This is a genomic window from Paenarthrobacter aromaticivorans, from assembly GCF_019038615.1.
GTDB lineage: Bacteria > Actinomycetota > Actinomycetes > Actinomycetales > Micrococcaceae > Arthrobacter > Arthrobacter aromaticivorans.
In genome coordinates, this window is record NZ_JAHOPC010000018.1 from 1 (window position 1) to 57,671 (window position 57,671).

Genomic DNA, 57,671 nt, shown 5'->3' on the forward strand with positions numbered 1-57,671 from the left:
GGTGGGGATGTGAGAGAGGAACGCCTGGAAGCGGTGGGGATGTGAGAGAGGAACGCCTGGAAGCGGTGGGGATGTGAGAGAGGAACGCCTGGAAGCGGTGGGGATGTGAGAGAGGAACGCCTGGAAGCGGTGGGGATGTGAGAGAGGAACGCCCGAAAGCCGTTGGGATGTGAGAGAGGAACGCCCGAAAGCCGTTGGGATGTGAGAGAGGAACGCCTGGAAGCGGTTGGGATGTGAGAGAGGAACGCCCGAAAGTGGCTGGGAAGTGAGAGAGGATCAGCCGTCGGAGCGGAGCTCGGGTTCTTTCTGCAGCCCGGTCAGTCCGTTCCAAGCCAGGTTGACTAAGTGTGCAGCAACGGCCCGTTTGTCCGGTTCACGACTGTCCAGCCACCATTGGCCCGTCATCGCCACCATTCCGACGAGCATCTGCGCGTACATGGCGCCGTCGGCAGCGCTGAATCCACGGCGGGCGAATTCATCGGACAGCAGGTGTTCCACACGCGCGGTGACGTGGGAGAGCAGTGTGGAGAAGGCGCCCTCGGGCTGGGAGGGAGGTGCGTCGCGCATGAGGATCCGGAAGCCGTCGGTGCGTTCTTCGATATAGCCAAGGAGTGCCAGTGCAGCGCGCTCCACCAGGACGCGGGGTTTGGCCTCAGTGCTCAGTGCCTCGGTGATGGAGTCCAGGAGTATCCGGAATTCGGTTTCGACAACTTGCCGGTAAAGACCTTCCTTGGACCCAAAATGCTCGTAGATCACCGGCTTGGACACGCCGGCGCTGGCGGCAATCTCTTCAATGGTTGTGCCGTCCAGGCCCTTGGCCGCGAAGTGCGCCCGGCCAATGCCGATGAGCTGGGAGCGGCGCTGTTGTCCCGTCATCCTCAACCGTATAGGGCGGTCTCCCAGAGGCTCGAGGGTGGCTGCGGGCCGGGGAAGTTCAGTGCGCTTGCTCACGTGTCCATCATGCCCTAACCCGCCGCGCCGCTGATCGGGGCGGGCCGTAAAAGGGCATCTGGAGAGCCGTCAGAGTGGGTCAAGTCGCGAACCATGCAAAGGTCATGGCAAACTAGGTTCTTGTGTGTGCATCCCGGTGACCCGGGAGACCGTCAGGCCCTGCCGCCTGGGGGTGCGAGCATGCACGGTCCGCTCTGGTGTAATGGCAGCACCCCGGCCTTTGGAGCCGTGGAGTATAGGTTCGAATCCTATGGGCGGAACGGTCGGAAAATGCGCTCCACTCTGTACCTGGAACAGCTCGAACGGTGCCTGGGTCCATAGTTGGAATGGCAGCATTCCGAAGCCGGGTTACCCGGGATAAAACCGAGCAAGGAGAGCCAGTACGTGAGCCCCGAAACCACCGGTCCCGCAGCAGTCATCGTCTTGGCTGCAGGTGCCGGGACGCGAATGAAATCGCGGACTCCCAAGATTCTCCACGAAATCGGCGGCCTCTCCATGGTGGGCCACGCCCTCCTCGCCGCCCGTTCCATCAACCCCCTCAAACTTGCCCTTGTTGTCCGGCACGAGCGCGATCGCGTGGCAGAACACGTCTCCGCGCTGGATCCGGAAGCCGTGATCGTTGACCAGGACGAGATCCCCGGCACGGGACGCGCTGTGGAGGTTGCCCTCAAGGCCCTCGACGCCGAAGCAGAACTTACCGGCACCGTGGTTGTCACCTACGGAGATGTGCCTTTGCTGACCGGCGAATTGCTCAGTGAGCTCGTGGCAACGCATGAAGCCCAGGCCAACGCCGTAACGGTGCTCACTGCGGTATTGGACGACGCCTCGGGCTACGGCCGCATCCTGCGTGCCGAAGACGGCACGGTAACCGGCATCCGCGAGCACAAGGATGCAAGCGAAGCCGAGCACACCATCCTTGAGGTCAACTCCGGCATTTACGCCTTCGACGCCGCTGTGCTCCGCGACGCGCTGACGCAGGTCACCACTGAGAACGCTCAGGGCGAGATGTACCTCACGGATGTCCTCGGGCTGGCGCGCGACGCCGGTGGCCGGGTTGCCGCCGTCGTCACCCAGGACCGCTGGCAGGTTGAGGGCGCCAACGACCGCATCCAGCTTTCCGCCCTCGGAGCCGAGCTTAACCGCCGCATCGTCGAGTCCTGGATGCGGGCGGGCGTGACCGTCGTGGATCCGTCCACCACCTGGATCGACTCCACGGTCAGGCTCGATGAAGACGTCCGCTTGCTGCCCAATACGCAACTGCACGGTTCCACCACCGTGGCGAGGGACGCCGTCGTGGGTCCCGATACCACGCTGACCGACGTCAATGTGGGCGAAGGTGCCAAGGTGACCCGCACGCATGGCTCGGGTTCCACGATCGGTGCCGGTGCAAGTGTTGGACCGTTCACGTACCTTCGCCCCGGCACAGTGCTGGGGGAGACGGGCAAGATCGGCGCCTTCTACGAAACCAAGAACGTGACCATCGGCCGTGGTTCCAAGCTGTCGCACCTCGGTTATGCAGGTGACGCTGAAATTGGCGAGGACACCAACATCGGCTGCGGCAACATCACGGCCAATTACGACGGCGAGAAGAAGCACCGCACGGTGATCGGCTCGGGCGTGCGGACTGGTTCAAACACTGTCTTCGTAGCTCCCGTGACCGTGGGTGACGGCGCTTACAGCGGTGCCGGTGCAGTCATCCGCAAGGACGTCCCCGCGGGAGCCCTCGCAGTTAGCCTTGCCGCACAGCGAAACGCCGAAGGCTGGGTGCAGGCCAACCGCCCTGGCACCGTCTCAGCGAAACTGGCCCAGGCCGCGCAGGATTCCCTGCTGACCCCCGCCTCCAATTCCTCACAATCCCCAGCAACCACAGAAGAGGGCAAATAGGCATGAGCGAAATTACCGCACACGGCGAGAAGAAATTGATTCTCGCCGCCGGAAGGGCACATCCGGAGCTGGCGCAGGAAATCGCGAAGGAGCTGGAGACCGAGCTCCTGCCCATCGACGCCTATGACTTCGCCAACGGGGAAATCTACGTCCGTTCCGCTGAGAGTGTCCGCGGCACGGATGCGTTCGTCATCCAGGCGCACCCGGCCCCGCTGAACAACTGGCTTATGGAGCAGTTGATCATGATCGATTCCCTCAAGCGCGCCTCTGCCAAGAGGATCACGGTTGTTTCACCGTTCTACCCGTACTCCCGCCAGGACAAGAAGGGCCGCGGCCGCGAGCCCATTTCCGCCCGCCTGGTAGCGGACCTGTACAAGACCGCCGGCGCGGACCGCATCATGTCCGTGGACCTGCACACCTCCCAGATCCAGGGCTTCTTCGATGGCCCCGTTGACCACCTGATGGCGATCCCGCTGCTGGCCGACTACATCCGCACCAAGGTGGAGGCGGACAACATCACCGTTGTTTCGCCGGACACCGGCCGCGTCCGTGTCGCCGAGCAGTGGGCGGAACGCCTGGGCGGTGCCCCGCTGGCGTTCGTTCACAAGAGCCGCGACCTCACCGTGCCCAACCAGGCCGTCTCCAAGACCGTTGTTGGCCAGGTTGAAGGCCGCACCTGCGTGCTCATTGACGACATGATCGACACCGGTGGAACCATCTCCGGCGCCGTCCAGGTCCTGAAGAACGCTGGCGCCAAGGATGTCATCATCGCTTGCACGCACGCCGTTTTCTCGGACCCGGCAGCGCAGCGCCTCGCTGATTCGGGCGCGCGCGAAGTGGTTGTCACCAACACCCTGCCCATCCCGGCAGAGAAGCGTTTCCCGCAGCTCACGGTGCTGTCCATCGCACCGTTGATCGCGCGTGCCATTCGTGAAGTGTTCGACGACGGTTCGGTCACCAGCCTGTTCGACGGCAAAGCCTGACGCCGGACTACTGACATGACGGGTCATCCGCCGCCTCCGGGCGTGTGGATGGCCCGTTTTCAGTAATGCAGGTATCCGCTGGTAAACTCTTGGGGATACCTTGGCGAGGGAGAGCACATCCGGTGCGAGTTTTGAACCGGAATTGCGGGTCTCCGTTATCGACTGGGTCTGCATCTCCTTCGACACAGGCGGGCTTGCTGCTGGACAGCAACGGTCGCCGGGCGTAGAAGGTCCACAGACCTCCGCCCTTGCTGATCGACTTGTCCGGAGTTTCCCGGACGCCACAGTAATCAAGGAGTACACATGTCTGAGCAGAAGCTCACCGCAGAACTGCGCACCGAATTCGGCAAGGGTTTTGCCCGCCGTGCACGCATGGCCGGCCAGATCCCGGCTGTCATCTACGGCCACGGCGCAGAGCCGATCCACATCAACCTGCCCGGCCGCGCCACCACGCTCGCTGTCCGCGTTTCCAACGCCCTGCTGGCAATCGACGTCGACGGCGAGCAGCACCTGACGCTCGTCAAGGACATCCAGCGCGACCCGGTTAAGCAGATCATCGAGCACGTTGACCTCCAGACCGTCCAGGCCGGCGAGAAGGTTACTGTCGACATCGCCGTCCACGTTTCCGGTGAAGTTGCTCCGGGTGCTGTTGCCAGCCTCGAAGCCACCACGGTTTCCCTTGAGGCCGAGGCAACCCACGTGCCCACCGCCGTCGAGGTTGACATCGAAGGCCGCAAGGCTGGCGAGAACATCCACGCATCGGACCTCGTCCTGCCGAAGGGTTCCACCCTGCTCACTGAAGGCGACACCCTGGTGGTCCGTATCGCCGAGACCGCTTCTGAAGCTGAAGAAGAAACCACCGCAGAAGCGGCTGAGTAGTCTTTGCCTGCATAAGGCAAACGCTTTTTGAGTGGCCGGGTCCCCTTGGGTCCCGGCCACTTTCTTCTTCCCCTCCCGCGTAATTCCGCGAGCCTTCGCGATCCCGATACCCGGCCGGAAAAATTCGCCCAGCGGATTGGCTGACCGGATTTCCTGACCAGATTCCCTAGGATGAGACCATGACTGACACCTGGCTGATAGTTGGCCTTGGCAACCCCGGTAGTGAGTACAGCGACAACCGGCACAACGTGGGCCAGATGGTGCTTGACGAGCTGGCGTCGCGGATGGGCGGCAAGTTCAAGACCCACAAGGCCAGGGCGCAGGTAGTGGAGGGTCGGCTGGGGGTTGGCGGGCCCCGGGTTGTGCTGGCCAAGCCGATGACGTACATGAACGTTTCGGGTGGTCCTGTGGCGGGCTTGAGCAAATTCTTCGACATCGTGCCGGACCACGTGATTGCTGTCCACGATGAGATCGACATCCCCTTCAACACGGTCAAGCTCAAGATAGGTGGCGGCGAGGGTGGTCATAACGGCCTCCGCGATATCTCCAAGGCGCTGGCAACAAAGGACTATTTACGCGTGCGAGTAGGGGTGGGCCGGCCTCCCGGACGTATGGATACCGCGGACTTTGTGCTGCGGGATTTTGCAACGGCCGAGAAGAAGGAATTGCCATTTCTGCTGGATGAGGCGGCCGACGCCGTGGAACTGCTGGTCAATGAGGGGCTGTTGGCGGCGCAGCAGAAGCATCATGCCGCAAGATCTTGAGCAAATCTTGAGGAAAGCCTGAGGAAAGCCTGATGATACGAGGCGCCCTTAGCCCTACAAACTGTCGGCGCCCGGAGGTAGTGTGCATGGTACGCAGGTAAGCGGTGGGGGACCGTCGCGGATGTTGTAGCGAAGGATGCGAATGTCGGCGGAGTTGCTAAGCAGAGGCGGTGGAGGCGCAGCGAGGGCTGCGGCCCCGGACCTTGTTGGCGGTCCATCCGATCGGCAAACATGGTCATTGTTGGCCAGGAGCCAGGATCTGTCCCGGGCCACCAAGCACCTTGAGTCTCCGGAATCGTACGGTGTGGTGCTCACGGGCGAACGGGGAATCGGCAAGTCGGGCCTTGCCCGGGCAGTTATTTCCTCGCTGGGCCCCAAAATCCACAGCCTGCAATTGCGCAACACAGTCGCCAATGGCCAGACTCCCTACGGGTGCCTCGGATTCCTCCTGGCGAGACTGCCGTCCGAGGCCGTCAGTTCGCCCACGGGCATTCTCCACGCGATTACCACCCTGATCCGTACAGAAGCCGCGGGCCGCCAGACTGTTTTCATCGTGGACAATGCCGGCGGTATGGATCCCATGAGCACGGGCGTGCTGCTGAATCTGATGGCCACTGGAACGGCAAAGGTGATCGCCACCGTTCAACGCTCCAGCGATCTCCCCGCTGATTTTCATCGGCTGGTACTTGAGGAGCAACTGGGCGAAGTCCATCTGAACACGCTCAGCGAAGAACAGACGAAGCAGGTTCTCGGTTCGGTGCTGGGCCACTACGTTTCCTCGACCCTGGTTGGCTCACTCCACTCCGCCGTCGGTGGGAATCCGATGCTCCTGCACGCGCTGCTGGATCAGCAGCGCCATTCCGGCAACCTGGTCCTCAACGATTCCGTGTGGACGCTCAGGGACCGGATCAAGCTTGAGGGCGCCACTGTTGTGGAGGACTTTGTCCGTTCCAGGCTTGCGCGCGAACCGCAGGCCAACCGGACCGTCGTCGAGGTCCTCGCTTGCGCGCAGCGCGCGACTCTGGTGGATCTGGCTGCGATCTTTGGCACGGAAGTGCTGGTGGAGATGGAGGAATCCGGGCTGCTCAACGTCGACCGGAACGGCGAGCACTGGGTTTCCCTTCGCGATGCCTACGTGGGCGAGGTTGTTCGGGGCTGGCTGAGTACCCGGCGCCGTCGCGAGCTGAGGCTGATGCTTCTTGGACCCAAGGAGCCGGAGCTGGGTGGGTTGGCTCCGCAGGATTTGCTGAGCTACGCCGCGTGGATGCATGCCTGCGAGGACGAACCGTCGCCGTCGCCCGCTCACGCGCTGGCAGCAGGACGGGCGGCCCTGGATGATTACGACCCCAACTTTGCCATCCAATGCACGCTCTCCCTTGATCCGAAAGATCCTGAATGGGTGCCGGGGCAGCGCCTACGGTCGGCTGCCTACCTCATGCTGGATCTGCCCCTGCACGCGGCTCAGGCTTTGGATGAGGTGTCAGAGGCACACATAACAGCTTTGGACCCAATGGAGTTTGCAGAAGTAACGGCGGCTAAATGCCAGGCCATGACATGGATTGACGGCCGCTCGGCAATGGTGCCCGGAGTGATCGCGGCAGCGGGTGAAACCTTGGAAGCCATGGTTTCGAATCCGGAGAAATACCCACCGGAGATGATCACGCGGGCCCGGAACCGCCTCCTGCTTTGCAACTACGAATACCAGACGTATATGGGCGAGTACGCAACTGTGGCCGAGGACCTGGAAGAGGAACTGGCCAAGGACCCGGCCATGGACCGGGAACACTGGCTCAAGTCCGCCTTTTGCCTCATTGAAGCCCGCTGCGTGATGGGCCGGGAACTGGAGGCGCAGCAATTGGCACGTACTGTGTCCCGGCAGCTGGGGAACAATGACAGGCCGGCGCAGTTGGAGGAGTCTTTCGCCCGGCAAGCTTTCGGAGTGCTGCTGCTGTCCGGACAATGGCGGAAATGCATCGAGCTCATGCGGCGGACGCCCTCCACGCCTTCGCGCCTGCAGTACCGGGGTGCAATCACCGAACTGGGCGTGGGCCTTGCGTACGCTTACGCCGGGAAACCTTCTTGCGCGATCGAGCCCCTGCGTTCCGCCGCCGCCCAGCTTGAGCTCCGGCCGGCAATGAACATGGTGAAGGTTGCCTATGCAGCTACCGCCTTCGCCTATGCCCAGCTGGGGAATTCACTCGAAGCCGGACGTTACCTTGACCTGTACCGCACCTGCCGGGGTGTTGGAACCTATTTCTCCGAGTCCGTTGCCGAGTTCTGCGCTGAAATGGCAGGGCGATGGATGGGGGATCCGGACGTCAAACAGCGGCTGCTGGCCAGGGTCCATCAGGACGTTGCCAAGCAGCGCTTCACAACTGCCGGGATCTGCCTCTTCGGGGCAACCGTGGAGGGCACGGACGCCGAGTACAGATTGCTGCAAGAGATTGCCGAAAACCGCCAGGGCCCGTTGGCAGAGATCTCCCGTGATCTTGCGCGGGGATCCCTGAATAGGAGTTCCCGTACTCTTCTGGCCGCCGCCGATGCCGCCGCGGCCTTGGACTTGTTGGTTGTCGAAGCCAGATGCGTGGCTATCGCCCTTGATTTTGCCCGTGATGCCGGCGAAACCACTGCTGCCAGGACCGCGCAGCTTAGGCTTGAGCGACTGGAACAATCGGTCTCGGCGTTGCCGATCCAACCACGCAGTGACGCGCCGGTGTTGACCGAGCGCGAACGGCAAATTGCCAAACTGGCCGGAAAGGGTGTCAGCAATCGTGAAATCGCTATGGATATTGGGGTGTCTGTGCGGACGGTCGAAGGGCACCTGTACCAAGTGTTTACCAAACTCGGCGTCTCATCGCGAGGCGAGCTCAATGGTCTCCTGTGAGTCGAGGAGTGTAGTTTCCGTCAACCGGGTGCGTGCCCATGCAGGCTGAGCACCTTGTTGGCAGGGACGCGGAGTTGGATCTCGCAACTGAAATATTGAGGCAGGAGGGGGCGGGCGCCGTCCTGCTCCTTGCCGATCCCGGCATCGGCAAAACGGCCATGGCCGCAGAGATCGCCGCGCGCTTGGCCGGCGAAATGGTAGTGATGCGGATCCACGGAAGTCCCGCGCTGTCCGCTGTTCCTTTCGGTGTCTTGGCGCCCTATCTCCTGGACCTGCCTGTGGAACAAGCCACCTCGCCGGTGGCGATCCTGCGCGAGTTTTGGTCCCAGTTCGAGAAAAGGCGGGGAAGCGAAGGTGCAAGGCTCCTTCTGGTTGTAGACGACGCCCATGATCTCGATGAGGCCAGCACACAGATTCTGGCCGAATTGGTGACGGCCGGCTGGGCGAGGCTCGTGGCGACCAGCAGGCCTCGGCCAGGACTTCCTCCTGCCCTGCTCCAGCTCTGGTACGACGGCCTGGCGGAGCGATTCGAACTCCATCCGCTGGAAAAGGAAGAAGTGGCCGAGCTCGCCGGGAAAACATTAGGGGGCTCGGTCATGGCAAGCACCACAGATGTTTTACATGCTGTCTCGGAGGGCAACCCCCTGTTGCTCCGTTGCCTCTTGGAAGACTCAAGAACGGACGGAAACCTGGTGCGTCGAAATGGCGTCTGGTTCCTCACGAGGGCCCTCTCCGGCACCGGCGAGGGCCTCTCTGAGGTGGTTCGGAACAGAGTCCTGCGAACCAGCGAGGCTGAACGGGAGGCGATGTACATTATCGCCTTGTCCGAACCGGTCCCCGCGGCCGTACTCGACGCGCTTGTGGGCAGGGATACGCTGCGCTCGCTGATGGACAACAGGCTCGTGATTTCCAGCAATGGCGCCGGGAGTCCGCTGAAAATGTGGCACCCGATGTATGGTGAGGCGCTTCGCCACATCGTTTCGCCCGCCCGTAGCCTCCAGATCCGCCAGCGCATGGTCCAGCACCTGCCCGCGGAGCCATCCACGGCGGAGGGTCTGCTCCGAATGGTGAGTTGGGCGCTGGACTGTGGTGCCGACGTCGACGACGAACAGCTGCTGCGGGCAGCGTTCCTTGCCGCGAAACTGCTGCAGAATCCACTCGCGCTGGAGGCCGCTGCCAAGGTTCGCTCCGAAGCGCTGCGCCCCCGTGCCCGTGCCGTGATGGCAATGGTCAAATACAACGACGGCGACTACCGCAGTGCCGTGAAACTGCTCGGAGAAGATGCCGGGTTCCTGGACGCCGATCCGTCCGGGCCCTTGGGCGCTGGATTGCTGTGGGGGGCTGCAAGGTCCGCAATGGGGGACAGCTCGGGCGACATCCTGGCTGACGCCCACTCTGCCGCTGACGCACTGGTGGCGGGCCTCAGCGCGCAGGACCCTGTGGTCCAGCAGATCCGACGCCATGCGGCAGCTTTGGAATTGGCGGCGCTGGCCCATGACGGCCGCTATGGGGAGCTTCGTGAGGGACTTGCCACGTTCCAGGCAGGTCTGGCCGTGGACGAACCGGATTTCGTCATGAACCAGCTTTTCCTGCTGGCCATGCAGTGCGAGCTTCTGACGGTGGAGGGCCAGGCCGTGCAGGCCTTGGAGATGGGCCGGGAAGCGCTGGTGTTGCTGGATGAACACCATGACGACCTCCTGTACTTCACCGACTTCATCCTGGTCCGCTATGCCTTGGCCGCGCTGGAGTCCGGGGATTGGGCGGCAGCCGAGACTGCCCTGAACCGCTACGCAGCCAGCTCCGCCATGGGGCTCATAACGTTCGGTGGTGATATCCAGGCGATCAAAGGATTGTCCTTGCTTCGGCAGGGACGTTTGGAACAAGCAAGCGCTGAGCTGACTCCCGCGGTGGAGGCCCTCCGTGTGAAGGACCCGCAGAGGTTGCGCCGCCTAGGCAACGCGCTGGCGTTCTATGCTGCAGCCCGGTCAGGAAACAATGAACTGGCCCAACGCCTGTCCGTGGATACAGCGTTGATCCCGGCTGCAGGCGGCGCCTATGTTGAAGCCCTGGCTGAGATCTTCACCCTGGCCGCCAAGGAGTATGTGAACAAAGGATCAGGGCTGGAAAGACTGCGGAGCCTCCCTGATTCCACGCACCTGCATCAGCTTCCGGGTGTCCTGCTCCAAAACCTGGTCCTCAGGGCAGAGCTGGGGGACGTGCAGGTCATGGAAGCCATCCAGGAAACTGCCTCGTCAATGGCTGGGGCGTGGGCAGGCGGCTGGCACACGTTGGCGACCGCCCAAGTGAACGGCGCCGGCGAAGCATTCGTCAACGCTGGCAACCTGCTGGCCGCCGGAGGCATGCCAGGGCCAGCGGCGACAGCTTTCGATAGAGCTGCCATTGCCTTTGACGCAGAGGGCAAACGGCCCGAGGCGCGGCAGGCGGCCGTGTTGCGCGACGTCAGCGAGGCCAGCCTGGGCGACGCACAGCTCCACGACCCCCACACCGAGGTAGACCGTTCCGTGCCACTGACCCGGCGGGAACAGGATATTGTGGCGCTCGCCGTTTCCGGGCTCACTGACCGGCAGATCGCAGAGAAACTCATGGTCTCCGTCCGCACAGTGGAGGGTCACTTATACCGCAGCTACGCCAAGCTGGGCATCCGCCGGCGCGAGGACCTTGGGGCCGCTGTCCGCAATTGACGCGCGGCCATTTGAGTAGCCCCGGGCGCCCGTAAACACCACGTGGTTGCGGCATTTCACCAATTATCACCAATCAATGGAGTAACTCGCGCGCCACCCCTGCCCGGACCAAGTAGTGCCCGTTCAAAGGACTGAGTACAACAGAGTATCGGGGCCCGGAAACCGTCCTACTAATCGAGTACCGATTACTGGTGTTCTGATTTCCGGCACGCGGTTAACTGATCTTGGAAGGAAGGAAAGCCCCAAGCATCCCCCGAATTCCAAAATCGAAATACCGCATCGGTGGTCTCTTTGAGCCGATGCTCCGGCCGCCGAGAGGCGGTCCGGCCCTGGACGAAGCCGGCGGCGACAGAGTCTTCTGAGACCGAGACTCTCCCCCCAGCCGTCGCCGGCTTCTAGGCCAGGGATCCCGCAAAATCGCGGAAAGCCTAAATTCTCCCGGACCAAGGGACTGCTGCTATTGGAGTGCGCATGTTGCCGGACCCCTGGCTGGACGAAGACACTGTTACAGTCGGGCTGAGGCCGCCAACATTCCCGGACCGGAAACAGATCCTGGATCTGATCCTCGCAGCAGTACCCTCTCCTTCCACCAACGGCATAGTTGTGATCGGCGACAGCGGATCTGGAAAGAGCCATTTGTTGCTCTCCATCAAAGCAGGACTACAAGACTCCATGGACGTCCGCACCTTCGCCGGCAAAGCGGAACTCCAGACAACCGTCTACGGTGCGTTGAGCGCCGCAGTACAGCCCTCAGGCGAACAAACGGACCTCCCGGGACTTCATGTCCTGCGGGCGCTCACCCAAAGCCTCGGTCCAGCAGGATACCTGTACACACCACCGGTTACACGGCGTCGAAGCAAGCGTCACCCAGAGCCTAAACGGCCTCCATTGGTCCTCCTCGTGGACGACATCCACTTCGTCGATCCTGCGTCCCTGGCGGTTTTGCTGCAGCTGATGCCGGGATTCGGCGCCACCTTGGTAGCTACGGCCGACAGCCGCCGCCCGCTTCCGCCGGATCTGTACCAGTTGTGGGAAGACGGCTTCCTGGAGCAGTACATCCTGGCTCCCTTTACGTTCAGTGAGGCACAGGCGCTGTGCGAGGACGTACTGGGCGGTAAGGTTCAACGGCGCGCCAGCAGTCTTCTGGCGGCGATGTGCGGGTTCAACGTGGGACTCCTTTGCCTCGCGATCCAGGATGCACGCAACGCCCACCTCCTGGTGCAGCGCGACGGCTACTGGACCATCGACGTACGGGCACATTGCCAATGGCCCGGGGTGGTTGAGCACGTCCGGGCCGATATCTCCCACCATGCTGCGGAAGAATTGAAGGCGTTGGAGGTTATTGCGCTCGCCGAGCCGCTGGCCTTGGATGTTGTTGAGCACAGCTTCGGCCAGAAAGCTGTGGAACACCTTCTTGACGCACGCCACATCCGGGTGCTGCCCGGAAGGCCGCCGCTTGTCCGTACGAGTTCATGGCTTAGGGGCGAGGGCATCCGGCTGTCGGTTCCCCGCTCCCGCAGCACGGCGCTCCGGCTTGGCATCGAGGAGCCGGGACTGACGGCGGATTCCGCGCCCGCCATGCTGCGGTGGATGACGTGGACCCTCGATTCCGGGCTGAGCCTCTCCGATGAACTCATCCTGGCCGCAGCCCCCGCCGCTGACAAACCGTCCACCGCTGAGCTTGCCATCAGGGCTTCGGTGGGCGTCAACGGTCCAGGCCACCGGGATGAAGCCAGGATGCTCCGCGCCAGGGCACTCATTGCTGAGGGCCAACTCAAGGAAGCAGCACCGGAGTTGCGCGAGTTGGAGGGTGAAGGATCGCAGCCGGAGGTGCAGGCCGACGCTGCACGTCGGTTGATGGCATTGAGCCTTCTGGGGGCGGCCTCACCCATGCCGCTGAAGCCCGACGGCGGGGCGCATGGGCCGGCGGCACCCTCGGATCCAGCCGCCCGGGTCATGTGGAATGTCCACCAGGCCGAGCAACTCCTGCTTTCCGGGGACGCTCCCCAAGCGCTGGAAAAGTCTTCCGTAGCCATCACCGCCATCGGCGCCGACCCCGTGCTGGAGATGTTCCGGCCAGGCGTCCTGCTCCGCCACGTGGTCTGCCTGCGGCATAACCTGTCATGGAGCCAGTTGGATGCCCTCCTGGATTGCCCCTGGGCCTACGCGGTGCCAGCGCAGGTGGCATGGTGCCTGGACGTAGCGCGGGGATATGCCCAGCTCAGCCAAGGCCTTCCCCGTGCCGCGTTGCGAACCCTTGAACCCGTTGTGGCTGAACTGCACGACTCCGGCCTGCCGCCGGTTCTGCAGCTGGCATCGGCGATGCTGGCGTACTCCGCGGCGCTGTGCGGTGATTCGGAGCAGGCCACGGCAAGGGTGCAGCAGAGCTTGGTGGCGGCAAAGGACGCAGTCGACCCAACTGACAAGGGCCTGTTGCCGCAGCTCAGCGCCCTGTTCGTGGCGGCAGCCCAGGACAAGGTTTCGCGCAAGCCCGGCCATTTGTTTGCGGTAGCCGAGGCATTCCATGACCGGCAAAGTCCTTTGATGGAAGCCGAGGCGTTGACCCTCATGATGCTCAACGCAAGCAGGTCCGCCGTCGAGGACCTTGTAGTGCAGCGCCGCCTTAGTGAGCTTGCCGCCTCGTTGCAGGGCGCTGGCGCGGCGGCGACGGGAACCTTCGCATCGGCTTTGCTGGGTAATGACCCCAGGTTGCTTGAATCTGCTGGCAGGAGCCTTTCCGGGGACCGGCAATTCGCACAGGCGGCCCTCTGTTACGCCCGGGCGGCCAGTGGCTACGAAGCCAGGACCCGCGGCGCGGCAAGCCGCCGCGCCTGGACGCTGATGGAGCGGCTGCACGGGGCTTTCGACAATGATGTTGCTCCGCCGCTGGGATGGCTGCCCGGTACTGCAGGACATTGACGTGCTGAACGGCACATCTCCGGGGAGGTCGCGCCGTGGGATAATTGAGTGTCCCTGAAGGATTTCCAAGGAGCGCCCCTTGACAGTCGTATCAACTCCCGCCTCACTGCAGCAGTCCGTGGTTCCTGCCATGGACAATGCGGAGGTGCTGCGGATCCGGAACGACTTCCCGGTCCTGGACCAACTGGTCAACGGAAAGCCGTTGATCTATCTCGATTCCGGGGCCACGTCGCAGAACCCTTTGAGCGTGATAGAGGCCGAGCAGGAGTTCTACGAGCAACGCAATGCCGCGGTACACCGTGGCGCGCACCAACTTGCGGTGAGCGCGACTGAGGTTTTCGAGGACGCCCGCCAAACCGTCGCGGACTTTATTGGTGCCCAGTACGAGGAAACCGTGTGGACGTCCAACGCCACGGAGGGCCTGAACCTCATCAGCTATGCGTTGTCCAACGCCGCTTTGTGGGCTGCACAGGGCCGGGGCAGTTCGGCGTTGAAGGAGCTGGCCATCGGCCCCGGGGACGAAATCGTGGTCACGGAGATGGAGCATCACGCCAACCTGATCCCCTGGCAGGAGCTCGCTTTCCGGACCGGAGCCACACTCAAGTACATTCCCATCACCGATGCTGGCAGCCTTCGCCTGGACGCCGCGGAAGAGATCGTGGGGGAGCGGACCCGCTTGCTGGCTTTCACCCACGCCTCCAACGTCCTGGGAACCATCAACCCGGTTGCCGAACTCGTGGCTCTCGCCCGACGCGTGGGTGCGTTGGTGGTCCTGGATGCTTGCCAATCAGTGCCTCACATGCCCATTGACGTCAAGGACCTGGACGTCGACTTCGCGGTATTCTCGGGCCATAAGATGCTCGCTCCCACGGGCGTCGGCGTCCTGTACGGCAAGCAGGAACTCCTGGACGTCCTCCCGCCATTCCTCACCGGTGGCTCCATGATCACCACGGTCACTATGGAACGCGCCGAATACTTGCCTGCTCCACAGCGCTTCGAAGCCGGGACCCAGCGCATCTCCCAGGCGGTTGCCCTTGCCACAGCCATTAACTATCTGTCCGAAACCGGGATCGACCGCATCCATGCGTGGGAAGCCACGTTGGGTCAGCGACTGGTTAAGGGACTTGAGGGCATCGACGGCATCCGCGTGGTGGGTCCTGCTTCCGGTGCGGAACGCATCGGACTGGCCGCGTTCGACGTCGCCGGTGTCCATGCCCACGACGTCGGCCAGTTCCTTGACGATCGCGGCATCGCCGTCCGCGTCGGCCACCATTGCGCCCAGCCACTTCACCGCCGCTTGGGGCTGACTGCCACCACTCGGGCAAGTACGTACCTTTACAACACCACGGACGACGTCGACGCCTTCCTTGACGCCGTGTCTGGCGTTCGGGCCTATTTCCAGGCCTGATTCTTGCGGCAGCACCGCAGCCGCTCCCCACAAACTTCCACGAACGGGTAACCAGCACCATGAGTCTTGACCAGCTGTACCAGCAGATCATCCTGGACCACTCCAAGCAGCGGCACGGCAGCGGGCTCGCAGACACGGAAGCCCCAACGGGCACGTCAACCGGGCAATCCCATCAACTCAACCCGGTCTGCGGGGACGAGGTAACGCTCCGTCTGGCTGTTGCCGATGGAACGGTCAAGCAGATCAGCTGGGACGGCGCAGGCTGTTCCATCTCCATGGCGTCGGCCTCAGTGTTGACAGACCTTGGCGAAGGAATGTCGGTCGAAGAACTGCACGCCGTGATCGATAACTTCCGCGAAGTCCTCCGCTCGCGTGGAAAGGTGCAGGCGGATCCAGAGATTCTGGGAGACGCCGCCGCGTTCGAAGGCGTGGCCCGCTACGCCGCCCGGGTCAAATGCGCCATGATTTCGTGGGTTGCTGCAGAGGACGCGCTGAACCAGGCAACGGCCGAGTAGCCCGGGGCTAAGCGCGGTTGAAGACGTCAGGTACGCCGTCGCCGTCGTCGTCTCGCTGTTCTTCCGCCTGAACCAGGCGGTACCGCCGGTTCCGGGCCCGGAGCACGACGGCGGCCAGCAGCGCCGCGGTCAGGGAACCTGCCAGGATGGCCACCTTGGCGTGGTCGTTGTGGGCAGACCCGGTGCCGAAGCTTAGCTCGCCGATCAACAGGGAGACGGTGAATCCGATCCCGGCCAGCAGTGCCAGCCCAAAGAGGTCGATCCACGCAATGCTGGAATCCAGGCTCGCGCGGGTGGTTTTGGTCACCAGGAACGTGGTGCCAAAGACGCCAATGGCCTTGCCCAGTACCAGCGCGGCAACAATTCCCACGGCCACCGGATCAGTGAGCGCGGCCCGCATGCCGTCGAAACCGCCCAGGGCCACTCCTGCAGAGAAAAAGGCGAAGACGGGTACGGCGAATCCGGCCGAGAAGGGGCGCAGCCGGTGTTCGAAGTGTTCAGCGAGACCCTCGGCCGGTTCACCCTTTCTTCCGCTGTTGAAGACAGGAACCGCAAAGCCCAGCAGCACCCCGGCCACTGTGGCGTGGATGCCGGACGCATGGACGAGACCCCACGTGGCCACGGCAAGGGGGAGCAGGAGGTACCAACTGCGGATCCGCTTCTGGACCAGGAAGGTGAACAGGGCCAGCGGTACCAACGCGGCCAGGAGCATGAGGGGCTGGATCCCCGTGGAGTAGAAGAAAGCGATGATGCCGATCGCGATGAGGTCGTCCACCACTGCGAGGGTCAGCAGGAAGGTCCGCAGGGCTGCGGGAAGGTGCGTGTTGATCACGGCAAGGACGGCCAAGGCGAAGGCTATGTCCGTTGCCGTGGGGATGGCCCAACCTTTGAGTGTCTCCGAGGCGGAGCCGAGGTTGAAGAGGACGTAGATCAGCGCGGGGATGAGAACCCCACCAACGGCCGCGGCAACGGGGACAACGGCCCGGGCAGGTTTGCGGAGTTCCCCGGCGACGAACTCCCTTTTGAGTTCAAGGCCTGCAAGGAAGAAGAACACAGCTAGCAGGCCGTCGGAGGCCCAATGCCCCAAGCTCAGCTGGAGGTGCCAGGGCTCATAGCCTATTTTGAGGTCGCGTAATGCGAAGTAACCGTCAGCGGCGGGGGAGTTTGCCCAAATCAGCGCGATGACTGTTGCGCCAAGTAGGAGGGCGCCGCCTACGGTCTCTGTTCGGAGTATCGAGAGGATGCGACGGTACTCGGGGTAGCTGGAGCGGCTAAAGACTGTGGTGGTCATGGGTTGTTTGGCCACGGAGGCTCCTGTGGGTCGAGTGGTCTAAGGGCAGGCATCGCAAAGACACCGCCGACCAGACTTCCCGGCACACCAAGTTCCATTCTACCCAACTAGGTAGCAGTAGAGCGCGTTATGAGGGCTCAAAACGCGCACTACTGCGACCTAGTTGGGCTGGGACGAGCGCTAGGCGACGAGCCCGGCGATCCCGATGGCCGCCGTCGCGAGTCCCAGCACCATGGAAATAGAGACCAGGACCACGTGGACGGTAAGGAACCTGGTGGCCTTGCCGGCGGAGTCGCGGGCGCGGGGGTCCTTCATGACGCGCTTCAGGAACTGCGGCCACACAACCAGCGACCATACGCCGGCAACGATCAGGACCCAGCCCAGAATGGCAGGGAGCTGCATGCTAGTGGCTTTCGAGCCAGGCCTGCGCCTGCTGGGACTGGATGTTCAGGGCCTTGCCAACCATCGGCTCAGCAGCATCAGCAATCTTTCCGCCGAGGAACGGAACCGACGAGGACACATTGCCCTCGAGTTCGATGCGGGTGTTCGCGCCTTCAGCAACCAAACGCTGGACGGCGGTGACATCGAGCGGGGCACCGGAGACCTTCAAGGCAATCTTGCTGGCGCGGGAGCCGTCTGCTGCGGGCGCCTCCCACTGCTCGGTCTGCGTGACGGTCAGGCTCTCGCCCACGAACTTGCGGGCGATATCCGGCAAGCGGGTAGTCGGGAGCGTACGAACCGTGGTGGTGCTGAAAGCGCCGGCAGGGTCGCCGTCGATCGTGAACGATTCCAGGGAGCCGCCCACCAGTTCGCTCGTGTGACGCAGGAAGTCTTCGTCGACAAATACGGCCGCTACTCGGTCAACGCTGTGCGGCAGGGTGGTGGATGCACTCAGGGCCATGGGTCCTCCGTGGATATGTTGGTGGTGAAGCTCTTTTAGCTCACAACATCCTACGGGGTGTCCGAGGCCACTCCGGAACCGGCCTGTTGTTCACGTTCATTCGGGGCCGCTTCCTGCTGTGCCTCCTGAAGAGCGGAGGCGGCAGCCGAAATGTTCCGTGCCATCGACGGGAAAATGATCCCGTGGAAGGGGTACACGCCCAGCCAGTAGAGCCTGCCCGCCAAACCGCGGGGAAAGAATATGGCGCGCTGCTTGTAAAGGCTCCCGCCGCCGTCGGGCTCCGCTGCCAACTCAAGCCATGCACGCCCGGGCGCCCGCATCTCGGCCCGGAGGCGCAGCAAATGTCCGCGGTCTATGGCTTCCACCCGCCACCAGTCCACCACTTCGCCGCTGCCCAGCTTTTTCGGATGCCTCCGGCCGCGCAGCAGCCCCGCGCCACCGGTGAGCTTGTCCAGCCATCCACGCACCCGCCATGCCAGCGGCAGGGAGTACCATCCGTTCTTGCCACCGATGCCCTCAATGATGGTCCACACATGCTCAGGCTTCGCGTCGCTGTGGAAGGTCCGCTCGTCCAGGAAGACCTTGTAACCGGCCCAATCGGGATCGCTGGGAAGAGGGTCGGCGTCGATTCCGGCATTTGCCCAGGTAGTCTCCACCTGCCCGTCCCGTTCCTTGCCCAAAGCCAAGGCGACGGCACGGCGGTAGGGTGTCAGGCCGCCGTCGGGCTGCGGAATGTAATGATCGACGTCGTGCTCCCGCGACACTGCGTCGTGCTGCAGCGACTGCACCAGCGGCAAGGACATGGACAGCGGAATGGGCGTCACCAGTGCAACCCAAAGGCCGGCGAGCTTGGGCGCCGGAACCGGCAGGGCGATCACCAAACGGCGGGGCAGGCCTCGCTCCACGGCGTACTCGTTCATCATGTCCTTGTACTTCAGGACGTCGCGGGAGCCGATATCGAACGTGCGGTTCAGGCCGTCCGGGAGCGTGGCAGCAGCCACAAGGTAGTGCAGCACGTCGCGCACGGCGATGGCTTCGATCCGGTTATTGACCCAGCTGGGTGCCGGCATGACGGGCAGGGTATCGGCCAAGTGGCGGATCATCTCGAACGACGCCGAACCCGAACCGATGACGACTCCGGCCTGGAACACTATGGAATTCACCTCGGATTCAAGGAAGACCCGTCCGACGGTCTCACGGGAACGCATGTGCGTGGAGAGCTCTGCGTTCTCCGGGTGCAGGCCGCCGAGGTAGATAATCCTGTTGACGTAGGCCCGGGTGGCCGCGTCTGCCACGAGCCGCGCCATGGCTTCTTCCTTCGCCTCGAATCCACTGCCCGAAGCCATGGAGTGAACGAGGTAATAGAGCACATCCACACCCTGGAGTGCATTCTCCAGGCTTCCCGCGTCGGAGAGGGAATCCGTGATGATTTCGACGTCGTCGTGCCATGGAACGTCGGCGATCTTCTGTGGGGAGCGGAGCACCACCTTCACGCGGTGGCCAGCCTCGAGAAGCCGGGGGACCAGGCGGCCTCCGATGTAACCGGTGGCGCCCGTGACAAGGACGGTCTTGGATGCCTGGTTTGGCGATGACTGGTTTGGGGATGACTGCAAAGGAACTCCTGGGCTGGAGGGAGGGGTAGGCTGGAATGACCCGGCATTCATTCGAATTTCCGGGCATTTGTGTTGCCTGCCCTTGGACCCACCCTAGGAGTTTCAGCCATGAGCCTCAACGGTCTGCGCCGCGCACTGGCGGAGGACAAGACTTTTGCGCGCGTCCGAACCGAGGCTCAGCGGCCCTTTTCGGTCCGGAGCACGGACTACCAGATCAGCGCCCCTACCGGGATGCGGGCAGTTCTGCTCGCAGAAATGGCCGATGGCCTGGCTGCCCAAGGAACTGAAGCGGGGAGCACGCCTGTTGTGCTGGCGGTTACCGCCACCGGGCGTGAGGCCGAAGACTTGACAGCGGCGCTCGCCTCCTATCTCCTCGCGGACTCAGTGGCCACTTTCCCCAGTTGGGAAACCCTCCCGCACGAGCGTCTCTCACCGCGCTCGGACACCGTGGGCCGAAGGCTCTCCGTCCTGCGCCGCCTGACCCACCCTGAAACCTCGACGGCGGCACCCTTGCGTGTGGTGGTTGCGCCGGTTCGCGCTGTGGTCCAGCCGATTGTCGCCGGTTTGGGCGACCTCGTCCCCGTCACGCTGCAGGTAGGGCAGGAACGCTCCTTCACCGATGTTGTCCGTGCGCTCTCCGACGCTGCCTATGCCCGGGTTGACATGGTGACGCACCGAGGCGAATTCGCGGTTCGCGGTGGCATCCTGGATGTTTTCCCGCCCACGGAGGACCACCCCATCCGTGTGGAGTTCTTCGGCGATGAGGTTGACCAGATGCGCTGGTTCGCCGTAGCCGATCAGCGCTCGCTGTCTGCACCCGGGATCCACCACCCGACTGAACTGCATGCGCCCCCGTGCCGCGAAATCCTGATCACACCCTCCGTCATGTCCCGTGCAGCCAAGCTCAAAGCCGATATGCCGGCGGCGGCTGACATGCTCGAGAAGATCGCCGGTGGGATCGCCGTTGAAGGCATGGAATCCCTGGCCCCGGTGCTGGTGGATGCCATGGTCCCGTTCGTGGAGCAGCTTCCGGCCGGGTCCCTGAGCGTGGTCATCGAACCGGAAAAAGTACGCACCCGCGCGCACGACCTCGCTGCTACCAACGAAGAGTTCCTGGAAGCCGCTTGGTCAACGGCGTCCGACGGCGGCTCAGCGCCCCTGGATCTGTCCTCACAGGCGTCCACTGACTTGCACGCTGCGAGCTTCCGTTCTCTGACCGACACCCGATCCGCGGCGTTGGAACACGAGGTCTCCTGGTGGTCCATCACCTCGCTCGCGACTGATGAGGACCTGGTGCTGGACATCGACGTCCTGAACCTCCATGCCCGGGAACCGCGCGGTTACCAGGGCGAGGTCGCGGAAATGCTGGACTTCATTGGCTCCCGCGTCCGGGAGCAATGGCGCCTGGTAGTTGTTACTGATGGTCCGGGACCGGCGCAGCGCCTGGTTGAGCTGTTCCACGACGCCGACATCCCCTGTGCACGCGTGGACTCGCTGGATAAGGATCCGCAGCCGGGCATCATCGAGGTGACCACTGCCGCCGTCGGACGCGGTTTTGTCCTTGACGGCCTCAAACTGGGCCTCTTGACTGAAGCGGACCTGCTGGGGCGGGCCACTGCCAGTTCCACCAAGGATATGCGTCGGATGCCGTCCAAGCGGCGGAATGCCGTGGACCCGTTGCAATTGCACGCAGGCGACTTTGTAGTCCATGAGCAGCATGGAATCGGCCGGTTCGTTGAGCTCATTCAACGCAAGGTGACCGGTACATCGTCTTCGGATACCGGGCTGCGTGAATACTTGGTGCTGGAGTATGCGGCATCCAAGCGCGGCGCTCCGGGGGACCGTTTGTTTGTTCCCACGGACCAGCTGGACCAGGTCACGCGCTACGTCGGCGGGGACACCCCTGCACTGAGCAAGATGGGCGGCGCTGACTGGGCCAGCACCAAGTCCAAGGCCCGTAAGGCCGTCAAGGAGATCGCCGGAGAGCTCATCCGGCTCTACTCGGCCCGGATGGCATCCCGCGGACACGCTTTCGCCCCGGACACCCCGTGGCAGCGCGAGCTTGAGGAAGCGTTCCCCTATGTGGAGACCCCGGACCAGCTGACCACCATTAACGAGGTCAAGGCGGACATGGAGCGGGAAATCCCGATGGACCGCCTGGTTTCCGGCGACGTCGGCTACGGTAAAACCGAGATCGCAGTCCGAGCGGCATTCAAAGCTGTCCAGGACGGCAAGCAGGTAGCGGTCCTGGTGCCCACTACGCTGTTGGCCCAGCAGCACTATGAGACCTTCACCGAACGTTTCTCGGGGTTCCCGCTGCGCGTGAAGCCCCTTTCGCGTTTCCAGAGCGGCAAGGAAGCCAAAGAAACAGCCGAAGGCGTCAAGAGCGGCGCCGTCGATGTCGTGATCGGTACGCACCGGTTGCTGTCCAAGGACTTTGAGTTCAAGGACTTGGGGTTGGTGATCGTGGATGAAGAGCAGCGCTTTGGTGTGGAACACAAGGAAGCACTGAAGAAGATGCGCACCAACGTGGATGTGCTCGCGATGAGCGCGACGCCGATTCCACGTACCTTGGAGATGTCCCTGACAGGCATCCGTGAGACGTCCACCCTGGCCACCCCGCCGGAGGAACGCCACCCGGTGCTCACCTATGTGGGTCCCTTCACCAACAAGCAGACGTCAGCGGCCATCCGCCGTGAGCTGATGCGCGAGGGACAGGTCTTCTTCGTACACAACCGTGTGTCCTCGATCGAACGCATCGCCGCGCAGATCCGCGAGCTGGTTCCGGAAGCAAGGGTGGAAGTGGCCCACGGGCAGATGTCCGAGAGCCGCCTCGAGAAGATCATTGTGGACTTCTGGGAGAAACGGTTCGACGTTTTGGTCTGCACCACCATCATTGAGACCGGGCTGGACATCTCCAATGCCAACACCCTGATTGTTGACGGCGCCGACAAGTACGGACTTTCGCAGCTCCACCAGCTCCGTGGCCGTGTTGGTCGTGGCCGTGAACGTGCCTACGCCTACTTCCTCTATCCCTCGGAAAAGCCCCTGGGCGAGGTAGCCCTGGAGCGACTCAAGGCCGTGGCGGCGCACAACGAGCTCGGTGCCGGCATGCAGTTGGCTATGAAGGACCTCGAAATACGTGGTGCGGGCAACCTGCTCGGCGGGGAGCAGTCCGGCCATATCCAGGGAGTTGGCTTCGACCTTTACATCCGGCTCGTAGGCGAGGCTGTTGCCGAGTACCGCGGCGAGGCCGAGGAAAAGGCAGCCGAGATGAAGATCGAACTGCCCGTCAACGCCCACTTGCCGCACGATTATGTGCCCGGTGAGAGGCTGCGCCTGGAGGCCTACCGGAAGTTGGCGGCTGCTGTGACCAACGAGACCATCGATGAGGTCCTCGCCGAACTCGTGGACCGCTATGGTGAGCCGCCCTTGCCGGCACAGAACCTCATCGCAGTGGCCCGCTTCCGGGTGGGGGCCCGCGAAGCCGGCCTGTCCGACGTCGCGCTCCAAGGAAACTTCATCCGCTTCTCGCCGGCGCAATTGCCCGAGTCCAAAACCATGCGCCTGAACCGCATGTACCCGGGTTCCCAGGTCAAGCCTGCTCTGGATGCCGTGCTTATTCCCAAACCGAAAACGGCCAGGATCGGCGGCCGTGATCTCCAGGACGCAGAGATCCTTCAGTGGGCGAACAACGTGATCGAAGCGATCTTCTCAGACGTACCCGTAAAGGCAGGCTAACCGAATGATGGGAGGACACCACGCCGCGTCAGGAGCCGCGGCGTGGATAGCTATTGCCTCGACCGGTCCCTACGCCCTGGGCTGGTACCCGCTGGACTCAACTGGCATCCTCATCGGGGCCATGGCGACGGCGGGCACAGCCTTGGTGTGCGACTGGGACCACCGGCACAGCACCATAGCGAATTCGCTGCCGCCGCTATCCAATGTGATTGCGGTGGGCATTGAGAAAGCCAGCGGCGGCCACCGGCAAGGGACCCACTCTCTGTTGGGAGCCTCGGCCTTTGTAGTGCTGGCGGCCATGGCAGCACAATTTCAGATGGTTACACCGGCAGGGAAGCTCTCGGTTGGCGCTGGTTTGCTGTGCATGTTCATGATCAACCTGGCAGCCAAGGCTTTGAACCTGTTTCCGAAGTCGGGCTGGATTACCAACTGGCTGTTCGCCGTGGTGATGGCTGGCCTGGTGACCTGGTTTGCACCGGATCAATGGGGTTGGTTGCCGCTGTCAATGCTGACGGGCGTCGTGGTCCACATTGTCGGGGACATGATTACCGTAGGCGGCGTACCGTTGCTGTGGCCGATCGTTATCAAGCCACCTAAATTCCTGCGGAAATCTCTGATCAGCGGCATCTGGCGGGCCAACGGAGCCTTTTCGATTCCGCTGCTGGGAAGGGCCGGATCACGGCGCGAGTGGCTGGTGCTGATTCCTGTCAGCGGATACGCCATGGTGGGCATGGGCGCGGCGGGCTGGGCTCTCGCTGGGCAGCACTGGCCGGCTATTTTCTCTGCGCTGGGCGGGATGCTGCAGCTGCCCTAGCCGGCCGCGCATCGGCTCCGCCAAAAAGTACGGCTGCCAACCAACAAGAATGGCCCGGGCATTCGCCCGGGCCATGTCATGTTGCGTGAAGCCTAGCTTTCGCCAGCGGAGTCCGAGCGGCCAAGGATGGTCTGCGGAATCCAGAATGCGAGGGCGAACAGGCCCAGGCAGACGGCCATCGGCCACGGGTTGTCCAGGGTGAGGAAGGACAGGGAGTAGATGGCGCCCAGGAAGAGCACGATCACAACCAGGAACAGGACGATGCTTGCGCCGAGGTTGTTCTCTTTTTCAATGGGGGCGCTTGTTGCGTTCTTGGACATTCATTCCTCCTCGGCCCCGCAGGGCTCAAAATCTGTGGCGGTTGCGGATGCCTCAGTAATCCGATGAACCCTGTTCACCTTTGACAATGGCTATTCCGGAACTCGCTCCGATACGTGTTGCACCAGCAGCAATCATAGCCTGTGCGTCAGCTAGGGACCGCACTCCGCCAGACGCTTTGACGCCAACATCGGGCCCAACGGTCTTGCGCATCAAGGCAACGTCTTCAACAGTTGCTCCGCCGCCGTTGAATCCAGTGGAGGTCTTGACGAAGTCAGCCCCTGCCTCCACGGCGGCTTCGCAGGCGATGACCTTCTGTTCATCGGTCAGCATGGACGTCTCGATGATGACCTTCAGTATCGCTTCGCCGGCGTGGACAGCTTCGGCGACGGCGGTGATGTCATCCACCAAAGCACCCTTGTCATTCGCGCGGGCGGCAGCCATGTTGATCACCATGTCAATCTCATCAGCGCCGTCCAACACGGCACCGCGCGCTTCGAACGCCTTGACGTCGCTGGGCGTGGCGCCCATTGGGAACCCAACGACCGAGCAGGTCAGTACTCCGGATCCTTTGAGGGCCTTCGTGACGGTCTTGACCCAGATCGGATTGACGCAGACGGACTTGAATTTGTACTCGACGGCCTCGGCGCACACCTTCAAAACCTCGGCCTCGCTGGCCTCCGGCTTCAACAGTGTGTGGTCGATGTACGAGGCGATGCTTGCAGGCGCGACGGCTTCTTTGCTCATGGGATCCTTCCGTGCCGGGCGTGGCCGGCCCGATGGCCGCAGGGTTGTCACTGCCCGTCAAAGGACCATCTTGCCACATGGTCCGATTGCCAGTCCGGGTTGTCCACAGAGGTAGATGGAGGCGGCAGCTACGCCGCCATCGCGGGCTGCTGGTTGCCGCCCCATGCACCTAACAGCATCCCTGAGGCGCACAGCATCGCGGAGGACTCGGCGGAGAGGAGAAGGCCCAGTCGGAGACCATCGCAGGAAGCGGCGTCGCCGATCGCCCAGATGCCCGGCACGGAGGTGGCGAGGTCGCGCCCTACTGCGATGCCGCCGTCGGACGCAATCAGGAGACCAGCGCTTTCGGCGAGTTCGCTGCGCGCTGTACGTTCCTCGGCGAGGACCACAAGATCGCCGTTCATGCTGCTGCCGTCCTCGAAAACGATGCCGGTCGCGGCCGCGGCGGAAGCTGGTATGCCGGCGCCGGCGACGGAAGCAATGACGGCGGCCGGGCGGAGGGTGGTGCGGACGGGACGAACCCCGCGGGCCCGGAGCACGGCCTCTGCCTGGCCCGCTGCGGGACCATTGCCCACGAGGATTCCCAACGGCCGCCGGCCAACGATTTTTGTAACGTCCTTGACCGCTTCACCGATGTTCGCGGCGTCATCGATGGTGGAGTAACTCAGGCCCGCTTCGGCGCCCGCGACCGGCGGGAGGCTTGGAGCTGAACCCGTAGCGATCACCAGTTGGTCATAGGAGAACTCCATGCCGTCCACGGTGGTGACGATCTTCGCGTCGGCGTCAATGAAACTCGCGGCCTGCCCGAACCGGACCGAGACCTGCGGAAGTTCTGCCAGTTCCAGGAGCGCCTCGGGGCATTCGTCGCGATTGCTGAGCACGGTAATGGTGCCATCGAACGGGCGTTGCCGGGAAACATAGCCGCTGCCCGCCAGCCGCCGCACCAATGCCTGGGCTGCTGGACCTGCGCCTGCAATGACAACGTGAACGGGTGTGGAGGACATGTTTGGCCCTTTCGCTGGCGTGACCTGTTGATCATCAGCGTAGGATGCCCGTTTTTCGCGGGTGTTTCCCTCTTGTTGCCATCTTTTGCAGATCCGTAGTGCGCTGTTTACCCACCGGTAATAACGTGGATCACAGTGGGGTTCAGTACCGTGCCAGCAACTCCCGCAAACCGTTGGCAGCGAAGCTGGCCACGGCCTCAGCCCGGTCAACGAAGCCGTGGGCACCCACTGGCTCCACCGAGGCCAGAAGCGCTGCGGCGTCGGCCAGGGTCATTGTCAGGTCGGCGCTCAGGCTGCCCACGCCCAGTCCGTCCACCTTCAATAGAGCCTGGCGCGAGTCGGTCCAGGCATCAGGACCGGGATCATCCCGCAAGGTGCGCGTCAAGGACACGTCCTGCCAACCGCCGTCGAGCCTGATCCGAGCACGGTACGTGACGTCGTGGCCTTCCGTTACAACGCGTCCATCCGAGAAAAAGACGCGGCCACCGAAGAGCGGGTGCTCCAGGAATCCGGTGAACTGCGGGGACACAGTGGAACCGGCCGTGGGCAGCACGACGGTGGCCTTGAACGTCAGGGGTGAGCCGTCCAGTTCTCCTCGCAAGGTGTCGTTGAAACGGACGCCCGCCGCAGGTTCTGTCATGGCGGTGCAACTGGCGTCCTTCGGGACGCCGGCTGGCGTCATGGCGTCCAGGTACGCCCGGGCGTCCCGGTAACCCATACCGATCAGGGTGTCGGCGTCGATCCTTCCCAGATAGAATTCCGGGTCCAGCGGGAGCGGATGTTCAGGACGCACCACATGCAGCACAAACTCGCGTCCAGCCGCGCTTGCAACCTCGAAATCAGCGAGAAGTGCTCCCATCGCGCTCATTTCGATCATGTGGACGTACTGCTCCAGGGGCCCGTCACCCCAATATGGCGAGTTGCCGATGCACCAAATCAGCCACACTTCCTCCGCTCCCCGACGCAGGGCTTCGGCTACATTGGCATCGCGCATCCAGACGGCATCCGTCCAGATCTTTCCATCCCGACGCAGCGGTGTCAGGAAGATGGGCAGTGACATTCCCGCGGCCATGAGCTCCGCGTCAATCGCTGTGGCATCGATGGCGTGGCAGCGCTTCTCTGTGAACTCCACCACGTTGAAGGAACCTTCGACGGCGCCCGGTTCCGCCGCACGGCCGCGGATAGTCGCGTCGTTGATCCCCAGGGCGGGAAAGACCTTGTTCAGGATTCCGTCCGCGTCGCCAATAGCGGGCAGCGCCCATGGGCCCTTGAGGTAGTCACCGGCCGGCAGCGCCGAGCCGAAGTCCTTCACGTTCACGCCGGACCAGCGGGTGCACATTTCTTCCGGCGACACTCCGGACAACAGCATCCCCGCCGTCAGGATCCCGCCGGAGCTGCCGTCAACATGGTGGAACTCCAAGCCCTCCTCGGCGAGCGCCCGCATGACGCCGGCCTGCCAGGCCACGCGCATCCCGCCACCGGCGAGCACCAGAGAACGTTTCACGGTTCGGTTCCTCCGGCGGTACCGCCGCCGGCGGTGCCCCCTGAACCCGTGCTCCCGCTCATCCTGCGCCAGTAGGCGAACAGGAGTGCCGCCGTCGCGAGGTCAAAGAAGGCGACCAGCAGCGCTACGGGTGAGAAGACGCCGTTCAGTACACCGATCCCCACGGCGCCGAATGCCCCGGTTTTCTGTAATCCGGACCAGAGCACCACCTCGGGGGACGGGACGGCATTGAGCAGGGTGTGGAGGAGCAGTCCGCCTACAACCACCATGAACATCCCGACAGTGCCGAAGAGTTGTTGCATACCGGGGGTGGGATCGGCACCGATCAGTGGCAGCACTTGTCCGCCGAAGGGTATCTGCGCGGCACCGGTCAGGACCGTGATGATGGCGATCGCTGCGAGGATGGCGCGCAGCGGATCGGCGGTGGCCCAGGCCCAAACGCCAGGGCGCGACGGGTGGTGGGGCACGGGCTGTGCCGGCTGGTGGGCGGTCATGCGAAGGACTCCAGGAGGCGTCCGCGGTCTACGAGCAGCCACACCATCGAGGCCCAGGTCAGCGTGGAGACGTAGAACCGGATGTCGTTGAGCATCATCCAGCGTTTCAGCAGGGTGCGGAGTTCCGCGTCGTCCGCGAAGTCGCCGCCGCGGATTCGAACGTTGATGGGGATGATGATCCCTTGGCCCACCCAGGTCAGGACGATGATCCCCAGGAGGCAGATGATGGCCGGTACGACGCGGATGGTGCCCCACTCGGACCACACCAGGATGCCGCCCGAGATGAACATGATGGGCACCACGATGGTGAAGAACTTGGTAGCGGCGCGGGTGGGGATGCCGAAGTGCATGTCTACGTTCTCGCGGGCCAGCGAACGCCATGTGGGGTACAGGAAGAACTTGAGCACCCACATGGTGCCCACATACATGGTGGCGCCGAACAGGAAGTAGAGCGCGTTGATGAGCAGTAGCCAGTTCATTGGATGCTTCCCGGAGTGGAGCGGGGGATGGTGCCAGTGACAGCAGCGCCCGGCACCTTGCTCCTATCCGGCGGTGCCAGCCATTCCTGGCTCTGGCCCAGGTTCACGACGCTGTCCAGCATGTCGCCTCCTCGAAGGGCGGCTGCAGCGGATTCCGTGGGTGCGGTGAGGAACCAGGCTTCGTAGTGGTCGTCCAGGACACCGTGGGCTTGCGGCAGCCAGGCGGTGAACACAGGTTTGCTTTCCACTTGAAGGTTCTTCAAAGGCTCGACGCCGGGCGCGTCACCAAGGATGAGGCGCGCCTTGGCCTGTGCTCCGAGGGCGATGTCACCGGTAGCTTCAAAGTAGATGTCCGATTTCCAGAGCATGTTCCGGAAGACGCAGTAGTTCGAGGCGGCAAGCTTCAGCGGCAGCGCTAGTGGTTCCGGCCGTTCTATTTCGATGTAGCAGCCCAGCCGGCCGTCTTTGTCATATTGTGCTGACACTGTGGAATCAGTGACGACGAAGTCGAGGTTGGCCTGATGCTTCGGCATGCCCCAGATTCCCTTGCCACCCTTCACGGAGATCTCGGAGCTGACGGGCAGGTCCACCACGAACTGGCCCAGTTTGAAGGTTTTCTGGAAGATCAACGGGAGAATCGGCGGGGCCGGCCTGCTGCCGTGGGTGATGGCGATGGCCAGTGAGTATTCGATGTACTTGCCGATGTCCGTGGACTTGTAATTGACCACGGTGACCACCAGCAGCCCTTTGCCGCCGAGGCTGAAGGGCCGCATCTCCGTGCCGGGGAGTGCGGCCGCTGCGGCTTTCTTGTTGATAGGGAAGGCCGCCATGAGCACTGGGGAGTCGTCCGAATTGACCGGCATGACGTACTTGATGCCGTCGGCAAGGGCGTGCTGGCCGCGGAGGCGTTCCTGGCGTCTGGGAACCGGTGAAGGCATGAGCTTGAGCAACGGGGTAACTAGTTCGGTGAGTGTTTTCATGACGTTGGCTCCTGGGTTTTGTTGAGCTCTTCGACGATGACCGGGAAGGTGTCCTGCCATGCATGCTCGCCGAAGAACACGTCCAGATGGCCGTAGCCGGGAATGAGGTGGAGCGAGTCCTTCCCGGGCCGGTGCTTTTGGAAGAAGTCGAAGGTGCGTTGCTGGCTTTCGGGTAGGAAACAGAGGTTGTCCAGCCCGGCGATGAACGCGAACCGGGCATCGGTTTGGGGTGCCTCGGCGACAAAGTTCCCAGGCAGTTCCGGATGGTTTCCGGCAGCCACCATGTGCCCGGCTTTGATGCTGCGGCCCATCTCCTCGAAGAACGTCACAGGGACCTCGGCGAACTCGCCGCTGAGCCATTGGTGAGTGGCGTCGTCGAGGTTTTCGTGGGCCCACAGCGCAGGGCGGCCGCTGCCGTACGTGAAGCTGACCATCTTGCAGACGATGTTGTCGCACTCCCGATGGGTGGCTTTGACCAGGCCGCGGATGGCACGCGTGAAATAGCCCTGCGATTTATAGCCCCAGGCGGGGGACAGGTAAGGAGTGAACACCTTGACCACCGGGGTGAGGTAATCGATCTTGAGTCGCGAGAATGCCGGCACCACGGGATGCAGGGACACCGCGTTGGAGACGATCGTGTCCACCTGGGGCAACAGCCCGGCTACGGCGGACATAGTGAACGACGTCGATCCCTGGCAATGGATGACAGCTTTCATTGTTTCCGCACCGGTGGCGTTCAGGACATGCTCGACGGCGGCAGGGTGGTCATACACGGCGGCGTCGGCGAGCGTCCAGGAGAGAGGATCGAGATCGATGGATGCTCTCCAGTTCAGCATCCACACGTCCCATCCGTCCTCCAGCAGGACGTCCACGATGGTGGTCCGCACGGGCGGCCTGAACAGCTCAGCCCGCACGCCCGAGCCATGGACCAACATGACTGGCCCTTTAGTCACCTCCACCGGTGACGTCACGTGGACCAGGCTCAAGGGCGTGTTGTCCCGGGCCCGGAACGGGATGACCTCTGTCCGGTGCTCGGCACGGGTGATGATCATGGTGCGGTTCCTTTCCGCGTGATGGTGATGGGTTCTTCAAGCAGCCGCACGGCGGGCAGGCCGGACTCTGGGACAAGCCGCGCGCCGTCGTCGTTCGTTGCCAGCTGCCAGTCGCGGCACACTGTGTCCACCACCAATGGGTAGACAGTGAGGTTGCCGTCGGCGGCGAGGTGGAGGCGTAGGAAGCCTTTATGGTCTTCGATGGATTGGCCGGACATTTTCCAGGTGGAGACCTCCCCGCTGGGCGTCGCCAGGATGAACAGCGCGAAGGCCTCACTGCCAACGGCCCAGCCGCCCAGGTACACCAATGCGAGCGCCAGCAGCAGGACCACGACGTCGGGCCAGCCGTTCGGCCAAGGAAGCAGGATCACGACGGCGGCACTCACCGCGAGCGCGGACAGTTGGTAGAGCGCGCCGCGGGTGAAGACCACGATCCCTCCCTTGGCCAGCCCAAGTAGCCGTGCCACGAGTGAGAGGACCGCAAGCAGGAGCGGCACCGCAAGGATCAGGACGACGATGAGGAGCAGCGTGTTTCCGCGGGTCAGGCTTCGGAAGCTGTCCACGAAGGATTCCCCGCGGAATGCGCTGAAGACTGTCCAGAGGGTTACTGCTGCGATCACGTGCACAATGCCCAGGGACAAACCGAAGCCAGGGTTGCGGATGGGAAGCCAGTATTGAGAGAAGGGGTTCGCGAGCCGCGGACCGAGCAGCTGGGAATCGGCCTGGTCCGGGTAGAGGGTGGGCATGCGGGTGAAGTGGCGGGTTGTGGGTGGTGCCTGTTCGCCGTGAGGGTTTCCGGGTTGGGTGATGCTGGAGGAGACGCCGGGCGCACTCCCGTGACCCGGAAGGTTGAGCTCTTCCGGGAGCCAATGGGCGTCTGAAAGGTATGCGCCACCCAGGCCGCAGGTGATCATCTGCGTTCTCGCTGGATCAGGTGGGAGGTCTTGGCCGGCTGCTTGCTCTTCGTAGCGGGAATAGTGGTGGAGGTCGCCTGTGAGCCACAGCCGGACGTTGGCGCCCGTGGCCTCGAACAGGCCGGACTCGGGGTTAAACCGACGGCGAAGGTAGTCCTGCTCGAAAAAGTTGACCTGCCGGAACTCATTGGGCCCGGGGTGTTCGGCATCAACCCAAAAGGGAGCTGCCACGCACAGGATGATGGCGTCTCCTGGTTGGAGCTGGAGCGTGACGTTCCGGTAGAAGTAGTCCAGTTGTGGTTCGTCGATGTACTGTCCCAGCTGGCTGTCCAGGCCCAGTAGCCACCAACCCGGGGTACCTTCCTGTGGTCCGTCGGAGCCTTGCGTGGGTGATTTCCCGGTGAGCCGGACGGCGAAGTAGCTGCGCGTCTGGATGGTCCGCCAGCCCCCGATGCTTCGTTGCCGGGTGAACATGCGGATGAACGAGGTCAGGCCGTCGTACCAGTCGTGGTTGCCGGGGAGTGCGAGCATGATGGGTGTCTCGTTGTGGGGCCCACTCTGCGTGCTTCGGTCGGGTCTTACGGCGCTCAGCGGGCCCCGCAACGCAGGGGCGGGCAGCGCCATCCGGTATGGTCCTGCCATCCGATTCTCGTAGGCAGCCGGTGAAGCAACGGGGTAGACCTCATCGCCGCCGAGGACCAGCACCCTTCCGCGGGGGAGGTCGTGGCCTTGAACGGTTAGCTTGTCCTGGGCGAGTAGCAGGGCGACGGTGTACGTCGCGTCGAAGCCGTCTCCAAGGTCTGCGGTGTAATCGAGCCACAAGTCAGCGGGGCTCTGTGAGTCGTGTAAGTCCAGGGGCTCGCCGGGGTTTGTGGTGCGGGATGCCTCAATCTCCCCGGGGGTTGGAAGCCCGCGACTGGTGACTGGCGGCTGGGCTGGTTGGCCGGGGACCGGGAGTTTATCCAGGCGCAAGGGATCGGCAGGGAAGCCGCCCTCGAGTTCCCTCTTGTCTCCGAAGTCCGCGAAAACAGTGGCTGCCATGACCTTCAATGCCGTCCGCGCGAGCGACATCGGCGAGAGCCAGCGAACCGCTGCCTGGGGCGTGAATCCCAGGACAGCACGGTGCTTCGCAAGCTCCCAGCTCTTCATCTGCGCGGCCGCAGTGGGCTCCGGACCGGGAACGGGACCCGTTTGAGGCCCCGCCCGTAGACCTCCCACAACTCACCGGCGAACAATCTCATGAATGACGCCAAACCCGCGGCCGGCGCCGGACCTTCGGCACGGAAGGTGGTCAGTTGCTTGGCGAAGTCCAACGGGCGGATGTACAGAATGCCGGCACCGAAGACGTCCTCCTCGCCTGGCTCTTGGACTTCAGAGGATTCCGACGGCGGAACGTGGCCACGCAGGATTCTCGCGTACAGCGTTGTTGTGTCTTGCCAGATATCCAGCCCTGCCTCGTTATGGATCAGCTTGTACCCCGTGAACGTGAACGGCGTTCCGCCCGGGTCCCGAAGCCACAACCGATACAGCATCCGCCTGGCCGGCCTGCCGTCGTCGGAAACGTCTTCCACAAAGAGGTTGAACCAGCCGCGTTCCACCGGCATCCGGCCACCGAAATAGTCTGCGAGCACATACCCCTCCGCCTTCGCAGGGTGGCTCGGATCCTCCACAAACGCGTCCATGTCCTCTGCGGTAATCGTCAGCTCAAACATGATCCTGCGGCTCCGGTCCCTGCCCAGGTTTCGCCCCTTCTCCGGGTCAGGGATACCAGGACTGAACCAGCCGTGCATCTGCTCCGTGAAACGCACAGAAGTGGTGGCGTCTGTAGCCGCGGGTTGCTGGGTTTGGGGTTGTGGCAGCCCCAAACCACGGCTCTTTGCTCCCGTCATGGCAGCTGCGCCCTCTGCCACTGCGCTCGCGGGCCGTTCCTCCCGCGCGCCCTTGCCCTTGGTAGCGTCCGGCGCCAATTCGCGCGTCATCGAAGCATCGACGTCGTGGGCCGGCTCGGCAGCGCCAGCCAAGTCATCACTGGCTGGGTCACTCCCGGCGGCGTCCGCGGGGGTTATTCCCCTGTGTCCGGCACTGCGTGCGTTCTCCAGGATGTGACGACATGCGCGTTCGGCAAAAGCCGCAATGGTCAGGGAAGGGTTGGCGCCCACGGGGCCAGGCATGGCCGCCCCATCCATCACGAACAGGCCGGGATAACCGAACACCTCGCCGTAGGCGTCGCACACCGCCTCGCCCGGGTGGCGGCCCGACGGCGCGCCGCCGATGGGGTGGACCGTGATGACACGTTTGGCCCACCACAGCGGATTGTCTACGAAATCTCCGTCGAGGTCCTTGGCGATCTCGGACATTGTTCCGCGGACGCGTCCGAAGTACTCCCTGGACGTGGCCATTGTCCATGCGATGGCGAGCCTTCCGTCGCGAAGGGTCATGACGCCGTCGGGGATGTCCCGGCCCATCCCCAGAAGTGGCACGGAACTGGCGGATAGGTGGCCGTCACCCAGTGCGGCGGCGAGGTCGGCGGAGACGTTTGAGCGCCCGGCATCGAAGAGCCTGTCCTTGAGCAGTTGCCGGGCCACTTTGGCTGTGCGTTTGACGGTGGTACTGAGTTGGGCGGTCTCCATGAGCCAGTTCATGAAGGCCGGATACCCGGCGTCCTCCACGTAGTAGCCGCGACCATCGCCGTCGTCGTCGTTGGAATCGGGGATCCTGATCGCGGTGGTGATGACTGGTCCGCGACTGCCGGTGAGTGTTCGCACTCCGGGCGGCGACCCATTGGTGCCCGGAGTCTTGGCGCCCATGATGAACGTCAGGAGATCGCCGTTGCCGCTGAAACGGGTGCCTATGGCGTCGCTTAGGGCCGGGAGGGAGCTGCGGTTGCGCAGGAGCAGGAAGTTGGTGCCGAACGTGCCGGCGCCAAGGATTAGTCGGCGGCAGTGAATGATTCGTTCCTTAAGGAGCTCGCCTTGGCGCTCGGGATCGTGCACCACGTAGCGGACCTCGTAACCTCCCCTGGCAAGTGGCCTGATCCCGCGCACATCGTGGAATGTGCGGATATCCGCCCCCTGATGCGCGGCCGCCGAAAGGTAGTTGTGATCCAGCGTGTTCTTGGCACCAGCGTTGCAGCCGATATCGCATTCGCCGCTAAGCGTGCACGTGGTCCGGACGGTGTTTGGTCCGTGGATGCTCCCGTAGGCGGGGAGGGGGAGGGGCCTGTTGGTTTGGGGGTCCTTGGTGGGATCCGTCGAAAAAGTGACGGCGATGGGTGGCCTGCTGATGGGTAGGCCAAGGGTTGCAGCGGTCTTCTCCATGGCCATGGTTTTGGGCGTGTCATGGTACGGATAACGGACCGGTTGGAGCATGTCTTCTGCAGCCTTGTAGTACGGGTCAAGGTCCGCCCGCGTGAAAGGCCAATTCTCGTAACCGCCGCCAGGGATGGGGGACTCGTTGACGAACCATTTTTCGTCCTTGCGCAGGAGGACATTGGCGTAGATCAGTGAGCCGCCGCCCAGCCCGCTGGACACCAGGCCCTCCGTGCCGCGGAATGTCCACGCATCAAAAAGCCCATACAGGCCGCGGTCCGGGTCCCAGAAATTCCGGCCCATCTCTGCCGGCGAACGCGCGAAACTTCCGGGCGGATAGGGCTTGCCACGTTCCATGAGCACCACGGATTGTCCGGCCTCGGCCAGGCGGAGGGCAGCCACTGAACCGCCGAATCCGGAACCGACCACCACGGCGTCAACTTTTTCGATGCCTTGTGTATCGATGTGCTGTGCACTGTGGCGTGCCGGAGCGGGTGCGGGTTCCGCACCCGCATTCCCGCTGTTCCCGGTCCCCAGACGACCCATGGCCGTTCCTCTCAGAGGAAAGCTGACCTGAAGGCAGCCCCGGCGTGACCGGGCGGTGCCTCCGGACTATCGCCCTTATGTTCCCACCGGGCCGGGGATCTGTCCATGAGGTGGAGTTATTCCGTTGATCCGGCGTGGCTCGCCGGATGTCACGCGATGATCCGGGTGAAGTTCAGGTCGAAGTCGTGCTCAAGCGGTGCGCCGAGGTAGGTTCCCCGTTCCCATCGGCCAGTGATGGTGCTTCCGTCCTCGCTGATGTGGCCGATGTAGCGTTGCGGCCAATCGGGTCCATCCCGGAAAAGGGTCCACACGTTCCCTTCCAAGGTCATGTCCAGGACACGGGCGACGCCTCGGGAATCGAAGTAGTGCTGCTGAAGTGCGCCGTCTGATCCCGTAGCGCCGATAGTGCAGATAGCATTCGGGAATTCCGGCCTCTCAACAGTGGAGCGCTGGATCAGGAAACCGCCGCCCGGCAACCATTCGAACGTTGTCCTGCCCACCGCGTCCATGCCAGGGGCAGTAGTCTCCCATTCGCCGACCAGGATGTTGAGTCGCTCCAACAGCATGGATGTCATGTGGTCCTCCTGAGATGTGTAGCCCCAGTTTCCGCCGCAGCCGATAATTTGGCGAGGGCTGCGCAGTGTTTGGCAGGGCGCGGGCCGTGGCTTCCTGACCCTCTTTGGCGCTCGCCGGCTCACAAATCACCCAAAGGAGGTTGATTGTTGGCGTACTCCCTGGCAAAGAAGGTCAGGAGGCAACGCCTAACAGGGTTTACCAGTGGCATGATGGGCAAATGAGCCGAGTGACGTGCGATCTGACCATCTCCCTGGACGGCTTCGTGGCTGGTCCCAACCAGCGAATGTCGGAGCCACTTGGCGATGGCGGAGAGCTCCTGCACCGATGGATGTTCGAAGAGGCCGAAGCCAACGCGGCCCAGGTTGAAGAAATCCTCGCTGCCGGTGCCTTCATCATGGGCCGCAATATGTTCGCAGGCCCCGGGCCGGACATGTGGGACGAGGAATGGCGGGGATGGTGGGGTGAGGAACCGCCCTATCACGCGCCGGTTTTCGTCCTGACCCACCATCAGCATGAACCGTTGGAGATGCAGGGCGGCACCACCTTCCATTTCGTGACCGACGGGATCGAATCCGCGCTGGCCCAGGCGCGGGAAGCCGCGGGTAGCAAAGACGTGGCCATCGCTGGCGGAGCCCAGGCAGCCCGCCAATACCTTGACGCAGGATTGATGGACGAGCTGCGGCTCCACATTTCGCCCATGATTCTGGGTGGAGGCGAGCGATTGTTGGACGGCGTGGGCAATCTCAAGCTTGAACCCACGGAAGTGACCGGCACCAAACTCGTCACCCACGTGCGGTACCGCCTACCCCACTAACCAGCCGTGCCCCTGACCGGCGCCGTCGAGTTGCGCACCACCAATTGCGGCATGAGGCGTTCGTCGGCGATAGGGGCATCCGGATTATTGAGCCGTTCCAGGGCTACTGTGCCGGCAGTCCGACCCAATTCAACGGCATGCAAATCCACGGACGTGAGGTCGATGCCGTGCAGGTGGGCGGTCCTGGAATTGTCGTAGCCCACAAGGGACAAATCTTCGGGAATCGAGAGTCCCCGTGCGTAGGCGGCTTCACGGACGCCGAGGGCTAGTTGGTCGTTGTGGGTGAAAATCGCAGTCGGCCGGTCGGAGCGGTTCAGCATCTGTGCGGCCGCACGCTGTCCTGCGTCCGGTGTGAAGTCCTCTGCCGCGACCGTCTGGGGTGCGAGCCCGGCGTCGCGCATTGTTTGCTCGTAACTCCGGCGACGGACGACGTGGCCGTCGTAGACAGGGCCGGACAGATGGGCGATGCGAGTGTGCCCGAGACTGAGGAGATGTTGGGTTGCCGCCCTGGCTCCCGCAAAGTCATCCGAGTACACGCTGTCCACGCCGCGCACGGGCCGCGTCACACTCACCAGAGGGACGATTCGGGCCATCTCCTGCACGCGCTCGTCCGAGTCGAGCAGTGTAGCTGCGATGATAATTCCGACCCGGGCCTCAATCAGCGATTCCAGCGCGCCGGGATCTACGCCGTCCACGGAGCGCGAAACGCTCAGGATGAGCCGGTTGCTGTCTTGGGGGAGCGCTGTCCGGACGCCGCTGAGGACATCAGCGTAGATCTCGTTGCGGATGTCCAGCAGGTAAAGCCCGACGGCAGATCGGTGCTTGCGTGCCAGATCGGCGGCTACTGCGTTTGGCCGGTACCCGAGACGCTTGGCGGCCTCGAAGATGGCCTGCTTCGTTTCGTGGCTGACACCTGGCGCGCCGCGGAAGGCGAAAGACACCAAGGTCCGGGAAACGCCCACTTCGCGCGCGACGTCGCTTTGGGTGGCGGGGCGGTGCTGGGGGTCTGGAGCCATAGTTCATCCTCCCACGAGGAAAGAATGAAAAAATGTCATTTGTTAGTTTGACCTTACATTTAAGCCTTTCGCGCGTTAGTCTGTACTTCAGGGCGGGCGACTATGGCCTGCAACACAATGACAAAGGAGTCCCGATGTCTGCTACGCAAACGCAGAGCAAAGGAACCGGCAATGCTGCCCTTCCTCCGCTAACTAATGGCCCGCATCGCAAACGGCTGGGCCTTGTTGCCCTGGTGGCTACGTTCGGAGGCCTGCTGTTCGGCTACGACACTGGTGTCATCAACGGCGCACTGAGGCCAATGACGGCCGACCTCGCACTGACACCGCTGACCGAAGGGATCGTCACCAGTTCACTGTTGTTTGGGGCCGCTGCCGGAGCAGTCGGCGGCGGGCGCCTGTCAGACGGCTGGGGCCGCAGGAAGACGATCATCCTCCTGGCCGTGCTGTTTTTCGTGGGTACATTGGCCTGTGTCTCGGCGCCAAGCTTTGAGGTCATGGTCATCGGGCGCGTGATCCTCGGCCTGGCCGTTGGCGGTGCTTCCACAGTGGTGCCCGTTTTCCTTGCCGAGCTGGCGCCCTACGAAATCCGTGGTTCCCTGGCCGGGCGGAACGAACTCATGATTGTCATCGGCCAGTTGGCAGCGTTCGTTGTCAACGCCATCATCGGCAATGTCTGGGGCGAAGTGGGCGGGGTCTGGCGCATCATGCTCGCTGTTGCCGCCCTTCCCGCGATCGCACTGTTCTTGGGCATGCTGCGGATGCCGGAATCTCCACGCTGGCTCATCTCAAAGGGCAGGAACCCGGAGGCCTTGGCGGTGCTTAAGACCATTCGTTCGGACGAGCGCGCGGAGGCAGAAATGGCAGATGTGAAGCACCTGGCTGACGAAGAAAGGGCATCGAAGGCTACCTCATGGGGTGCACTGAAGGACAAGTGGATCCTGCGCATCATTCTTGTAGGCATTGGGCTGGGTGTTGCCCAACAGCTGACGGGCATCAACTCGATCATGTACTACGGCCAATCGGTACTCGTTGAGGCCGGATTCGACTCCAACGCCGCCCTCATCGCCAACATCGCGCCCGGTGTGATCGCCGTCGTCGGTGGTGTCATTGCCCTGACGCTGATGCAGCGCGTCAACCGCCGCACAACGCTGCTCCTCGGTTTCACGTTGACTACGGTCTGCCACTTCCTCATCGGTATCGCATCGATCGTCCTCCCGGTGGGCAATGCGGCCAGGCCCTTCGTGATCCTTTTTCTGGTGGTTGCGTTCGTGGGATCGATGCAGACGTTCCTGAACATTGCGGTGTGGGTGATGCTGTCCGAGATCTTCCCGCTGCACGTCCGCGGTTTCGCCATCGGCCTGTCCGTCTTCTGCCTGTGGATCGCAAACGCCCTGCTGGGTCTCTTCTTCCCCACACTTGTTGCCGGGATGGGGATCACGGGAACATTCTTCCTGTTTGGTGTCGTAGGCATCCTCGCCTTGGTATTTATCTACACCCAGGTCCCCGAAACCCGTGGGCGTACGCTGGAGGCTCTCGAAGAGGACGTCACCACCGGCGCCATCTACCTGGTGCACAAGAACTAGTCACGATTCCAAAAAAGCCGGAGGGGAGCGACGCTCAACGCGTCCTTCCCCTCCGGCGGTTTCTGCGAAGGTCTAGAGGCCGAGCTTCTTGTTGAGCTCGTCCAGGGACTTCACGGTGGCGATGTTGTACCCGTCGGCGAAGGGTTCAGCACCCCGGTCCAGCATGACAAGGTCACGGAAACCCAGGTTGTACATGGGGATGTGGTCATACAGGGGGTGCGAGGAGACGTGCAGGAAGTCCTCCGGCTTGGCGTTCAGGGTGTCGAGCATGTACTCGAACGCTTGAAGACGCGGTTTGTAGGCCTGGGCCTGCTCAGCGGTAAACACCGCGTGCCACTCTGCTCCGAGCTTGGGAATGCTGATGTCCAGGAAACTGTCGTCGGCGTTGGAAAGAGCCACCAGCTTGTAGTTGTCGCCTTGGAGCTTCAGCGCGGCCGGCACATCCTCGTGGGCGACCGAGCTGCGTACCGCTTCAGCAAGCTCTGCGCCGGCACCAGGGGTCGGTCCAATGCCAAACCGCTTGCACGCGCGGTCGAAGGCACTCTGAAGGATCTCAACGTAAGGCTTGTAGTCGCCGTTGACCTCGTCGAACCGGTACGCGCGGAATACCTTCTTGAAGGCAAGCCACTGTTCTTCGGGGATCCGGTCGGCGAGCAAGCGCTGGGTGGTGGGATAGATGTTGAAGTTGATAAGGGTGCCGTAGACATCGTAGGAGATGTACTTCGGCCGGAAGTTCGTGTCTGCCATGATTCGTCCGTTCTTAAGGATCTTGTATTTTTTGGGGGTAGAGGTGGCTGTCGATGCTTAGCTCAACTCAGAGCCAATGAGGAGAGCCGTGCGTCCGGTCCGAGGAACCTTGCGGGGTTCATGAAACTGACATCCGTGTCCGTTGTGCCGTCCAGCACGAGGTCCGCGGCAACGGCTCCCAGTGCGGAGGCCATCTTGAAGCCGTGGCCGGAGAAGCCGGCAGCCGCCACCACGCCTTCCATTCCGGGAACCATCCCTAGCAGCCCGGTCGCGTCAGGTAAGTGACCATCCGCGCACACGGCAACTCGAAGGGGCTCTGGAACCAGTCCAGGAATGAATTCCCGGACCCACGCCCGGATGGTGTTCAAATGCTGGGGGTCCCAGGTGTGAGGCTTCTCCATGGACTCAACCTCATCCAGGAATATGCTCGCCACCACTTTCACGGTCCAACCGTCAGCACTGGGGAATCCGTAGAACTGGGCTTTGTCCGGCCTCCCATCTTCCTCGGCCCTCCTGAGGAAGACCGGCATATCTTCCCTGCAGAATGTTGCTGGGTCCGCAGCGGGAAACCAGGTAAGGATTTGCGGCAGAACGGAAAGGTGGACGCCGAGTTCCTTGCAGAGTGCTCCCGCACCGTTGCCTTGGGAGATGATCACCCGGGAGGCAGTGATTTCTTCCTGGTCGGTCCGGACAAGGTATCGGTCACCATGCTTCTCAACGCTCTGAGCTTTCCGGTTACCGAGGAACCGGGCGCCAAGACGGGCGGCCTCTGCCAGCGCGGCCGTAACGGCCTTCTCCGACTTCAGGTACCCGCCCTCCGGATCAAGGATCGTGACGTCCGTGTCCCTGATTACGTGTTCGGGATACTTTGCCCTTGCTTCGTCGCCCCGGAGGAGCTCGTAGTCAAGGCCGTTGTCTTTGCCTGCCGCGAGGAGGGATGCCAGCCGGGGGTTGTGGTCGTCGTAGATCGTGACAGCGCCGGTGGTGCTGAGTAGCTCGGTACCGGTGACTTTCTCCAGTTCACGCCAGAGGTCTTGTGACCTCTGCAGGAGAGGGGTGTAGTGCCCGCCTTCTGCGTAAACCTTGCGGAAGATACGGGATTCGCCGGCATAGGCGGAGAAGGGCCCCGGGATTGAAAACCTGTCAATTCCGATGACCCGCTGGCCGCGGGAGGCGAGCTGCCAACTTGCCATGCTTCCTACAGAGCCGACTCCGACGACGACGACGTCTGTTTCGAGTGCAGTCATGCTTTACCTTGCTTTCCCTTATTGCGCGCCGTTGTCCCGTTTTCGCTGGAGCTACCTCGGCTGTGGCTTCCAGTCACTCGAGCGTACGACACAAAAAGAAGGTGATTAAGGGGCCGTGAGACAATGCATTGTTTCCAAAAACGAAAGAAGCAGGAGATGGACCTTACATCGATCGATGATTTGGAGTTTTTTGAACAGATTGCCCGTTCCCAGAGCCTCACTGAAGCGGCCAGGAACTGGGGAAAATCGGTGTCTGCCGTCAGCAAACGGCTTGCAGCGCTCGAGTCACGGCTAGGGGTAGCGCTGGTACGGCGCAGCACCCGCCGCCTGACCCTCACCGAAGAGGGGCAACGCTATGCGACAGGTGCTGTGGCTATCCTGCAGCAGAAAACAGATCTCGAAGACGCGTTGTCCGTACAGCACGGTGAGCTCAAGGGACGACTCCGTGTGCACTCGAGCCTGGGCATCGGACGCAAGCACATTGCGCCGCTGTTGGGGGAGTTCGTCCGGCAGCACCCCCTGATTCAGATAGACCTGGAGATCTCGCCGCTGCCTCTGAACATAGCTGGCACGAATTTCGACATTGCTGTCCGCGTCGGCGGATTGTCGGACTCCAGGCTCAAGGGAAAACTCCTCGCGCCGAACCGGAGGATTGTGTGCGCGGCGCCGAGCTACATGGAAGGTGCCCCGCCGCTGCAGACCATCAGGGACCTGGAACGGCACAACTGCATCGTCCTGCGGGAAAACAACGCCGACTATTCGCTATGGCGCTTTGGCGGGAAGGGGCAAGAATACGTCGACGTCAGAGGCAACATGATTAGCGACGACGGAGACGTAGTGACCGACTGGTGCATCCAGGGCCTTGGCTTGATCATGCGCTCTACGTGGCACGTCAACCCGCTGATCCGTCAGGGAGTACTCCGGCAGGTCCTGCCGGACGTCCCGACACCCAGCGCCGATATTTTTGCCCTCTACCCGTCCACTGCCAAAACACCACGCCGGATCACCGCCGCCATCGAACACCTGCGGCAGGGGCTCGCGACCAGGTTGGGGTCCTAGCTTCCCGCTGACGGGTCTATCCGCACTTCTTTCGTTCTTGGAAACAATGCGTTGTCTGGTGCGCCGTTAATCAGCAGCTTCTTGTGCCATACGCTGATCTGCATGACTAACCCCGCGGTCCTTGCAATGCTGCACACAGTCCCTGGCTTGATTAAGGACATGGAAGCCTTGGCCTCCGAGGTAGTCCCTGGCATTCGTGTCCTGCACTATGTGGATGAGTCCTTGCTCCAGGACACCATTGCCAGGGGAACAACTCCAGAACACGTTCGGCGCCGTTTGGTGGACTATGCCCGCTACGCCGAGGAATCAGGCGCCCAGGCATTGTTGGTGAGTTGCTCCTCCATCGGCGAAGCCGCAACCGCCGCAGAGGACTTTGTCTCCATCCCCGTCCTGCGCATCGACACTCCCATGGCCGGGCTCGCCGTCGAATCGGGCGCCAGGATCGGCGTGCTCGCGACCCTGTCTGCAACCCTCGGCCCAACCACCCGGCTTGTCCGGGACTCAGCCCAGCGGCGGAACAAAAAGCCCGAAATCACGGCCAGAATAGTCGACGGCGCTTTCCAGGCTCTGCGCGCAGGTGACCGTTCGATGCATGACAGCTTGGTGCTTGCCGCTTTCACTGAACTGGCAGCAGAGTGCGATGTGATCGTTCTCGCCCAGGCGTCGATGGCCCGCGTCATTGAGCACACTCAAGGACAGCCTGAAGGACCCCTCGTGCTGGCTTCGCCAGATTCTGGAATGAGCCAGCTCAGCACTCATTTTCCTTCCCAAGACTCGTAACCAGAGCCGTCAACCGAGAAAGATACAGACCATGCCAGACACACCAACGAAGGCCAATGTCACTTGGTTGGGCGTCATCGCCGACGACTACACAGGTGCCTCGGACGTGGCCGGCACCCTTGTCAGCGCCGGAATGCGCGTGGTGCAGACGTTCGGTATCCCCGACGCGTCGATGCAGCTGCACGATGTTGACTGCATCGTCATTTCGCTGAAGACCCGCAGTGTGCCGGCTGCCGAGGCAGTAGAACAGTCTTTGGCCGCGGCACGTGCCCTGAAATCCCGCGGCGTGCAGCAGCTCTACTTCAAGTACTGCTCCACATTCGACTCAACTCCGGAAGGCAACATCGGCCCAGTGGCAGATGCCTTGCGCGAAGAATTCGTCCCGGCCGGCATGATCACAGTGGTTGCCCCAGGAACTCCCGCATTGCGACGCACCGTGTACAACGGCGTGCTGTTCGCCGGCACGGACCTCCTGCAGGAATCGTCCATGCGTCACCACCCGCTGACCCCGATGACCGATTCGAACGTGCCACGGCTTCTCCAGGCCCAAAGCAGCAACCCTGTGGGTCACATCGGCTATGGCGCAATAGAAGCAGGAGTATCCGCGGTTAGGTCGGAACTCGATACCCTGGGCAGCCAAGGCGCCGGGTACGCGGTGGTGGACACACTCAACGACCGTCACCTCGCAGTCCTCGGGGCTGCACTCCTGGATCACCCGCTCGTCACCGGCGGATCAGGACTGGTGGGAGGGCTGGCCGCCACCCGCAGGTTCCGCGGACAACCGGACCCGGCGCATGCTGCCCGTCCAAGTGGCCCTGCTGCAGTGGTCGCCGGCAGTTGCTCCGAGATGACGAATGCCCAAATCCGGGCGTTCCGCGAGGTGTACCCCTGCTTCCTGGTGGATCCTGTCGCCATCGCAGAAGGACGGGACGTAGTGGCCGAAGCGCTGATGTTCGCCAAGGAAAATCTTCCGGGCGGCCCCATCCTGATCCATTCCTCTGCTTCTCCAGAGGAAGTCTTGAAAGCCCAAACGCATCTTGGCAAGGACCGGGCCGCCGAAATAACCGAAGGCAGCCTTTCCGCGATTGCCGAAGGACTCGTCGGCTTAGGTTGCCGGCAGCTCATCGTCGCCGGCGGAGAAACCTCCGGGGCTGTGGTCCGCAGGCTTGGCATCACCACAGCCCGAGTCGGCAAGGAGGTCACACCTGGTGTGCCATGGCTGAAAACCGAAACCGACACCGAGTTGTCCATCCTGCTCAAATCCGGAAACCTCGGAGACCCGCGGCTCTTCCTTCACGCATGGGACCACGGCCGCATGGGACCACGGCCGATGACGGGGATGGGATGACTGCGATGGATAGTCGCCAGGAGCTCGTCCGGCTGGCCAGGTCCCTGCATCAAAGAGGGCTGACCAGGGGAACATCGGGAAACCTTAGCCTCAGAGTGGACGGCGGAATGCTGGTCACTCCCACCAACGCCTCCCTGGGTGAACTCAGGACAGAAGATCTGGCAATGGTCTCCGGCACCGGAGAACACCTGTCCGGGGCCCGTCCCTCCAAAGAGGCCTTCCTGCACCTGGCCATGTACCGGGCAAGACCGCAGGACCATGCCGCAGTCCATCTGCATTCCACTTACGCCACCGCCCTATCGTGCCTGGCAGAGCTGAATGACGACGACGTTCTGCCACCTTTGACGGCCTACTTTGCCATGAGGGTTGGACGGCTGGTCCGGTTGCCATATTTCGCACCGGGCGACCAAGGCTTGGGCGGGACGGCCCAAAAAGCTGCGGAATCGAGCCATGCCCTGCTGCTGGCCAACCACGGACCGATCGTTTCTGCGCCTTCTCTGCCACAAGCAGTGGACGCTGTTGAAGAAGTAGAAGAAACAGCCCGACTGTTCTTTCTCCTTCAAGGCCACGCGACACGTCCCCTGCAACCTGCCCAGGTGGCTGAACTTTCCGCACCCCGCGCGTAGCTAAGGAACCTAACGAACCTAAGCGCGGAGCCGGTACCCGCGCTTCACGACGGTTTCTATGAGCCTGCCGTCCGGAAGCGAGGAACGCAGCCGGCTGACAGTCATGTCCAGGGCGTGCACGGAACCGCGGAGGTCCAGGAGATCCGAGAGCGCTTCACGGGACAGCACCGCACCGCCGGCGCCGAGCAGGGCCCGGAGCAGCAGGAGCGGGGCCGGGGCAAGATCAATCACTTCGCCGTTGATCCGCAAGCACCGCCCGCGGAGTTCGATGGTGGCGCTCTTGGTTTCCAGCCGGCGCACATGGTTCAGGGACAGGTGCTCCGTCACCAGGCGGATCAGTGCGCCCATGCGGTAACGGTCGGGAATGAGTGGCGTCAGCCCGGCGTCGACCAGTGGCTGTGCCGTGACGGGCCCAACGGCGGCAACCGTGACGGGCCCTTTGAGCGCTTCAATAAGCTGGCGGTACAGACCCATCTCGTGTGCCGTGCTCCACATTGCGTCCACTGCGGGGGCGCTGGTGAAGGTCAGGACGTCAAGGTTGCCATTGCATACGGCTTCGATGAGGCGCGGAAGTTTGTCCTCGCCGTCGGGCTTGACCCAGCGGTATGGCGTCACCGTCAGGACTGTGGCGCCGGACATCCGGAGGCGCTCCAGTTGGCGAACATCGGTGTAGCCGTGCAGCTGCACGGCCACGGTCTTGCCCCGGACGCCTTCAGTGAGGAGCATGTCCACAAGGGTCGCTGTGGTTTCGTCACTGCTGATTCCGACGTCGGCGAGACCGGCCGCGCGGACGGCACCGCGGGCTTTGGGTCCCCGAACGAACATGCGGCAGGCCGAGAGTGTTTCCAGGAGTTGCTCGCCGATGCCGAAGGAGTCCGCTGCCTCGCACCAGCGGCGCATGCCGTAGGCAGTGGTGGCGATGCAGATATCCGGTTTGGCGGCAATGATGGTGCGGGTGTCCTCGATGAGGACCATGTCCTCCTGCACGGGCGCGATCTTCAAGGCCGGGGCATGGAGCACGCTCGCGCCGCGCCGTTCCAGAGCCTCGATGAGGTCCCTGGAACGCCGGTGCGAGGTGACGCCGATGCGGAAGCCGTCCAGCGGCGCTTCGGTAGCTTCTGACACGTCCGTGGCGGTTGTGACGTCTTGGATTTCAAGGGCACGTGCAACAGTCATTGATTTACTTTCAGGCTTCAAGGAGCGAAGCCGCGAGTCGGCTCAGTTCAGCGGATGCTTCGGCATGATTACGGTTGGCTTCAGCCACCCGGACCACCTCGCCTATGACCAGCACGGCCGGGTTGCTGCAACCGGTGGCTGCCGTTTCGATCGTACCTAGATCGGCGATGGTGGTGCGTTGGCCCGGGCGGTAGCCGCGCTCCACCACGGCCATCGGCATGTCGGCCTCCATGCCGGCCCGGCGCAGGCCGGCGGCAAGCTGCGGGAGGGTTCCGATGCCCATGAGGACCACGATCGTGCCGCCGAGTCCTGCCAGGTGGGTGTGTTCGTTTTCTGTCAGTGGGGCATGTCCGGAAACCACGGTGAACATGTGGCTGACCTCGCGGTGCGTTACCGGAATCCCAGCTGCAGCCGGAACGGAGATAGCGCTCGTGACGCCGGAGATCACGCGGACGGGAACGCCAGCGGCAACACAGGCGGCCACTTCTTCGCCGCCGCGGCCGAACACGTACGGGTCGCCGCCCTTGAGCCGGACCACGTTCTTGCCAAGCAGTGCAGCTTCCACCATGAGTTTTTCGATGTCACGCTGCGTCACTTTGTGGTGCCCAGGCTGCTTTCCAACGTCCACCAACTCGCCGGACGTCAGGTCAGCCAGCTCCTGGTACGGGGCCAGACGATCGTAAAACACGACGTCGGCATCGCGCAGGGCGTCCACCGCACCAACCGTGAGGAGATCCAGGGCGCCCGGACCACCGCCCACCAGGGTCACCTGACCCTCGGTGCCTGGTGCCGGCTCGAAGGCAACCGGAATCCCGGCGCCGCCGCAGCTTTCCACCAACGGCTCCCAACCTGTGTCGCCGTCATCCACCACTGCCACCAGGAACGGACGCTCGGGTAGCGGTCCGTCGCCGGGTGCGCCGACAGGGGTGGTGAGGCGGAACACGTTGGCCCCGGCAGCCTCGTAGCGGCGAACGGCTTGGCGGGCGGCTTTTTCGGATCCCGTGACAAGGACGTCGCGGCCTGTGAGGTCAATGGTGAGCTGCATGGCTTCCCCTAGTTCTCTGCGCCGACAGGTTCTGCGCCGACGGGTTCTGCGCCGACGGTTTCGCGGCGGACCGGGATAGTGGAGGCGATGAGCACGCCGCCCTTTTCCTCGTTCGTCGCGGGACGGATCTGGCCGCGCTCCGGAACGAAGGAGATGGACTCGTCCTTCTGGTTGGGGGCGTTGACGAAGGAACGGAAACGACGGAGGCGCTCCGGGTCCTTCAACGTCTCAGCCCACTCGTCCTCGTAGGTGTCGATGTGCTTGGCCATGGCAGCTTCAAGCTCTTCGGCGATGCCCAGGGAGTCGTGTACCACTACTTCCTCGACGTGCTTGATGCCGCCGTCGAGCTCTTCCTGCCAACGCGCGGTGCGCTGCAGGCGGTCGGCGGTGCGGATGTAGTACATGAGGTAGCGGTCGATGTACTTCAGCAGTGTTTCGTCGTCCAGGTCCTTGGCAAGCAACTGGGCGTGTGCCGGGGTGGCACCACCGTTGCCGCCCACGTACAGGTTCCAGCCATCAGCCGTGGCAATGACGCCCACGTCCTTGCCGCGGGCCTCCGCACACTCTCGGGCGCAACCGGAAACGCCCATCTTCAGCTTGTGCGGGCTGCGGAGGCCCCGGTAGCGCAGTTCCAGGGCGATGGCCATGGCTACGGAATCCTGGACGCCGAAGCGGCACCAGGTGGACCCAACGCAGGACTTCACCGTGCGCAAGCTCTTGCCGTAGGCCTGGCCGGACTCGAAGCCGGCATCGACCAGTTCCTTCCAGATGTCCGGCAGCTGCTCCAGGCGGGCGCCGAACATATCGATGCGCTGGCCACCGGTGATCTTGGTGTACAGGTTGTACTTTTCGGCGACCGCTGCGATGACACCGAGACCCTTGGGAGTGATTTCACCACCGGCAATGCGCGGAACCACCGAGTAGGTGCCGTCCTTTTGCATGTTCGCCAAGGCGCGGTCGTTGGTGTCCTGCAGGGAACCACGGCCGGCATCCAGGACGTAGGCAGAGTGCTGGCTGGCCAGGATGGAGGCGATGGTCGGTTTGCAGATATCGCAACCTGCACCCGTGCCGTACTTGGCCATGATCTCCTCGAAGGAGGTCAGTTCCAGGACGCGGATGGCGTCGAACAACTCCTGGCGGGACAGGCTGATGTGCTCGCACAGGGCCTTGGAAACCTCGATGCCGGACTTCTTCAGTTCGCCTTCGAGGAGCTTCTTCAGCATGGGGACGCAGGAACCACACTGGGTGCCGGCACGCGTGCAGCCCTTGAGTTCGCCGAGTTCCTGGACCGGAGCGTTGCCTTCGCAGGCGCCGCAACCGTTGACGGTGTCCCGAATGGTTCCGGCGGACACGTTGTTGCAGGAGCACAGGATCGCATCGTCCGGCAGCTCGGTTTCCGGAGCCTCGCCGCCACCGGCAGCGCTCAGGAAGGCGCCGGGTTCGGCGGGCAATTCGCGTCCCAGCAGCGGACGCAGGCTCATGTAAGGGGAAGCGTCACCGACGAAGATGCCGCCCAGGAGGGTCTTTGCATCGTCAGTGGTGACGATCTTCTGGTAAACGCCACGGGCGGGGTCTGCGTAAACAATTTCGAGGGAGTGCTCGGTGCGGGCAAAGGCATCACCGAAGCTCGCAACATCCACGCCGGACAACTTCAGCTTGGTGGCCGTATCGAATCCCGGGAACGTGGCCTCGCCGCCGTGCAGGCGGTCCGCCACGATCTCGGCCATGGTGTTCGCCGGGGCAACGAGGCCCAGGCACATGCCCTCGAAGTTGGCCACTTCACCAATGGCCCAGATACCGTCCACCTCGGTGGCACAGAAATCGTTGATCACCACGCCGCCGCGCTGGCCCAGGCTGAACAGCTGTTCTTCGCCCTCAGCTGCGCGGAAGAGGTCATCGCGCGGCTTCACACCGATAGCCACGATCACGAGGTCCGCATCGATAGTGCGGCCGTCTGCCATCAGGACTCCGGTGACCTGGCCGTCGTCGTCCGTCAGTACTTCGGACGGGAAGACACCGCCGTGGACCTCGAAGCCCTTCGCTTCGATCAGGCGGCCAAGTGCCTGGCCGGCGCCCTCATCCAGCTGCGTATTCATGAGCCACGGCGCACCGTTGATGACGATCGGTGTGGCGCCCAGCTGCTCAGTGCCTGCAGCGGACTCAAGGCCCAGCAAGCCACCACCTATGGTGACCGCGTTAACCTTGCGGCCCAGCTTCCCACGAAGCTCTGCAATGGCTTTGTTGATGGCCCAAACGTCCTCGAGCGTCCGGTAAACGTGAGTGTGCTCGGAACCAGGGATGGGGAGCCGGGCTGCATCCGAACCCGAGGCAACCACCAGGTGGTCGTATTCGTACTTGTTGCCTGCGGCCGTGAGGACACTCTTGGCAACGGAGTCAATCTTGACTGCGCGTTCGCCGGTCTTCAGCGTCAGGGCCTCGTGCTCCCACATGGCAGCGTCGCCCAGGGTGAGGTCTACGTCGGTTTCCGTCAGCGCCTTGCTCAAGGCAACGCGGTCGTAGGGGAGGTGCGCCTCTTCGGTCAGCACCGTAACCTGCCAGCCTTCAAGACCGCGGTTGTACATTGCGTCGGCGAAACGGTGGGCCGCAGGGCCGCCTCCGACGACAACGATGCGGCGCGGGTTCTCTGTACTTGAAGTGTGTCCGGTCACTGGTGGGCCTTTCGCAGATGTTGCAGACGGATCTCCGCAACTTGTGCCTCCAGCCTAGGGACGGGCAGTTTCGCTTCAGTTTCCCCTTTGTTTCGTGATCTTAACTTCTGCATCACGAACGCATTTCGCCAGGTGTGAGGTCTCTTTTACGCACCCGACACAAATGCGCACCCCCGATGAAACACCCGCGTCCTAGCTTTGAAGAGTGGCCGCAAGCGTGGCCCGGTCCGGGGGAGTGAAGGTGGAAAATGCCAGCGCCCGGACACAGTGAGAGGGGCTGAAATGACCGTAATTCTGGACCGTGCCGACGAACTGACTACTACCGCCGTTGGCGAATGGCACCGTGTGTGCCCGGTGGACGAACTCGAAGTGGCCTGGGGCGAAGCGGCACTCATCCAGGGCCGCCAGGTAGCGTTGTTCCGCATCGCACCCGGCGAAGTCTTCGCCGTCGCACAGCAGGACCCGGCCACCCTGGCCAACGTCATGGCCCGCGGCATTATTGGGTCCCGCGGCAGCCGGCCGACCATTGCGTCGCCGCTGCACAAAGAGGTCTATGACCTCGAAACCGGTGAGTGCTTCACCGACCCGGCCCTCAAGCTCGCAACGTTCGCCACCCGCCTTGTGGATGGCTACCTCGAGGTTGAACTCTAAGAACCCTCCAGACTCCGGCGGCTACAAGCCCAACGCTTCGCGGACATCCCCAAGGACATCGTCCAGGGATGTCCGCGCTGCTTGGCGTGCAGCGGGAAGCTCGGCCGCCGACTCTACCGCCTGGATGACCTCCAGGTAGCACTTGAGCTTTGGTTCCGTGCCGCTGGGCCGGATGATCACGCGGCTCTGGTCCCGTGTGAGGTACAAAAGCCCGTCCGTGGGCGGCAAAGCTTCACTGCCTTCGGCAAGATCGGTAAAAACCTCGACGCCGGAGCCTCCAAACGCTTCCGGCGGGTTGACCCGCAACCGGTTCATCATGGCGTCCAGGAGCCCCAGGTCCGCCACACGGATGCTCAACTGGTCACTCGCATGAAGCCCGTGCACCAGGTACAGCTCATCCAGGGTGTCGAAAATCGTCTTGCCGTCGGCCTTTGCGGTTGCCGCCAATTCCGCGATCAGCACCGCCGCCGAGATGCCGTCCTTGTCCCGGACCAGATCCGGCGCCACGCAATAGCCCAGCGCTTCCTCGTACCCATAGGTGAGTCCCGGGACGCGCGAAATCCACTTGAAGCCAGTGAGTGTTTCCTCATGGGAATAGCCCGCGGCAGCGGCAATGCGTGACAACAGCCGTGATGACACGATTGAGTTGGCGAAGACGCCTGCCCGGGGTTCTTCGCCGGCACCGGCGGTCATACGCGCAACGATATGCGCGCCCAGGAGCGCACCAACTTCGTCCCCGCGCAGCATCCGCCAGTCTCCGGTTGCGGGGTCAACCGCAGCAACTGCCGCCCGATCGGCGTCGGGATCGTTGGCCAGGACGATGTCTGCATCCAGGTCCGCCGCGGCCGCAAGGGCCAGGTCCAAGGCGCCTGGCTCTTCCGGGTTGGGAAATGCGACAGTGGGGAAGTCCGGGTCAGGTTCGGCCTGCTCGGCGACGAGGGTGACGTCCGTGAAGCCAGCAGCGTTCAGCACGGATACGGCTGTTTCACCGCCCACACCATGCATGGGGGTGAGGACGATCTTCAGATCGCGGGCGGGGAAGTGCTCTGCGTCCACGAGTCCCGCCATTGCCGCCTGGTAGTCCGCGGCGATTGAGCCTGGCAGTACTGTCCAGCCAGCCGCGGCCAGCTCGATCGACTCCAGCGTGCCCACGGCCTCAATCTTTTCCGCAATCTGGGCATCGTACGGGGCCACGATCTGGGAGCCCCTGCCGCTCTCTGTCACGGCGTGCCGGCCAAGATAGACCTTGTAGCCGTTGTCCTGCGGGGGATTGTGGCTCGCGGTGACCATCACGCCGCCGTCGCAATCCAGCGCCCTGACCGCATAGGCGAGCAACGGCGTCGGGAGCGCTGCCGGCATCAGGAAGGTTTCAATCCCGGCCGCAGTGAAGATGGCAGCCGTCTCTTCCGCGAAAATGTCCGAGTTATACCGGGCGTCAAAGCCGACGACGGCGCGCGGCCGGGTACCCGGCGCAGCTGCGGCCACCACTTCGGTCAGGAACGCAGCCAAGCCAGCCGCTGCCCGCCGCACCACCACCCTGTTCATCCGGTTGGGACCTGGCCCGAGGGCAGCTCGAAGGCCGGCGGTGCCAAACTGCAGGGTGCCATTGAAGCTGTCGCCCAGTTCCTGGACTGCTCCTGCGTCACCGCCGCTGGCGAGGTCGGTGAGCTCAAGGAGAGCGGCCGACGTCGTGGGGTCCGGATCGTGGGAAGCCCATTCGCGGGCGTCGGTGAGCAGCTGGTTGAGGGCGGCATCGCTTGATGTCATAGGGACAAAACTATCCTCATTGCCCACGTCAAAGGCAACGCGGGGTCAGATACGGCCCATAAATCCTGTCGTAATGGGCCGTATCTGACCCCGCGTTGCTTTAGAGCGCGCGGGATTGGACGGTGAAGTCCGTGTTCCCATCCATGCTGAACACAGAAGATCCCGTGTTGTCCCAGTCCGGGAAGAAGGTGTCCGAAATAACCGCCGCCCCATCCTGGGCGAAGACCTCCACGGACGAGGAATCCAGGAGGATGCGCAGGCGAACCTTGCCGTCGCTGCCGGAGGAGGGCAGGGCAACCTCGTGGTAGGGACTGAATTTCTCGGAGAAGTTGCTGGTGCCGGCCTTGGAACGGTCAACCCTTACGGTGCGCTTTTCCTTGTTGTAGGAGATACGCAGGCTAGCGCTACCGTCAGCGGAGCGACGAAGAAGAATTCCTGCTTCCCGCGCAGAGGTAAGGTCCATTTCCAGTTCAATGAGCTGCGTACGGCTGGCAAAATCGGCGCCAAGATCCTGTGCCTCCGGCCCGACGGTGAGGTTTTTGCTCTTCACCTCACTTGAGCGTTCAAGAGCTTCCCGCGCCACGCCGGCAATTGCTGACCGCAGTTCGAGCCGTTTCTGGCCCCGGACCAGGGTGAGTTCGCGGGGGATAGCCATGGAGCCGCGCCACGGCGTAGTGGGAACGTGTTGGGCGTAGTCCCAATTGCCCATCCAGCCAAGGAGCACGGGTTTGCCGCCGGGCGCTCCGGAGATGGAGTTTGCCGCGTAGTAGTCGGCGCCATGGTCCAGCCACTGGGATTCGGTGAGCGGAGCGTCGGCGGGCGCGGCGTTTTCGGCCGTGAAGCGGGTGCCATCGAATTCGCCGACGAAGTACTGCATGCCTGAGCCACCTGCGATGCCGCCGGGGTTGATGCTCAGCAGCATGACCCACTTCTTCGCGGTGGAGTCCTCTACGTCCATCTGGACGAGTTCCGGCACCTCCCAGAGTCCGCCTTGGGCACCGACCCCGGAGAAATCACTGAGGAAGTCCCAGTGGAGAAGATCCGTGGATTTGAACATCTTCACTACCTGCGCGTCCGCCACCACCGTGGTCATCACCCAGTACCGGCCGGGCTCGTACCACGTGATCTTGGGGTCGCGGAAGTTGTTGTTGGTAGGCGCCAGGTTCAGGACGGGGTTGCCCTTGTACTTCTGCCAGGTGCTTCCGTTGTCCACGCTGAAAGCGACGGACTGGGCCTGGGAACCTTGGGGGAGCGCGCCGTTCTTTCCATATGCACTGGTGTAGAGGGCCACCATGGGTGGGTTCTGCGCAGTCCCCAGTCCCGAGGCGTTGTTCTTATCCATCACGATCGAGCCGGAGAAGATTTCCTCCTGCGGGCTCGCCTCCATGGCAACAGGCTGCTGTTCCCAGTGCACCAGGTCCTTGCTGGTGGAGTGGCCCCAGGACATGTTGCCCCATGAGTTCCCGCGAGGGTTGTACTGGTAGAAAGCGTGGTAGGTCCCGTCATGGTAGACGAGGCCGTTGGGGTCGTTGAGCCAGTTCTTTTCAGCCGTCAGGTGGACTGCGGGCCGCCACGGATCTGAAGCGGATGGCCGGTGCCCGCCCGGGGCGGGGGCCGGCGTCGGGCTTTCCGGTGCTGGAGCAGTGCAAGCGGCAGCGGAAAAAGCGACCACGACGGCGGCACTTGCGGCCAGCAGGTGACGGCGGGAAAGGCGGGGATTGGGGTAAGTCATGGGGAGAAATCCTGGGGTTGGGGGTTGGCAGGGGTGCCGGCCCTTGTGGAGCCTGCACCCCTGCCGTGGCCTTACGGCCGAGGGTGGTGCGGCCTACTTGTAGAGGCCTTCGCCGCCAACACGGAGGTTGGTGGGCAGGTAGCCGAACGGGCCGAGGCCGTTCTTGCCGAAGGTGCGGTCAACCTGCGTCACGCCACCCTGGAAGTTCATCTTCACGGTGGGGGACAGGGAGCCGCCGCGGACGCCGTCCACGTTGTCGATGAACGACTGCACGAGGCCGCCAGGCTGTACGTAGTGCGAGTAAGCCTGGAACTGGCGACCATTCTGGCGCGGGTCCGGACCCTCCGGCGCGTTGGCCGGCATGTTCAGGTCCGTGGGGGAGCCCAGGGCCAGGCCGCTGTTGTTCACCGGCTGGAAGTCGGAACGAACGCCGTTGCCCACGAAGCCGTAGACGCCGTCCGGGCCGCGCATGCCATCCGCGTAGGTGAACTGGTGGCTGATGGTGAACAGGTAGTACTTGTTCTTGCCGTTTTCGTTCTGGATGAAGATCTGCGGACGCTCAGTTTGGTCGTTGACGCAGTTCGCGGACAGGATCGGGGGCAGGAAGCTCCACTTGGTCAGGTCCTTGTTGTCGGCCACTGCCAGGCCAACATTCGCGGTCTGGTACCAGGCGCCGGTGGTGGTGTTGACCTGGTCCAAGGTTTCGGCGTGGGGATCGCCCGGGCGGTAGCCGAGGTCTTCCTGCTTGCACTTGTAGTCACCGCGGGTGCCGCCGGTGTTGCCTTCGAAGACCATGAAGGTCTTGCCCGGGTGGGCCGGGTCCGCGAAGGTGTACGGGTCACGGAACGCGAAGCCCGGGTTCTGGGCCTTGTTCTGGTACAGCTTTCCGTCCGGCTCAAGGAGCTTGGTGTGCTCGAAGCCATCGAAGGTCACGCCGTCCTGGTTGGCGTGGATGTTGCCCAGGGCCTTGGCAATGACAGCATCCGGGGCAATTCCGCCGCCGCCTGCATTGCGCTCAGCGACGTCGTAGAACGTGGTGGCCGTGTAGAAGACGTTGACCTTGTTGCCCTGCATGAGGCGCGTGGAGCCGGACCATTCCGTGTTGCCGATGGACGTGTTGTCCAGGAACAGGTGTCCGCCGTAGTTCCACTTGTCCTTTGCAGGATCAGCGTTGGTCTTGCGGAAGAAGTACCCGATCCGGGCGTTCCAGTGGCGCTGGTCGAAGCCGTAGCCTGCGTGCCGGTCAGCAACCAGGGAGAAGATGACGTCCCAGCCTTTGTAGCTGATCTGGTTCGCGTTCTCGTCCGTCAGGGACCAGGTGTCCCACACCCAGACGTCGTCGTTCATGGCGGGGAAATCCTTGGGGATTTCCGGCATGGTGACGTCGGGGCTCATGGAGTTCTGGCCCGGAGCAACGTTGGTGTTGCTTTGTGCCATGATCTGCTTCGCGTCGGCGCGGGTCCATTTGGACGTAAAGTCGGCCGCCGGGTCGTACGCCTCCTGCGTGTGGAGGCTGGGGAGCGGGAAGCCGGGGGTGGGGGCCGGCATGGTGCTCGACGGCGGGTCGGCCGGCAGGTTGGCCTGGGCGGCCGGGGTCACCAGCAGGATGCTGCCGGCAACGCTGGCTGCGGCTGCGAGGGCTGCTGCCTGTCGCAGACGGCGGCGCGGCCGTGTTGGGGTTGAGTGCGTGTTCATGCTTGCTCTTCTCGCGGAGTGTTGGACTTCGTGGAGTGCTTATCAACTCCGGCGTCCATCGATCCGCTGAAGGCGTCTTCGAGGGACGCCATCGTTTCGAGGTGCGGCGGTCCCTTATGGGGTTCTCGCCGCGGCGGTTCCAGTACGTCGACTTACCGGAACGACTCCCACGCTAAACACGTGTGAGGCCCAAATCAAACAACATTTCACGGACGCAAAAGCACTTGTCAGACATATGTGTGCAAGCGTTTACATTTCCATTGCGCGCGCGTGCCACAGCCTGGCCGCTGGATCAAATGTTTCGAAATAAAACTGACTTATTCTGAGAATTCACTGTGCGTTTACGTGGGCTCCGTTTGACTTGACGCTCTACCATTCCTGGCCTACGCGGCAGTGCTCGGCGGGAAACTCCTTCTAAAAGTCCAATCGGTGGACGTAAAATGTGGTAGCGATTCCGGAGCACCCCTGCGAACCGGACCCCGCCTGTTGTGAGCTGGTGCTGCATGTGTGAGTTACCAAAGCGCCGTTGGCGGTCCTCCCTGACTCCATTGCGCCTCGTGCTCGCGGTCCTGGCTGTGGCAGCGATCGTGGCGGGCTGGTTGGTTCCGGATCTTTTGTCCGCCCTTCCCATTGGTGCAGGCCTGCTGACCTTCGCCGTGGCCGTCCTCATGCCCGCTATCCGGGAAATCGAGCTGGGAGCTTCCCCCAGCATCAAGCTGGCGCCTGCACTCAAAGACCGCGAGGACGAGCTCCGCAGCGTCTTCGAACGGCAGAAGGGGGACATGGAGTACTGTGCCCACTTGCTCTGCGACAACGCGGAAACTGCACGCAGCTTGCTGGAGGCGGCGTGGTCCCAGTCGACGAACGCGTGGAAGGGGCCAGTGACGCCCCAGCTGCGTGTCTACACGCTGTGCGTGTTCGTGGAACTCCTGAAGAAACACGAACACTGGCTGCAGAGCCGTGAAGGCAAGACGAAGGGGACCAAGGGACCCAAGACAAAGAACGGCAAGAGTCCATTGGCGAGGTTGTCGTACGACGAGCGGGTCGCCGTCGTGCTTCATGTCTTCGCAAACCTGACCGTTGGCGAGATTGCCGGGATGACTGATCGTCCGGCCCTGGAGGTCGGCAAATCATTGGCGGCCGCCGAAGAGAAAACCAATCGCCTGGCGTTGGAAGAAGGCCGGCCGTGAGGGACGCGCTGCGGGAGCGGTTGTTGTCCGAGGCTGCGCTTCATGCGAAGACCAACCCGGCCGACCTGGACCGTGCCTTGGGCGAAGGAATGTCCACTATCCGGCGAAGGCTGGTTCGAGCCTGGGTGGTGGTGATCGTGGCCGCCGGGCTCGTGACGGCCGGGCTGGTGGCTCTGCGCGTGCTTCTCGACAGGCAACCGGCAGTGCTGGAATCCATCGCCGTGAGCGCTCCGGCGAGCTCGCTCCACCCCGAGGCCATCCTTCAATTGTCCGCGGAAGCTACCTACAGCGATGGCTCACACAGTCCGCTGCAAGACGGCGTTGAGTGGGCCTCGGACAACCTTGCGGTGGCCGG

45 protein-coding genes and 1 tRNA gene (1 of these 46 running past the window's edge) are annotated in these 57,671 nt (G+C 63.1%); 21 read left to right on the forward strand and 25 right to left on the reverse strand.

The window, feature by feature from the left end; translation table 11 throughout:
* Nucleotides 1-276: 276 nt before the first annotated feature.
* Nucleotides 277-876 (reverse strand): TetR/AcrR family transcriptional regulator, encoded by a 600-nt coding sequence (locus KSW38_RS20915; protein WP_216926931.1) that lies wholly within the window; start codon nt 874-876, stop codon nt 277-279.
* Nucleotides 877-1,139: 263 nt separating this feature from the next.
* On the opposite strand from KSW38_RS20915, the gene KSW38_RS20920 reads away from it, so the two are divergent.
* The 10 genes from KSW38_RS20920 (at nt 1,140) to sufU (ending at nt 15,889) form a co-directional block, all read left to right on the forward strand.
* Nucleotides 1,140-1,211, forward strand: a tRNA-Gln gene (locus KSW38_RS20920).
* A 124-nt stretch (nt 1,212-1,335) separates the two neighbouring features.
* The gene (glmU, locus tag KSW38_RS20925) at nt 1,336-2,835 is read left to right on the forward strand and encodes a bifunctional UDP-N-acetylglucosamine diphosphorylase/glucosamine-1-phosphate N-acetyltransferase GlmU (protein ID WP_216926881.1); all 1,500 of its coding nucleotides are present in this window, start codon (nt 1,336-1,338) and stop codon (nt 2,833-2,835) included.
* Between the two features lie 2 nt (nt 2,836-2,837).
* Nucleotides 2,838-3,818: a ribose-phosphate diphosphokinase gene (locus KSW38_RS20930; RefSeq protein ID WP_159697849.1), complete on the forward strand. Its 981-nt coding sequence runs from the start codon at nt 2,838-2,840 to the stop codon at nt 3,816-3,818.
* A gap of 303 nt (nt 3,819-4,121) precedes the next feature.
* Nucleotides 4,122-4,697, forward strand: coding sequence for a 50S ribosomal protein L25/general stress protein Ctc (locus tag KSW38_RS20935; protein WP_216926882.1), 576 nt, complete (start codon nt 4,122-4,124; stop codon nt 4,695-4,697).
* 179 nt (nt 4,698-4,876) lie between these two features.
* On the forward strand, nt 4,877-5,461 hold the full coding sequence (gene pth, locus KSW38_RS20940; protein ID WP_216926883.1) for an aminoacyl-tRNA hydrolase: 585 nt from the start codon (nt 4,877-4,879) through the stop codon (nt 5,459-5,461).
* Between the two features lie 142 nt (nt 5,462-5,603).
* The gene (locus tag KSW38_RS20945; protein ID WP_216926884.1) at nt 5,604-8,345 is read left to right on the forward strand and encodes a helix-turn-helix transcriptional regulator; all 2,742 of its coding nucleotides are present in this window, start codon (nt 5,604-5,606) and stop codon (nt 8,343-8,345) included.
* A gap of 38 nt (nt 8,346-8,383) precedes the next feature.
* The gene (locus KSW38_RS20950; protein ID WP_216926885.1) at nt 8,384-11,047 is read left to right on the forward strand and encodes an AAA family ATPase; all 2,664 of its coding nucleotides are present in this window, start codon (nt 8,384-8,386) and stop codon (nt 11,045-11,047) included.
* A gap of 471 nt (nt 11,048-11,518) precedes the next feature.
* Complete coding sequence (locus tag KSW38_RS20955; protein ID WP_216926886.1) at nt 11,519-13,966, forward strand: ATP-binding protein; 2,448 nt, start codon at nt 11,519-11,521, stop codon at nt 13,964-13,966.
* Nucleotides 13,967-14,045: 79 nt separating this feature from the next.
* Nucleotides 14,046-15,374: a cysteine desulfurase gene (locus KSW38_RS20960; RefSeq protein ID WP_216926887.1), complete on the forward strand. Its 1,329-nt coding sequence runs from the start codon at nt 14,046-14,048 to the stop codon at nt 15,372-15,374.
* A 59-nt stretch (nt 15,375-15,433) separates the two neighbouring features.
* Nucleotides 15,434-15,889: a Fe-S cluster assembly sulfur transfer protein SufU gene (gene sufU / locus KSW38_RS20965; RefSeq protein WP_216926888.1), complete on the forward strand. Its 456-nt coding sequence runs from the start codon at nt 15,434-15,436 to the stop codon at nt 15,887-15,889.
* Between the two features lie 7 nt (nt 15,890-15,896).
* Here sufU and nhaA read toward each other — a convergent pair whose 3' ends face one another.
* The 4 genes from nhaA to KSW38_RS20985 form a co-directional block, all read right to left on the reverse strand.
* Nucleotides 15,897-17,180, reverse strand: coding sequence for a Na+/H+ antiporter NhaA (gene nhaA / locus KSW38_RS20970; protein ID WP_216926932.1), 1,284 nt, complete (start codon nt 17,178-17,180; stop codon nt 15,897-15,899).
* A gap of 180 nt (nt 17,181-17,360) precedes the next feature.
* Nucleotides 17,361-17,582: an SCO4848 family membrane protein gene (locus KSW38_RS20975; protein ID WP_216926889.1), complete on the reverse strand. Its 222-nt coding sequence runs from the start codon at nt 17,580-17,582 to the stop codon at nt 17,361-17,363.
* A 1-nt stretch (nt 17,583) separates the two neighbouring features.
* Nucleotides 17,584-18,081, reverse strand: a complete 498-nt coding sequence (locus KSW38_RS20980; RefSeq protein WP_216926890.1) for a DUF2505 domain-containing protein — start codon at nt 18,079-18,081, stop codon at nt 17,584-17,586.
* A gap of 50 nt (nt 18,082-18,131) precedes the next feature.
* Nucleotides 18,132-19,745, reverse strand: a complete 1,614-nt coding sequence (locus tag KSW38_RS20985; protein WP_254186773.1) for an SDR family oxidoreductase — start codon at nt 19,743-19,745, stop codon at nt 18,132-18,134.
* A gap of 57 nt (nt 19,746-19,802) precedes the next feature.
* Here KSW38_RS20985 and mfd point away from each other — a divergent pair, with 57 nt between their 5' ends.
* Together mfd and KSW38_RS20995 are read left to right on the forward strand one after the other, a co-directional pair.
* Nucleotides 19,803-23,435 (forward strand): transcription-repair coupling factor, encoded by a 3,633-nt coding sequence (gene mfd, locus KSW38_RS20990; RefSeq protein WP_216926892.1) that lies wholly within the window; start codon nt 19,803-19,805, stop codon nt 23,433-23,435.
* Nucleotides 23,436-23,439: 4 nt separating this feature from the next.
* Nucleotides 23,440-24,249, forward strand: coding sequence for a metal-dependent hydrolase (locus KSW38_RS20995; RefSeq protein ID WP_216926893.1), 810 nt, complete (start codon nt 23,440-23,442; stop codon nt 24,247-24,249).
* Between the two features lie 92 nt (nt 24,250-24,341).
* Here KSW38_RS20995 and KSW38_RS21000 read toward each other — a convergent pair whose 3' ends face one another.
* The 11 genes from KSW38_RS21000 to KSW38_RS21050 form a co-directional block, all read right to left on the reverse strand.
* The gene (locus KSW38_RS21000; protein WP_216926894.1) at nt 24,342-24,569 is read right to left on the reverse strand and encodes a hypothetical protein; all 228 of its coding nucleotides are present in this window, start codon (nt 24,567-24,569) and stop codon (nt 24,342-24,344) included.
* A gap of 52 nt (nt 24,570-24,621) precedes the next feature.
* A complete protein-coding gene (gene deoC / locus KSW38_RS21005; protein WP_216926895.1) occupies nt 24,622-25,314 on the reverse strand; it encodes a deoxyribose-phosphate aldolase in 693 nt (230 codons plus the stop codon).
* Nucleotides 25,315-25,442: 128 nt separating this feature from the next.
* Nucleotides 25,443-26,318 carry an FAD-dependent oxidoreductase gene (locus KSW38_RS21010; RefSeq protein WP_216926896.1) on the reverse strand — a complete coding sequence of 292 codons (876 nt, stop codon included), beginning with the start codon at nt 26,316-26,318 and terminating at the stop codon, nt 25,443-25,445.
* Between the two features lie 142 nt (nt 26,319-26,460).
* Entirely contained in the window at nt 26,461-27,822 is a 1,362-nt protein-coding gene (locus KSW38_RS21015) for a patatin-like phospholipase family protein (RefSeq protein WP_216926897.1), read from the reverse strand.
* Nucleotides 27,819-28,316, reverse strand: a complete 498-nt coding sequence (locus tag KSW38_RS21020) for a hypothetical protein (protein WP_254186774.1) — start codon at nt 28,314-28,316, stop codon at nt 27,819-27,821. The genes KSW38_RS21015 and KSW38_RS21020 overlap by 4 nt, the downstream gene beginning before the upstream one ends.
* Entirely contained in the window at nt 28,313-28,795 is a 483-nt protein-coding gene (locus tag KSW38_RS21025; protein WP_216926898.1) for a hypothetical protein, read from the reverse strand. The genes KSW38_RS21020 and KSW38_RS21025 overlap by 4 nt, the downstream gene beginning before the upstream one ends.
* Nucleotides 28,792-29,775, reverse strand: a complete 984-nt coding sequence (locus tag KSW38_RS21030) for an acetoacetate decarboxylase family protein (protein ID WP_216926899.1) — start codon at nt 29,773-29,775, stop codon at nt 28,792-28,794. Before KSW38_RS21030 ends, KSW38_RS21025 begins: the two co-directional genes overlap by 4 nt.
* Nucleotides 29,772-30,827 carry an alpha/beta hydrolase gene (locus KSW38_RS21035; protein WP_216926900.1) on the reverse strand — a complete coding sequence of 352 codons (1,056 nt, stop codon included), beginning with the start codon at nt 30,825-30,827 and terminating at the stop codon, nt 29,772-29,774. Before KSW38_RS21035 ends, KSW38_RS21030 begins: the two co-directional genes overlap by 4 nt.
* Nucleotides 30,824-32,890: a hypothetical protein gene (locus tag KSW38_RS21040; protein ID WP_216926901.1), complete on the reverse strand. Its 2,067-nt coding sequence runs from the start codon at nt 32,888-32,890 to the stop codon at nt 30,824-30,826. The genes KSW38_RS21035 and KSW38_RS21040 overlap by 4 nt, the downstream gene beginning before the upstream one ends.
* Complete coding sequence (locus tag KSW38_RS21045; RefSeq protein WP_216926902.1) at nt 32,887-35,595, reverse strand: GMC oxidoreductase; 2,709 nt, start codon at nt 35,593-35,595, stop codon at nt 32,887-32,889. The genes KSW38_RS21040 and KSW38_RS21045 overlap by 4 nt, the downstream gene beginning before the upstream one ends.
* A 149-nt stretch (nt 35,596-35,744) precedes the next feature.
* Nucleotides 35,745-36,170 (reverse strand): hypothetical protein, encoded by a 426-nt coding sequence (locus KSW38_RS21050; RefSeq protein ID WP_216926903.1) that lies wholly within the window; start codon nt 36,168-36,170, stop codon nt 35,745-35,747.
* A gap of 218 nt (nt 36,171-36,388) precedes the next feature.
* Here KSW38_RS21050 and KSW38_RS21055 point away from each other — a divergent pair, with 218 nt between their 5' ends.
* Nucleotides 36,389-36,985: a dihydrofolate reductase family protein gene (locus KSW38_RS21055; protein ID WP_216926904.1), complete on the forward strand. Its 597-nt coding sequence runs from the start codon at nt 36,389-36,391 to the stop codon at nt 36,983-36,985.
* Here the strand turns inward: KSW38_RS21055 and KSW38_RS21060 are convergent.
* Complete coding sequence (locus KSW38_RS21060) at nt 36,982-38,001, reverse strand: LacI family DNA-binding transcriptional regulator (protein WP_216926905.1); 1,020 nt, start codon at nt 37,999-38,001, stop codon at nt 36,982-36,984. The two genes, KSW38_RS21055 and KSW38_RS21060, sit on opposite strands and share 4 nt — an antisense overlap.
* 134 nt (nt 38,002-38,135) lie before the next feature.
* Between KSW38_RS21060 and KSW38_RS21065 the strand changes: the two genes are divergently transcribed.
* Nucleotides 38,136-39,584 (forward strand): sugar porter family MFS transporter, encoded by a 1,449-nt coding sequence (locus KSW38_RS21065; protein WP_216926906.1) that lies wholly within the window; start codon nt 38,136-38,138, stop codon nt 39,582-39,584.
* Between the two features lie 72 nt (nt 39,585-39,656).
* On the opposite strand, the gene KSW38_RS21070 is transcribed toward KSW38_RS21065, so the two are convergent.
* Together KSW38_RS21070 and solA are read right to left on the reverse strand one after the other, a co-directional pair.
* A complete protein-coding gene (locus KSW38_RS21070; RefSeq protein WP_216926907.1) occupies nt 39,657-40,331 on the reverse strand; it encodes a haloacid dehalogenase type II in 675 nt (224 codons plus the stop codon).
* Nucleotides 40,332-40,393: 62 nt separating this feature from the next.
* Nucleotides 40,394-41,578 (reverse strand): N-methyl-L-tryptophan oxidase, encoded by a 1,185-nt coding sequence (gene solA, locus KSW38_RS21075; RefSeq protein WP_216926908.1) that lies wholly within the window; start codon nt 41,576-41,578, stop codon nt 40,394-40,396.
* A gap of 156 nt (nt 41,579-41,734) precedes the next feature.
* Between solA and KSW38_RS21080 the strand changes: the two genes are divergently transcribed.
* The 4 genes from KSW38_RS21080 (at nt 41,735) to otnC (ending at nt 45,391) form a co-directional block, all read left to right on the forward strand.
* Entirely contained in the window at nt 41,735-42,637 is a 903-nt protein-coding gene (locus KSW38_RS21080; RefSeq protein ID WP_216926909.1) for a LysR family transcriptional regulator, read from the forward strand.
* A 102-nt stretch (nt 42,638-42,739) separates the two neighbouring features.
* A complete protein-coding gene (locus tag KSW38_RS21085) occupies nt 42,740-43,417 on the forward strand; it encodes an aspartate/glutamate racemase family protein (RefSeq protein WP_216926910.1) in 678 nt (225 codons plus the stop codon).
* 31 nt (nt 43,418-43,448) lie between these two features.
* Nucleotides 43,449-44,765, forward strand: a complete 1,317-nt coding sequence (gene otnK / locus KSW38_RS21090) for a 3-oxo-tetronate kinase (protein ID WP_216926911.1) — start codon at nt 43,449-43,451, stop codon at nt 44,763-44,765.
* 5 nt (nt 44,766-44,770) lie between these two features.
* Complete coding sequence (gene otnC / locus KSW38_RS21095) at nt 44,771-45,391, forward strand: 3-oxo-tetronate 4-phosphate decarboxylase (RefSeq protein WP_254186775.1); 621 nt, start codon at nt 44,771-44,773, stop codon at nt 45,389-45,391.
* A gap of 18 nt (nt 45,392-45,409) precedes the next feature.
* On the opposite strand, the gene KSW38_RS21100 is transcribed toward otnC, so the two are convergent.
* Genes KSW38_RS21100 through nirB form a run of 3 tightly spaced genes read right to left on the reverse strand, consistent with a single transcriptional unit; the run spans nt 45,410 to nt 50,281 of the window.
* A complete protein-coding gene (locus KSW38_RS21100) occupies nt 45,410-46,567 on the reverse strand; it encodes a uroporphyrinogen-III synthase (RefSeq protein ID WP_216926913.1) in 1,158 nt (385 codons plus the stop codon).
* 10 nt (nt 46,568-46,577) lie between these two features.
* The gene (cobA, locus tag KSW38_RS21105; protein ID WP_216926914.1) at nt 46,578-47,612 is read right to left on the reverse strand and encodes a uroporphyrinogen-III C-methyltransferase; all 1,035 of its coding nucleotides are present in this window, start codon (nt 47,610-47,612) and stop codon (nt 46,578-46,580) included.
* 8 nt (nt 47,613-47,620) lie between these two features.
* The gene (gene nirB / locus KSW38_RS21110) at nt 47,621-50,281 is read right to left on the reverse strand and encodes a nitrite reductase large subunit NirB (RefSeq protein ID WP_216926915.1); all 2,661 of its coding nucleotides are present in this window, start codon (nt 50,279-50,281) and stop codon (nt 47,621-47,623) included.
* Between the two features lie 282 nt (nt 50,282-50,563).
* Between nirB and nirD the strand changes: the two genes are divergently transcribed.
* Nucleotides 50,564-50,932: a nitrite reductase small subunit NirD gene (gene nirD, locus KSW38_RS21115; RefSeq protein ID WP_216926916.1), complete on the forward strand. Its 369-nt coding sequence runs from the start codon at nt 50,564-50,566 to the stop codon at nt 50,930-50,932.
* A gap of 21 nt (nt 50,933-50,953) precedes the next feature.
* On the opposite strand, the gene KSW38_RS21120 is transcribed toward nirD, so the two are convergent.
* The 3 genes from KSW38_RS21120 to KSW38_RS21130 all read right to left on the reverse strand — a co-directional run bounded on the left by KSW38_RS21120 (nt 50,954) and on the right by KSW38_RS21130 (nt 56,126).
* Nucleotides 50,954-52,699 (reverse strand): phospho-sugar mutase, encoded by a 1,746-nt coding sequence (locus KSW38_RS21120; RefSeq protein ID WP_216926917.1) that lies wholly within the window; start codon nt 52,697-52,699, stop codon nt 50,954-50,956.
* Between the two features lie 100 nt (nt 52,700-52,799).
* Nucleotides 52,800-54,431 carry a glycoside hydrolase family 32 protein gene (locus KSW38_RS21125; RefSeq protein ID WP_216926918.1) on the reverse strand — a complete coding sequence of 544 codons (1,632 nt, stop codon included), beginning with the start codon at nt 54,429-54,431 and terminating at the stop codon, nt 52,800-52,802.
* A 93-nt stretch (nt 54,432-54,524) separates the two neighbouring features.
* Nucleotides 54,525-56,126, reverse strand: coding sequence for a glycoside hydrolase family 68 protein (locus KSW38_RS21130; protein ID WP_216926919.1), 1,602 nt, complete (start codon nt 56,124-56,126; stop codon nt 54,525-54,527).
* Nucleotides 56,127-56,629: 503 nt separating this feature from the next.
* On the opposite strand from KSW38_RS21130, the gene KSW38_RS21135 reads away from it, so the two are divergent.
* Both KSW38_RS21135 and KSW38_RS21140 read left to right on the forward strand, forming a co-directional pair.
* A complete protein-coding gene (locus KSW38_RS21135; protein ID WP_216926920.1) occupies nt 56,630-57,316 on the forward strand; it encodes a hypothetical protein in 687 nt (228 codons plus the stop codon).
* Nucleotides 57,313-57,671 carry the start of an Ig-like domain-containing protein gene (locus KSW38_RS21140; protein ID WP_216926921.1) on the forward strand. It continues 937 nt past the right edge of the window, so only the first 359 of its 1,296 coding nucleotides appear in the window; it begins with the start codon at nt 57,313-57,315; its stop codon lies beyond the right edge, outside the window. Before KSW38_RS21135 ends, KSW38_RS21140 begins: the two co-directional genes overlap by 4 nt.

What these genes read in the sequence shown, in the direction of transcription:
- KSW38_RS20915 (WP_216926931.1), bottom strand. Translation starts at nt 876, where the DNA reads ATGACGGGACAACAGCGCCGCTCCCAGCTCATCGGCATTGGCCGGGCG.
- KSW38_RS20930 (WP_159697849.1), top strand. Translation starts at nt 2,838, where the DNA reads ATGAGCGAAATTACCGCACACGGCGAGAAGAAATTGATTCTCGCCGCC.
- KSW38_RS20935 (WP_216926882.1), top strand. Translation starts at nt 4,122, where the DNA reads ATGTCTGAGCAGAAGCTCACCGCAGAACTGCGCACCGAATTCGGCAAG.
- pth (WP_216926883.1), top strand. Translation starts at nt 4,877, where the DNA reads ATGACTGACACCTGGCTGATAGTTGGCCTTGGCAACCCCGGTAGTGAG.
- KSW38_RS20945 (WP_216926884.1), top strand. Translation starts at nt 5,604, where the DNA reads ATGTCGGCGGAGTTGCTAAGCAGAGGCGGTGGAGGCGCAGCGAGGGCT.
- KSW38_RS20950 (WP_216926885.1), top strand. Translation starts at nt 8,384, where the DNA reads ATGCAGGCTGAGCACCTTGTTGGCAGGGACGCGGAGTTGGATCTCGCA.
- KSW38_RS20955 (WP_216926886.1), top strand. Translation starts at nt 11,519, where the DNA reads ATGTTGCCGGACCCCTGGCTGGACGAAGACACTGTTACAGTCGGGCTG.
- sufU (WP_216926888.1), top strand. Translation starts at nt 15,434, where the DNA reads ATGAGTCTTGACCAGCTGTACCAGCAGATCATCCTGGACCACTCCAAG.
- nhaA (WP_216926932.1), bottom strand. Translation starts at nt 17,180, where the DNA reads ATGACCACCACAGTCTTTAGCCGCTCCAGCTACCCCGAGTACCGTCGC.
- KSW38_RS20975 (WP_216926889.1), bottom strand. Translation starts at nt 17,582, where the DNA reads ATGCAGCTCCCTGCCATTCTGGGCTGGGTCCTGATCGTTGCCGGCGTA.
- KSW38_RS20980 (WP_216926890.1), bottom strand. Translation starts at nt 18,081, where the DNA reads ATGGCCCTGAGTGCATCCACCACCCTGCCGCACAGCGTTGACCGAGTA.
- KSW38_RS20985 (WP_254186773.1), bottom strand. Translation starts at nt 19,745, where the DNA reads ATGAATGCCGGGTCATTCCAGCCTACCCCTCCCTCCAGCCCAGGAGTT.
- mfd (WP_216926892.1), top strand. Translation starts at nt 19,803, where the DNA reads ATGAGCCTCAACGGTCTGCGCCGCGCACTGGCGGAGGACAAGACTTTT.
- KSW38_RS20995 (WP_216926893.1), top strand. Translation starts at nt 23,440, where the DNA reads ATGATGGGAGGACACCACGCCGCGTCAGGAGCCGCGGCGTGGATAGCT.
- KSW38_RS21000 (WP_216926894.1), bottom strand. Translation starts at nt 24,569, where the DNA reads ATGTCCAAGAACGCAACAAGCGCCCCCATTGAAAAAGAGAACAACCTC.
- deoC (WP_216926895.1), bottom strand. Translation starts at nt 25,314, where the DNA reads ATGAGCAAAGAAGCCGTCGCGCCTGCAAGCATCGCCTCGTACATCGAC.
- KSW38_RS21010 (WP_216926896.1), bottom strand. Translation starts at nt 26,318, where the DNA reads ATGTCCTCCACACCCGTTCACGTTGTCATTGCAGGCGCAGGTCCAGCA.
- KSW38_RS21020 (WP_254186774.1), bottom strand. Translation starts at nt 28,316, where the DNA reads ATGACCGCCCACCAGCCGGCACAGCCCGTGCCCCACCACCCGTCGCGC.
- KSW38_RS21025 (WP_216926898.1), bottom strand. Translation starts at nt 28,795, where the DNA reads ATGAACTGGCTACTGCTCATCAACGCGCTCTACTTCCTGTTCGGCGCC.
- KSW38_RS21030 (WP_216926899.1), bottom strand. Translation starts at nt 29,775, where the DNA reads ATGAAAACACTCACCGAACTAGTTACCCCGTTGCTCAAGCTCATGCCT.
- KSW38_RS21035 (WP_216926900.1), bottom strand. Translation starts at nt 30,827, where the DNA reads ATGATCATCACCCGTGCCGAGCACCGGACAGAGGTCATCCCGTTCCGG.
- KSW38_RS21040 (WP_216926901.1), bottom strand. Translation starts at nt 32,890, where the DNA reads ATGAAGAGCTGGGAGCTTGCGAAGCACCGTGCTGTCCTGGGATTCACG.
- KSW38_RS21045 (WP_216926902.1), bottom strand. Translation starts at nt 35,595, where the DNA reads ATGGGTCGTCTGGGGACCGGGAACAGCGGGAATGCGGGTGCGGAACCC.
- KSW38_RS21050 (WP_216926903.1), bottom strand. Translation starts at nt 36,170, where the DNA reads ATGACATCCATGCTGTTGGAGCGACTCAACATCCTGGTCGGCGAATGG.
- KSW38_RS21055 (WP_216926904.1), top strand. Translation starts at nt 36,389, where the DNA reads ATGAGCCGAGTGACGTGCGATCTGACCATCTCCCTGGACGGCTTCGTG.
- KSW38_RS21060 (WP_216926905.1), bottom strand. Translation starts at nt 38,001, where the DNA reads ATGGCTCCAGACCCCCAGCACCGCCCCGCCACCCAAAGCGACGTCGCG.
- KSW38_RS21065 (WP_216926906.1), top strand. Translation starts at nt 38,136, where the DNA reads ATGTCTGCTACGCAAACGCAGAGCAAAGGAACCGGCAATGCTGCCCTT.
- KSW38_RS21070 (WP_216926907.1), bottom strand. Translation starts at nt 40,331, where the DNA reads ATGGCAGACACGAACTTCCGGCCGAAGTACATCTCCTACGATGTCTAC.
- solA (WP_216926908.1), bottom strand. Translation starts at nt 41,578, where the DNA reads ATGACTGCACTCGAAACAGACGTCGTCGTCGTCGGAGTCGGCTCTGTA.
- KSW38_RS21080 (WP_216926909.1), top strand. Translation starts at nt 41,735, where the DNA reads ATGGACCTTACATCGATCGATGATTTGGAGTTTTTTGAACAGATTGCC.
- KSW38_RS21085 (WP_216926910.1), top strand. Translation starts at nt 42,740, where the DNA reads ATGACTAACCCCGCGGTCCTTGCAATGCTGCACACAGTCCCTGGCTTG.
- otnK (WP_216926911.1), top strand. Translation starts at nt 43,449, where the DNA reads ATGCCAGACACACCAACGAAGGCCAATGTCACTTGGTTGGGCGTCATC.
- otnC (WP_254186775.1), top strand. Translation starts at nt 44,771, where the DNA reads ATGGATAGTCGCCAGGAGCTCGTCCGGCTGGCCAGGTCCCTGCATCAA.
- KSW38_RS21100 (WP_216926913.1), bottom strand. Translation starts at nt 46,567, where the DNA reads ATGACTGTTGCACGTGCCCTTGAAATCCAAGACGTCACAACCGCCACG.
- cobA (WP_216926914.1), bottom strand. Translation starts at nt 47,612, where the DNA reads ATGCAGCTCACCATTGACCTCACAGGCCGCGACGTCCTTGTCACGGGA.
- nirD (WP_216926916.1), top strand. Translation starts at nt 50,564, where the DNA reads ATGACCGTAATTCTGGACCGTGCCGACGAACTGACTACTACCGCCGTT.
- KSW38_RS21120 (WP_216926917.1), bottom strand. Translation starts at nt 52,699, where the DNA reads ATGACATCAAGCGATGCCGCCCTCAACCAGCTGCTCACCGACGCCCGC.
- KSW38_RS21125 (WP_216926918.1), bottom strand. Translation starts at nt 54,431, where the DNA reads ATGACTTACCCCAATCCCCGCCTTTCCCGCCGTCACCTGCTGGCCGCA.
- KSW38_RS21130 (WP_216926919.1), bottom strand. Translation starts at nt 56,126, where the DNA reads ATGAACACGCACTCAACCCCAACACGGCCGCGCCGCCGTCTGCGACAG.
- KSW38_RS21135 (WP_216926920.1), top strand. Translation starts at nt 56,630, where the DNA reads ATGTGTGAGTTACCAAAGCGCCGTTGGCGGTCCTCCCTGACTCCATTG.